Annotated in this window: 59 protein-coding genes, 1 rRNA gene and 1 other RNA gene (2 of these 61 cut by a window edge); 26 read left to right on the forward strand and 35 right to left on the reverse strand. The window is 37.9% G+C overall.

Features of this window, described 5'->3' with window-relative positions; genetic code table 11:
- From ACJJVW_RS01795 to ACJJVW_RS01830, 8 genes are all read left to right on the forward strand, one after another.
- Positions 1-912, forward strand: the 3' portion of a protein-coding gene (locus tag ACJJVW_RS01795; protein ID WP_405250561.1) for an amidohydrolase family protein. Its footprint begins 462 nt before the window's first position; the window shows 912 of its 1,374 coding nt (coding positions 463-1,374); its start codon lies off the left edge, out of view; the stop codon is at positions 910-912.
- 134 nt (positions 913-1,046) lie between these two features.
- Positions 1,047-1,739, forward strand: coding sequence for a fumarate hydratase (locus ACJJVW_RS01800; RefSeq protein ID WP_013751681.1), 693 nt, complete (start codon positions 1,047-1,049; stop codon positions 1,737-1,739).
- A complete protein-coding gene (locus ACJJVW_RS01805) occupies positions 1,739-2,455 on the forward strand; it encodes a DUF3307 domain-containing protein (protein WP_405250562.1) in 717 nt (238 codons plus the stop codon). Before ACJJVW_RS01800 ends, ACJJVW_RS01805 begins: the two co-directional genes overlap by 1 nt.
- An 82-nt stretch (positions 2,456-2,537) precedes the next feature.
- Positions 2,538-4,034, forward strand: coding sequence for a S10 family peptidase (locus tag ACJJVW_RS01810; RefSeq protein ID WP_405250563.1), 1,497 nt, complete (start codon positions 2,538-2,540; stop codon positions 4,032-4,034).
- A gap of 217 nt (positions 4,035-4,251) precedes the next feature.
- Complete coding sequence (locus tag ACJJVW_RS01815) at positions 4,252-4,791, forward strand: type II CAAX prenyl endopeptidase Rce1 family protein (protein ID WP_405250564.1); 540 nt, start codon at positions 4,252-4,254, stop codon at positions 4,789-4,791.
- 3 nt (positions 4,792-4,794) lie between these two features.
- Positions 4,795-5,304: a GNAT family N-acetyltransferase gene (locus tag ACJJVW_RS01820; protein ID WP_405250565.1), complete on the forward strand. Its 510-nt coding sequence runs from the start codon at positions 4,795-4,797 to the stop codon at positions 5,302-5,304.
- On the forward strand, positions 5,301-6,737 hold the full coding sequence (locus ACJJVW_RS01825) for an L-serine ammonia-lyase (protein WP_405250567.1): 1,437 nt from the start codon (positions 5,301-5,303) through the stop codon (positions 6,735-6,737). The genes ACJJVW_RS01820 and ACJJVW_RS01825 overlap by 4 nt, the downstream gene beginning before the upstream one ends.
- A gap of 79 nt (positions 6,738-6,816) precedes the next feature.
- Positions 6,817-7,566, forward strand: coding sequence for a hypothetical protein (locus ACJJVW_RS01830; RefSeq protein ID WP_405250568.1), 750 nt, complete (start codon positions 6,817-6,819; stop codon positions 7,564-7,566).
- Positions 7,567-7,579: 13 nt separating this feature from the next.
- On the opposite strand, the gene ACJJVW_RS01835 is transcribed toward ACJJVW_RS01830, so the two are convergent.
- The gene (locus ACJJVW_RS01835) at positions 7,580-8,089 is read right to left on the reverse strand and encodes a nuclear transport factor 2 family protein (RefSeq protein WP_339848575.1); all 510 of its coding nucleotides are present in this window, start codon (positions 8,087-8,089) and stop codon (positions 7,580-7,582) included.
- A 60-nt stretch (positions 8,090-8,149) separates the two neighbouring features.
- On the opposite strand from ACJJVW_RS01835, the gene panB reads away from it, so the two are divergent.
- Positions 8,150-8,968 (forward strand): 3-methyl-2-oxobutanoate hydroxymethyltransferase, encoded by an 819-nt coding sequence (gene panB / locus ACJJVW_RS01840; protein ID WP_013751674.1) that lies wholly within the window; start codon positions 8,150-8,152, stop codon positions 8,966-8,968.
- A gap of 100 nt (positions 8,969-9,068) precedes the next feature.
- Complete coding sequence (locus ACJJVW_RS01845; RefSeq protein WP_405250569.1) at positions 9,069-9,767, forward strand: RluA family pseudouridine synthase; 699 nt, start codon at positions 9,069-9,071, stop codon at positions 9,765-9,767.
- A gap of 7 nt (positions 9,768-9,774) precedes the next feature.
- Here ACJJVW_RS01845 and ACJJVW_RS01850 read toward each other — a convergent pair whose 3' ends face one another.
- A complete protein-coding gene (locus tag ACJJVW_RS01850) occupies positions 9,775-10,632 on the reverse strand; it encodes a DMT family transporter (protein ID WP_339848571.1) in 858 nt (285 codons plus the stop codon).
- A 39-nt stretch (positions 10,633-10,671) separates the two neighbouring features.
- On the reverse strand, positions 10,672-12,234 hold the full coding sequence (locus ACJJVW_RS01855) for a hypothetical protein (protein WP_405250570.1): 1,563 nt from the start codon (positions 12,232-12,234) through the stop codon (positions 10,672-10,674).
- Between the two features lie 118 nt (positions 12,235-12,352).
- Here ACJJVW_RS01855 and ACJJVW_RS01860 point away from each other — a divergent pair, with 118 nt between their 5' ends.
- From ACJJVW_RS01860 to leuB, 4 genes are all read left to right on the forward strand, one after another.
- Positions 12,353-13,525, forward strand: coding sequence for a 2-isopropylmalate synthase (locus ACJJVW_RS01860; RefSeq protein ID WP_405250571.1), 1,173 nt, complete (start codon positions 12,353-12,355; stop codon positions 13,523-13,525).
- Between the two features lie 49 nt (positions 13,526-13,574).
- Positions 13,575-14,960, forward strand: coding sequence for a 3-isopropylmalate dehydratase large subunit (leuC, locus tag ACJJVW_RS01865; protein ID WP_405250572.1), 1,386 nt, complete (start codon positions 13,575-13,577; stop codon positions 14,958-14,960).
- On the forward strand, positions 14,960-15,574 hold the full coding sequence (gene leuD / locus ACJJVW_RS01870; protein ID WP_405250573.1) for a 3-isopropylmalate dehydratase small subunit: 615 nt from the start codon (positions 14,960-14,962) through the stop codon (positions 15,572-15,574). Before leuC ends, leuD begins: the two co-directional genes overlap by 1 nt.
- A 77-nt stretch (positions 15,575-15,651) precedes the next feature.
- Entirely contained in the window at positions 15,652-16,767 is a 1,116-nt protein-coding gene (leuB, locus tag ACJJVW_RS01875) for a 3-isopropylmalate dehydrogenase (RefSeq protein WP_405250574.1), read from the forward strand.
- Here leuB and ACJJVW_RS01880 read toward each other — a convergent pair.
- The 14 genes from ACJJVW_RS01880 to ACJJVW_RS01945 all read right to left on the reverse strand — a co-directional run bounded on the left by ACJJVW_RS01880 (position 16,764) and on the right by ACJJVW_RS01945 (position 28,777).
- Positions 16,764-17,045, reverse strand: a complete 282-nt coding sequence (locus tag ACJJVW_RS01880) for a DUF2188 domain-containing protein (RefSeq protein WP_035336350.1) — start codon at positions 17,043-17,045, stop codon at positions 16,764-16,766. The two genes, leuB and ACJJVW_RS01880, sit on opposite strands and share 4 nt — an antisense overlap.
- 57 nt (positions 17,046-17,102) lie before the next feature.
- Positions 17,103-18,386, reverse strand: coding sequence for an argininosuccinate lyase (argH, locus tag ACJJVW_RS01885; protein WP_405250575.1), 1,284 nt, complete (start codon positions 18,384-18,386; stop codon positions 17,103-17,105).
- Positions 18,387-18,440: 54 nt separating this feature from the next.
- A complete protein-coding gene (locus tag ACJJVW_RS01890) occupies positions 18,441-19,511 on the reverse strand; it encodes a M20 family metallo-hydrolase (RefSeq protein ID WP_405250576.1) in 1,071 nt (356 codons plus the stop codon).
- The gene (gene argB / locus ACJJVW_RS01895; RefSeq protein ID WP_405250577.1) at positions 19,502-20,287 is read right to left on the reverse strand and encodes an acetylglutamate kinase; all 786 of its coding nucleotides are present in this window, start codon (positions 20,285-20,287) and stop codon (positions 19,502-19,504) included. Before argB ends, ACJJVW_RS01890 begins: the two co-directional genes overlap by 10 nt.
- The gene (locus ACJJVW_RS01900) at positions 20,280-21,242 is read right to left on the reverse strand and encodes an N-acetylornithine carbamoyltransferase (protein WP_405250578.1); all 963 of its coding nucleotides are present in this window, start codon (positions 21,240-21,242) and stop codon (positions 20,280-20,282) included. The genes argB and ACJJVW_RS01900 overlap by 8 nt, the downstream gene beginning before the upstream one ends.
- On the reverse strand, positions 21,239-22,363 hold the full coding sequence (locus ACJJVW_RS01905) for an aspartate aminotransferase family protein (RefSeq protein ID WP_405250580.1): 1,125 nt from the start codon (positions 22,361-22,363) through the stop codon (positions 21,239-21,241). Before ACJJVW_RS01905 ends, ACJJVW_RS01900 begins: the two co-directional genes overlap by 4 nt.
- 18 nt (positions 22,364-22,381) lie before the next feature.
- Positions 22,382-23,170 carry a pyrroline-5-carboxylate reductase gene (proC, locus tag ACJJVW_RS01910; protein WP_405250581.1) on the reverse strand — a complete coding sequence of 263 codons (789 nt, stop codon included), beginning with the start codon at positions 23,168-23,170 and terminating at the stop codon, positions 22,382-22,384.
- 18 nt (positions 23,171-23,188) lie between these two features.
- The gene (gene argC, locus ACJJVW_RS01915; RefSeq protein ID WP_405250582.1) at positions 23,189-24,163 is read right to left on the reverse strand and encodes an N-acetyl-gamma-glutamyl-phosphate reductase; all 975 of its coding nucleotides are present in this window, start codon (positions 24,161-24,163) and stop codon (positions 23,189-23,191) included.
- The gene (gene argG / locus ACJJVW_RS01920) at positions 24,160-25,341 is read right to left on the reverse strand and encodes an argininosuccinate synthase (RefSeq protein ID WP_405250583.1); all 1,182 of its coding nucleotides are present in this window, start codon (positions 25,339-25,341) and stop codon (positions 24,160-24,162) included. The genes argC and argG overlap by 4 nt, the downstream gene beginning before the upstream one ends.
- A complete protein-coding gene (locus tag ACJJVW_RS01925) occupies positions 25,341-25,958 on the reverse strand; it encodes a GNAT family N-acetyltransferase (RefSeq protein ID WP_035336340.1) in 618 nt (205 codons plus the stop codon). Before ACJJVW_RS01925 ends, argG begins: the two co-directional genes overlap by 1 nt.
- A gap of 442 nt (positions 25,959-26,400) precedes the next feature.
- Positions 26,401-27,966 carry a ribonuclease Y gene (rny, locus tag ACJJVW_RS01930; RefSeq protein ID WP_298327010.1) on the reverse strand — a complete coding sequence of 522 codons (1,566 nt, stop codon included), beginning with the start codon at positions 27,964-27,966 and terminating at the stop codon, positions 26,401-26,403.
- 122 nt (positions 27,967-28,088) lie between these two features.
- A non-coding RNA gene (gene ssrS, locus ACJJVW_RS01935) (6S RNA) lies at positions 28,089-28,210 on the reverse strand.
- A 55-nt stretch (positions 28,211-28,265) separates the two neighbouring features.
- Positions 28,266-28,556 carry a cell division protein ZapA gene (locus ACJJVW_RS01940; RefSeq protein ID WP_013751655.1) on the reverse strand — a complete coding sequence of 97 codons (291 nt, stop codon included), beginning with the start codon at positions 28,554-28,556 and terminating at the stop codon, positions 28,266-28,268.
- Between the two features lie 2 nt (positions 28,557-28,558).
- The gene (locus ACJJVW_RS01945) at positions 28,559-28,777 is read right to left on the reverse strand and encodes a hypothetical protein (RefSeq protein ID WP_405223634.1); all 219 of its coding nucleotides are present in this window, start codon (positions 28,775-28,777) and stop codon (positions 28,559-28,561) included.
- A 291-nt stretch (positions 28,778-29,068) separates the two neighbouring features.
- On the opposite strand from ACJJVW_RS01945, the gene murQ reads away from it, so the two are divergent.
- Positions 29,069-29,887, forward strand: a complete 819-nt coding sequence (murQ, locus tag ACJJVW_RS01950; RefSeq protein WP_405250584.1) for an N-acetylmuramic acid 6-phosphate etherase — start codon at positions 29,069-29,071, stop codon at positions 29,885-29,887.
- A complete protein-coding gene (locus ACJJVW_RS01955; RefSeq protein WP_013751652.1) occupies positions 29,865-30,095 on the forward strand; it encodes a DUF6095 family protein in 231 nt (76 codons plus the stop codon). Before murQ ends, ACJJVW_RS01955 begins: the two co-directional genes overlap by 23 nt.
- Before the next feature lie 7 nt (positions 30,096-30,102).
- Here the strand turns inward: ACJJVW_RS01955 and ACJJVW_RS01960 are convergent, their stop codons facing one another.
- The 3 genes from ACJJVW_RS01960 to ACJJVW_RS01970 form a co-directional block, all read right to left on the reverse strand.
- Positions 30,103-30,612 carry a DinB family protein gene (locus ACJJVW_RS01960; protein WP_405250585.1) on the reverse strand — a complete coding sequence of 170 codons (510 nt, stop codon included), beginning with the start codon at positions 30,610-30,612 and terminating at the stop codon, positions 30,103-30,105.
- Between the two features lie 366 nt (positions 30,613-30,978).
- Positions 30,979-31,086: ribosomal RNA gene (gene rrf / locus ACJJVW_RS01965) — 5S ribosomal RNA — on the reverse strand.
- 666 nt (positions 31,087-31,752) lie between these two features.
- Entirely contained in the window at positions 31,753-32,433 is a 681-nt protein-coding gene (locus ACJJVW_RS01970) for a DUF4294 domain-containing protein (protein WP_298330807.1), read from the reverse strand.
- 107 nt (positions 32,434-32,540) lie between these two features.
- Between ACJJVW_RS01970 and ACJJVW_RS01975 the strand changes: the two genes are divergently transcribed.
- On the forward strand, positions 32,541-33,629 hold the full coding sequence (locus ACJJVW_RS01975; RefSeq protein WP_405250587.1) for a M42 family metallopeptidase: 1,089 nt from the start codon (positions 32,541-32,543) through the stop codon (positions 33,627-33,629).
- 82 nt (positions 33,630-33,711) lie between these two features.
- On the opposite strand, the gene ACJJVW_RS01980 is transcribed toward ACJJVW_RS01975, so the two are convergent.
- Positions 33,712-34,551 (reverse strand): 1,4-dihydroxy-2-naphthoyl-CoA synthase, encoded by an 840-nt coding sequence (locus ACJJVW_RS01980; RefSeq protein WP_108876591.1) that lies wholly within the window; start codon positions 34,549-34,551, stop codon positions 33,712-33,714.
- A 44-nt stretch (positions 34,552-34,595) separates the two neighbouring features.
- Here ACJJVW_RS01980 and ACJJVW_RS01985 point away from each other — a divergent pair, with 44 nt between their 5' ends.
- Both ACJJVW_RS01985 and ACJJVW_RS01990 read left to right on the forward strand, forming a co-directional pair.
- Positions 34,596-35,732, forward strand: coding sequence for a C1 family peptidase (locus tag ACJJVW_RS01985; protein WP_405250588.1), 1,137 nt, complete (start codon positions 34,596-34,598; stop codon positions 35,730-35,732).
- A gap of 130 nt (positions 35,733-35,862) precedes the next feature.
- Positions 35,863-36,279: a hypothetical protein gene (locus ACJJVW_RS01990; protein ID WP_339850238.1), complete on the forward strand. Its 417-nt coding sequence runs from the start codon at positions 35,863-35,865 to the stop codon at positions 36,277-36,279.
- An 85-nt stretch (positions 36,280-36,364) separates the two neighbouring features.
- Here the strand turns inward: ACJJVW_RS01990 and ACJJVW_RS01995 are convergent, their stop codons facing one another.
- From ACJJVW_RS01995 to ACJJVW_RS02015, 5 genes are all read right to left on the reverse strand, one after another.
- Positions 36,365-37,198, reverse strand: coding sequence for a S1 RNA-binding domain-containing protein (locus tag ACJJVW_RS01995; RefSeq protein ID WP_298330791.1), 834 nt, complete (start codon positions 37,196-37,198; stop codon positions 36,365-36,367).
- Positions 37,199-37,393: 195 nt separating this feature from the next.
- Positions 37,394-37,735, reverse strand: coding sequence for a DUF2853 family protein (locus ACJJVW_RS02000; RefSeq protein WP_035336332.1), 342 nt, complete (start codon positions 37,733-37,735; stop codon positions 37,394-37,396).
- A 79-nt stretch (positions 37,736-37,814) separates the two neighbouring features.
- Positions 37,815-39,533: a 2-succinyl-5-enolpyruvyl-6-hydroxy-3-cyclohexene-1-carboxylic-acid synthase gene (gene menD, locus ACJJVW_RS02005; RefSeq protein WP_405250589.1), complete on the reverse strand. Its 1,719-nt coding sequence runs from the start codon at positions 39,531-39,533 to the stop codon at positions 37,815-37,817.
- A 101-nt stretch (positions 39,534-39,634) separates the two neighbouring features.
- The gene (locus ACJJVW_RS02010) at positions 39,635-40,768 is read right to left on the reverse strand and encodes a chorismate-binding protein (protein ID WP_405250590.1); all 1,134 of its coding nucleotides are present in this window, start codon (positions 40,766-40,768) and stop codon (positions 39,635-39,637) included.
- Positions 40,768-41,187 (reverse strand): PaaI family thioesterase, encoded by a 420-nt coding sequence (locus ACJJVW_RS02015; protein ID WP_298330782.1) that lies wholly within the window; start codon positions 41,185-41,187, stop codon positions 40,768-40,770. Before ACJJVW_RS02015 ends, ACJJVW_RS02010 begins: the two co-directional genes overlap by 1 nt.
- A gap of 78 nt (positions 41,188-41,265) precedes the next feature.
- On the opposite strand from ACJJVW_RS02015, the gene ACJJVW_RS02020 reads away from it, so the two are divergent.
- The gene (locus ACJJVW_RS02020) at positions 41,266-41,799 is read left to right on the forward strand and encodes a hypothetical protein (protein ID WP_144784606.1); all 534 of its coding nucleotides are present in this window, start codon (positions 41,266-41,268) and stop codon (positions 41,797-41,799) included.
- A 66-nt stretch (positions 41,800-41,865) separates the two neighbouring features.
- Positions 41,866-42,456, forward strand: a complete 591-nt coding sequence (locus tag ACJJVW_RS02025) for a GNAT family N-acetyltransferase (protein ID WP_298330777.1) — start codon at positions 41,866-41,868, stop codon at positions 42,454-42,456.
- A gap of 35 nt (positions 42,457-42,491) precedes the next feature.
- On the opposite strand, the gene mtaB is transcribed toward ACJJVW_RS02025, so the two are convergent.
- From mtaB to ACJJVW_RS02050, 5 genes are all read right to left on the reverse strand, one after another.
- Positions 42,492-43,835: a tRNA (N(6)-L-threonylcarbamoyladenosine(37)-C(2))-methylthiotransferase MtaB gene (gene mtaB / locus ACJJVW_RS02030; protein WP_405250591.1), complete on the reverse strand. Its 1,344-nt coding sequence runs from the start codon at positions 43,833-43,835 to the stop codon at positions 42,492-42,494.
- Between the two features lie 86 nt (positions 43,836-43,921).
- Entirely contained in the window at positions 43,922-44,986 is a 1,065-nt protein-coding gene (locus ACJJVW_RS02035) for a glycerophosphodiester phosphodiesterase (RefSeq protein ID WP_405250592.1), read from the reverse strand.
- Positions 44,987-45,127: 141 nt separating this feature from the next.
- Positions 45,128-46,441 carry a UDP-N-acetylglucosamine 1-carboxyvinyltransferase gene (gene murA, locus ACJJVW_RS02040; protein ID WP_405250593.1) on the reverse strand — a complete coding sequence of 438 codons (1,314 nt, stop codon included), beginning with the start codon at positions 46,439-46,441 and terminating at the stop codon, positions 45,128-45,130.
- A 19-nt stretch (positions 46,442-46,460) separates the two neighbouring features.
- A complete protein-coding gene (locus ACJJVW_RS02045) occupies positions 46,461-47,123 on the reverse strand; it encodes a DUF4290 domain-containing protein (RefSeq protein WP_298330766.1) in 663 nt (220 codons plus the stop codon).
- Between the two features lie 297 nt (positions 47,124-47,420).
- A complete protein-coding gene (locus ACJJVW_RS02050) occupies positions 47,421-47,711 on the reverse strand; it encodes a DUF493 family protein (RefSeq protein WP_298330763.1) in 291 nt (96 codons plus the stop codon).
- An 80-nt stretch (positions 47,712-47,791) separates the two neighbouring features.
- Here ACJJVW_RS02050 and ACJJVW_RS02055 point away from each other — a divergent pair, with 80 nt between their 5' ends.
- From ACJJVW_RS02055 to ACJJVW_RS02070, 4 genes are all read left to right on the forward strand, one after another.
- Positions 47,792-48,331 (forward strand): AAA family ATPase, encoded by a 540-nt coding sequence (locus tag ACJJVW_RS02055; RefSeq protein ID WP_405250594.1) that lies wholly within the window; start codon positions 47,792-47,794, stop codon positions 48,329-48,331.
- Complete coding sequence (locus ACJJVW_RS02060; RefSeq protein ID WP_405250595.1) at positions 48,324-50,213, forward strand: ATP-dependent DNA helicase RecQ; 1,890 nt, start codon at positions 48,324-48,326, stop codon at positions 50,211-50,213. Before ACJJVW_RS02055 ends, ACJJVW_RS02060 begins: the two co-directional genes overlap by 8 nt.
- On the forward strand, positions 50,210-51,160 hold the full coding sequence (gene fmt, locus ACJJVW_RS02065) for a methionyl-tRNA formyltransferase (RefSeq protein ID WP_405250597.1): 951 nt from the start codon (positions 50,210-50,212) through the stop codon (positions 51,158-51,160). Before ACJJVW_RS02060 ends, fmt begins: the two co-directional genes overlap by 4 nt.
- A 188-nt stretch (positions 51,161-51,348) precedes the next feature.
- Entirely contained in the window at positions 51,349-51,621 is a 273-nt protein-coding gene (locus tag ACJJVW_RS02070) for an HU family DNA-binding protein (protein WP_013751630.1), read from the forward strand.
- A 185-nt stretch (positions 51,622-51,806) separates the two neighbouring features.
- On the opposite strand, the gene menA is transcribed toward ACJJVW_RS02070, so the two are convergent.
- The gene (menA, locus tag ACJJVW_RS02075; RefSeq protein ID WP_405250598.1) at positions 51,807-52,709 is read right to left on the reverse strand and encodes a 1,4-dihydroxy-2-naphthoate octaprenyltransferase; all 903 of its coding nucleotides are present in this window, start codon (positions 52,707-52,709) and stop codon (positions 51,807-51,809) included.
- Positions 52,710-52,812: 103 nt separating this feature from the next.
- Here menA and ACJJVW_RS02080 point away from each other — a divergent pair, with 103 nt between their 5' ends.
- Positions 52,813-54,483 carry an alpha-amylase family glycosyl hydrolase gene (locus ACJJVW_RS02080; protein WP_405253043.1) on the forward strand — a complete coding sequence of 557 codons (1,671 nt, stop codon included), beginning with the start codon at positions 52,813-52,815 and terminating at the stop codon, positions 54,481-54,483.
- Here ACJJVW_RS02080 and ACJJVW_RS02085 read toward each other — a convergent pair.
- The 3 genes in view from ACJJVW_RS02085 to ACJJVW_RS02095 are tightly spaced (at most 58 nt apart) and all read right to left on the reverse strand, a layout consistent with a single transcriptional unit that may run on beyond the window.
- Entirely contained in the window at positions 54,480-55,022 is a 543-nt protein-coding gene (locus ACJJVW_RS02085; protein WP_405250599.1) for an NADPH-dependent FMN reductase, read from the reverse strand. The genes ACJJVW_RS02080 and ACJJVW_RS02085 overlap by 4 nt on opposite strands.
- A gap of 58 nt (positions 55,023-55,080) precedes the next feature.
- Positions 55,081-56,604 (reverse strand): OmpP1/FadL family transporter, encoded by a 1,524-nt coding sequence (locus tag ACJJVW_RS02090; protein ID WP_405250600.1) that lies wholly within the window; start codon positions 56,602-56,604, stop codon positions 55,081-55,083.
- A gap of 31 nt (positions 56,605-56,635) precedes the next feature.
- A protein-coding gene (locus tag ACJJVW_RS02095) for a hypothetical protein (RefSeq protein ID WP_405250601.1) crosses the window boundary here: on the reverse strand, positions 56,636-57,671 show its 3' portion. Its footprint extends 116 nt past the window's final position; only the last 1,036 of its 1,152 coding nucleotides appear in the window; its start codon lies off the right edge, out of view; it ends in the stop codon at positions 56,636-56,638.

Genomic DNA, 57,671 nt, shown 5'->3' on the forward strand with positions numbered 1-57,671 from the left:
AATGCTCGTTGGGCAGGTTCTATAGGCGTGAATACAGACGATGAGATAAGCAAAGCACTAGATTCTTTGCAGCAACTAGGCGTCGATTATGTAAAACTTTATGATAGTACGATCGCTAGAGATACCTATCTATCCATAATAACACAAGCCGAAGAGCGCGGAATGATTACCTCCGGGCACATGCCTTTTACCGTGACACTAGATGAAACCATCACTGCTGGAATTGATAATATTGAACACCTCTATTATATTTTAAAAGGATGCTCTTCTCGTGAAAAAGAGATCACTCAAGACATAAAAGATGGAAAGCTAGGGTTCTGGGGAAGCATGGAACAGCTTATAGCAAGCTATGATGAGGAAACAGCACAAAGTACTTTTGAGAAATTAAAAAGCAACAATGTGCACGTCACTCCTACTTTATACATAGGCGATGTGCTGAGTTATATGGACGAAGTAAATCACAGCGATGATGCTTATTTAAAAACGCTAGATGCAGATTTTATAGCCACTTATGAAGGAAGGAATAGAGGCGCTCTGAATGCAAGTCCAAAAGCTAAGCAAGATAGAAAAGAGCTACAGCAATTTTTTCTAAAACTCGTTGCTTCATTAGATAAAGCTGGAGTTAATCTCCTTTCGGGATCAGATAGTGGCGCTTACAACTCTTACACTTATCCAGGACCATCGTTACATGGAGAGTTAGAAGAAATGGTAAGGGCTGGCATCTCTCCAGCAAATGCAATTGCAACGATGTATCAAGGTGCAAATTTTTTACACAAGAAAGGCTATCATCTAGCTGCAGGTAACAAAGCAGATTTAGTGTTGCTTAATAGTAATCCGCTACTAGACATAAGCGCTACACAAGATATACATCTGGTGATTAAGGATGGTACAATCGTACATACTGAAAAATAGATTTATAAGCTTATTCACTTATAAATATACTTTATAAGCATATACACTTATAAATATACTCTATAAGCTTATTTACTTATAAATGTATTCTATAAGCATATTTGCTTATATTTGATTATCAAAGCATTCAAAAGGTGGATTATACCAATCATATAGTAATTTCTGGTGATTTTATTGCCTATACAAGTTTAAGCACGGACGAAAAGAAAACGCTCGAACAGCAGCTCTTACAGCTATTTCAGCAACTAGAAACGAAGTACAACACGTTCTCTAGACTCATTAAAGGAGATTATCTTGAGTGCGTAGTTCCAGATCCCGAAAATGGACTAGCCGTAGCGCTCGCTATCAAAACATTTATAAAGTCCTTAGAAATTGAGGAAAAAGTAGAGAATAATAGAACAAGAGTTTTTCAAACCTATAGCATACGCCTTGCCATGGGTTTAGGCAGGCTAGATAGATTTAATAGAGAAGAAAACATTATAGATGGCGATGCTATCTACAGGAGTGGTCGCGCCATAAGTAGCGAGAGCACTCACAATAAGGAGCGTATGGTTATAAAAAATACGCTATTCTTTAGCTCTATAAATGAAGAACTTAACCTCAATATAGATGCGATTATCTCGTTACTAGATCACTTACTAGCACGAGCAACTAGCAGACAAAGCGAGGTCTTATTTCTAAAAATCATGGGTAATAGCGAGAAGGTTATTGCAAAAAAATTAGGCGTAAGTCAGTCTTCTATTAACCAGCACTCCACAGCCTCTGGATGGAATGGAATGGACAAAGCCATCAGGTATTTTAATCACACTTTAAGTAAGATTTCATAATGGATATAGCAACTCTCATCGCCCTACAGACCATAGGTCACCTGCTAGCAGATTATACCTTTCAACCTAAGAAGACTGCAAAGTCAAAGGCAAAAAAAGGCTTTAAAAGCAAACATCTCAAGTGGCATATTCTCACCGTGTTTATTGCTTCTTTTATCACCTCTCTCGATTATAGGTTTCTACCTTGGGCAATAGCAATCGCTGGTATACACTGGATTATTGACGGCTTAAAACCTCAATTACTTAACAACAAATGGCTGCATAAAGGTGCATTCTTTATAGATCAATTACTTCACATCATCACGTATGTTGCAGCAAGTGTTCTTTATGTAAATATCTTGGGATGGCAACCAATTATGCTTGATGCCTCCTACTTTTCACTTATATGCCTTATTGCTATGTTTCTCCTTTGTACAAAGCCGGCAAACATTGTGATAAAAGAGATTTTCAATCTATTCTCGGTTTCATTTACAGAAAAATCACAAGACCTACCTAATGCTGGCCGACTCATAGGTATCACAGAAAGATGGCTAGTACTTGTGCTTATCATCGTAGGACAGTTTAGCGCTGTAGGTTTTTTGATTACAGCAAAATCTATCTTAAGATTTAAAGATGGAGACTACCTTAAAACGGAGTATGTACTCATTGGCACCATGTTGAGTTTTGCCATTGCCATTGGGTGTGCATTACTTTACACACTCTTTATCGCGCCATAGCATATTCGTTAAAAACATTTTTATTCTCTTATGTTTAGCTACTAGATGCTATTTTTATAAGTACAACCAAAATTTACAATCCATGTATTTCAAACACATTCTCACGGGTATCATTGTTGTTTCCGCTTTCGCGAAAGCGTATTCTCAAAAAGTCTCGGTTCCTGTAGATACCACCATCGTATCAAGTCATTCTATCACTGTTAAAGGAAAAACGATTCCGTATACAGCTACAGCTGGTTTTCAACCAGTCTGGGATGATGAAGGAATGCCTGTTGCGAGTTTATTATACACCTATTACAAACGTTCTGATATTAAAAATGATGAGACTAGACCTTTAGTTATTTCTTTTAACGGTGGTCCAGGATCTGCATCTGTATGGATGCACATTGCTTATACAGGACCACGCATCCTTAAAATAGACGACGAAGGTTTTCCTGTACAACCTTACGGCATAAAGAGTAACCCTAATTCGATTCTAGACGTAGCAGATATCGTATTTGTAAATCCTGTAAATACTGGCTACAGCCGAATGCTGCCTAATGAAAAAGGAGAAATGCCAGACTCTAAACAGTTTTTTGGGGTAAATGCAGATATTAAATATCTAGCCGACTGGGTAAATACTTTTGTTACAAGAAATAACCGCTGGCGTTCTCCTAAATTTTTAATAGGCGAAAGTTACGGTACCACCCGCGTATCTGGACTTGCCGCCGAACTTCAAGATAGTAAATGGATGTTTATTAATGGGGTGGTACTAGTATCTCCTACAGAAATAGGTTTTGATTTTGATGGACCGGTAGAAGTTGCAAACCGTCTTCCTTACTTTACAGCTGCTGCATGGTATCACAATATGCTACCTCCAGCACTACAGCAAAAAGACCTAACAGAAGTACTTGCCGAAAGTGAAAACTATGCCGTAAACGAACTCTTACCACTACTGGTGAAATCTGGCTATCTAGAAACAGATAAAAAAGAGGCTGCTATTAAAAAAATGGCCTATTACTCTGGACTCTCAGAAACTACCATAAGACAAAACAACCTTGAAGTTCCTTTTAATTATTTCTGGAAAGATTTATTGAGAAACCGCGACGGACTTACCATAGGACGTCTTGATTCTCGTTATAAAGGACTAGACGTAAAAGAAGCTGGTGATGGACCAGATTACAATAGTGAGCTTACCTCATGGTTACATTCTTTTACTCCAGCGATCAACTACTACTACAGTCAAGAATTAGGATTAAAAACAGATCTTAGTTATAATATGTTTGGACCAGTGCGTCCTTGGGATCGTTCTAATAACAATGCTGGCGCAAGTTTACGCAAGGCAATGGGTGTAAACCCTAACCTCAACGTAATGATACAAAGTGGTTATTATGATGGCGCAACTACTTATTTTAATGCAAAATATGTAATGTGGCAACTTAACGCAAGTGGTAAATTATCTGATAGATTGAGCTTTAAAGGCTACAGATCTGGGCATATGATGTACCTGCGCAATGAAGATCTTATCAATGCAAATGACGATTTACGTGATTTTATCAAGAAATCTTCTGCGGGTATTGAAAATGGAGCAAAGCATTAAAGAAATCCCAAAAGGATTTTCATATAATTTAATAAATACAGCCCTTGACAAAAATTATTCAAGGGCTGTTTAATAATATATAGCTATCAACAAGACCACTACCCTTATTAAATACTACCTCTACCTCTGGGGATTATACATTATCTTCTTTACAATATTCGGGATCCTTAAAACTCAGTTTCCAGAGATATTTGAACGAGATTATGAGCAATCTACTTTGCGCGAGTTATTGAAGAATAATCCGCTTAAGTTATTTGTACTGGCGGTAATATTTGCTCCTATTATTGAGGAAATGATGTTTCGTACACTTATAAAGCCAAGTCACTCAGACATCATACTCCTGCTCTGCTCTTGGCCGCTCTTTTATTCAAATAAATTTATACCTGCAGATGTACACTGGGTAATAAAACTTGGATTCATAGCTATCTTCTTATTTACTGTATTCACCATTCTCAAACAACTCATACCAGAGCACCGTACTCTTAAGGTACGTAACTTCTTGTCACGGAACGCTACGGTTGTTCTTATTGTGAGTTCGCTACTTTTCGGCATGGTGCACATCAATAATTATGTAGACACCTTTGTACTTAATGCAGCACTTATTGCACTCATAATCCCGAGAATTATTTCAGGATTTATGATGGGATTACTTAAAATCAAGAATGAAAATATCGCTTGGCCTATGGCGCTTCATGCGATGAATAATGGTTTTGTAATCATCATTTTGATATTCTCTAAAACAATGGAAAATTCTTAAACGATGATTGTCACGCCTATAAAAAACAGCGAACTAGACGTCCTACAAGATCTCGCAATACGGACCTATTCATCAGCATTTGCTCATAAAAACAAACCAGAAGTCATCGCAAGTTATTATGAGTACGCTTTCGCGAAAGCGCACCTCAACAAACAATTATCTAATGAGGACTCACTATGGTTCTTTGCTCGTGACAATGATACTATTATAGGGTACCTAAAGTTGAATGTTAATCAGGCTCAAACAGAATTCCAAGAGCCTAATGGACTAGAAATAGAACGTATTTATATAGACACTACATACTTGCGCAAGGGTTATGGGAAACGGCTTATAGATTTTTCGATTTCCAAAGCGAGACAGCTTAAAAAAAACTACATTTGGCTTGGCGTTTGGGAGGAAAATCCAGACGCAATAACATTCTACAAAAAACAAGGTTTTATCATCACAGGCACTCATGATTATGATATGATTGCAGAGATTCAAACCGACTATATAATGACGCTTGAAATATGAATAAGCAAATAGAATCCATCTCCGTATTTGATATGCTTAAAATAGGCGTGGGACCTTCAAGTTCTCATACGCTCGGACCTTGGCGTGCAGCAAAACGCTTTATTAAAAAATTAAAAGACACTAATAAATTTGAGATGGTCTCTACTATAAAAGTAGACCTTTATGGATCGCTATCTCTTACTGGCAAAGGCCATGCTACAGATGTCGCCGTGATTATGGGCCTTACAGGTGCAGACCCACAAACCTGTAATATAGATGAAATACCTACTACTGTAGATCACATAAAACTTTTTAGACGTCTTGACCTCGATGGTGAATTCACCTTTGACTTCAACCCTGATGAGGATATCGTATTTAATAGAAAATTTTTACCCTTTCACCCTAACGGGATACGATTTACTGCAACCTTAACTAATGATAAGAAGGTAAGAGAAAAGTATTATTCCATAGGTGGAGGCTTTGTTGTACAAGAAGAACGCAAACGTGCCGAACGCAAGAAAATAGAATTTGAATGTTTCCCTAGACCGGTAGAAAAAGCTACAGACCTACTCAAGTTCTGTAAGCAAGAAGGAAAACCTATCTCTCAAATCGTATTAGAAAACGAGCTTTACCTCCACACAGAAGAGGAAATCAATGAACGTTTTAAACAAATCTGGGATGTGATGCTAGACTCCATGTACATAGGTTGTCACACAGAGGGAACATTACCTGGCGGACTAAATGTACGCAGAAGAGCATATGATTCTCATTTAAAACTTCAAAAAAACACCAACTATACAGATAAGTATGAGTGGATAAAAGCGATACGAAGTCAAGAGGTACGCTTTCGCGAAATATTGAAGTGGGTATCTTGTTTTGCTCTTGCAGTAAATGAGGTAAATGCATCTCTAGGACGCGTGGTTACCGCTCCTACTAATGGTAGCGCAGGAGTAATCCCTTCTGTATTGATGTACTACATCGTTATAGAAAATCACGATGCAAATTTTGAAGATATTAAAAGGTTCCTTCTCGTAGCAGGCGAGGTAGGAAGTCTATTTAAAAAAGGAGCAACCATCTCTGCAGCAATGGGTGGATGTCAGGCAGAAATAGGAGTATCTAGTGCAATGGCAGCAGCTGGTCTTACAGAACTCATGGGCGGAAGCCCAGAACAAGTTCTCATGGCTGCAGAGATCGCTATGGAACATCACTTAGGCCTCACTTGTGATCCTATAGGAGGTCTCGTACAGATTCCTTGTATAGAACGTAACGCCATGGGAGCAATCAAAGCTATTAATGCTTGTGAAATGGCTCTAGATGGAGATGCTGCAAATGCTAAGGTTCCTCTAGATAAAGTGATTGACACTATGTGGCAAACTGCTCAAGATATGAACACCAAGTATAAAGAAACCTCAGAAGGTGGTCTTGCTATTAATGTAGCTATGGCAGATTGTTAAGAATGCTTTTATTAATACAACGCAACCTTATGGTGGAAAATGCATCTTTATAGAGAATCCTCACTAAATCCTACCTTAAATGAGAATTACTACAAGCGCACTGGTCATTATCTTATGTTGTATTCAAACACTACAAGCACAGACCACTCGTGAAGAAAAGAAAGCGATACGCGTTGAAAAACGTGTAAAAAAAATTGAGCGCAGGGATAGCATCTCAAGGATACCCGTAAAATCATACCTAAGTCTCAGTTTAATTAGTCCTATCACGCCTTTTCCTAGAATAAATATAGGCTACACAAAATCTCTTAATAGTCACTGGTCTGTAGGTGGTAGCGTGGGAGTAGGTTTTCAAGGCTTGCCTTATACAAATGGAGATTCAAGCAATTATAGTCTTTATGAAATACGCCCCGAAGTACTTTATTTTATAGGCAAAGGAGATAAATATACTAATTATGTAGGCTTAGAGTTGTTTTACATAAACAGTAAAGAAACGCTAATTTCTGATACTTTTGAGCCTATAAACGATGCAAATGGTACCGTAGAACTTATAGCCTTTGATCGTGCAGACTATCAACGTGTAAAGAATGGGGTTCTAGTAAACTTTGGAGAGTATACTCGATTATCAAATACACTTATGTTGCGTGTAAACTTTGGTCTAGGCGTTCGTTTTAAGGATAATAGCTATAGCAATATTGAGAATCCTAATTTTAGAGGATTTGATTTTGAAGAAAACTTTTTATTTAGTGATACAAATCCGCGACGAGAAGAGGGGTTCTCTACTGGATTTGAGTTTAATATGGACTTTAGATTAATTTATAAGCTAGATTAAAGAATTACTCCATCTATCCCCGCTTCTCTACACAATCCTCTCGATCTCTCGTATCTACTATATAAAAGATTTTCCAGACTCCGTTGCGTTTAAAAAGTTGGAAACTATTTGTGCCACAATGACTAAGACTACCATTAATATAAAATGAATATGGCGTCCATACATTTGCCATTTTACCATCCATTTTTATCTCATAATCTGCTATGCGCTCTTCAAAAGCAGTAGTTTCTGGTATAGAGCAAATAGATAATAGAAACTGATTAAAGTCTTGCTTACTCAATTCAATCTCCCCAAGTTTCCCTTTGCCTATAGACTGCATCATAACATCTTCATGAACTACCTTTTTAATAAGTAGTGAATCCTGCTTATGGAAACCTTCAAAAAATGTTTGAACCACCTCTTTCACCTCTTGTTCTCCCTGAGGATCTTGATTTAAAGACTTGTAATAATGATTATCTGCTTTTACAAAAGCAAACAGTATAAAGACAGCAATCATTGGAACAAAAAGATATTTGAGACGCATAAAGAATGTTTAACACATAGGTATCTAATTTACTACTTTTGTAACAGAAAAAATAAACAAATGTCTACAGCCAAAAAAGAATACAAAAGAGTAACCGTAAAGTCTCTTACTGAGATGAAAGCTCGTGGAGAAAAAATATCAATGCTTACTGCCTATGATTATACCATGGCAAAAATAGTGGATGGTGCAGGTATAGATGTTATTCTCGTAGGGGATAGTGCTTCAAATGTAATGGCTGGACACGAGACCACACTACCTATTACGCTAGATCAAATGATATATCATGCCTCTTCTGTTGTGCGTGCTATTAACAGAGCTTTGGTCGTGGTAGATTTACCATTTGGTAGTTACCAGAGTGATCCTAAAGAAGCGTTACGATCTGCAATACGCATCATGAAGGAATCTGGAGGGCACTCTATAAAATTAGAAGGTGGTAAAGAGGTAAAAGAAAGTATTAAGCGTATTCTTAATGCAGGAATTCCTGTAATGGGCCACCTAGGACTTACACCACAAAGTATCTATAAATTTGGCACTTATACGGTAAGAGCAAAGGAAGAAGAAGAAGCTCAAAAACTAAAGGAAGATGCACTAATGCTTCAAAAAGCAGGTTGCTTTGCACTTGTTTTAGAAAAAGTTCCTGCAAAACTAGCTCAAGAGGTTGCCGCTAGCCTTACAATTCCAGTAATTGGTATAGGCGCTGGTGCTGGTGTAGATGGTCAAGTACTAGTAACGCACGATATGGTTGGAATGACACATGAATTCAACCCACGTTTTTTGAGACGTTACCTAGATCTTCATACAGAAATGACAAAAGCATTTGAGCAATATAGCACAGATGTAAAAAATCAAAGCTTCCCTAACGAAGATGAGCAATATTAATACTCCGTATTAAATTCCCTTATACCCATATTATCGCGTAGAGCTTCATGCACTCGTGATAATGTGAATATAATTATAGCTTCTAAAAGAAAAGCCGTCAATGAATAATACCCTCTCTACTGCAGACAACCTCAACGTTATTTATGAGGATAATCACATTATTGTGATTAATAAACGTAGTGGGGATATCGTACAGGGAGATAAGACAGGTGATGCGCCCCTGAGCGAGGTTGTAAAAAAGTATATTGCTATAAAGTATGATAAACCCGGTGCCGTTTATTTAGGTGTTGTACATAGATTAGACAGACCTACTTCTGGAATTGTTGTATTTGCAAGAACAAGCAAAGCGCTACCACGCCTCAACAAAGCCTTTGCCGAAAGAGAAACACAAAAAACTTACTGGGCGTTAGTAAAAAATCCGCCACCGGCAGAGAGTGGCACTCTTATTCATTACCTAAAGAGGAATCCTAAACAAAACAAAAGCTACGCACACAAGCATGAGGTTCCAGATAGTAAAAAGGCAATTTTGGATTATAGAGTTATAAAAAAACTCAAAACCTTTTACCTACTCGAGATTGACTTGCACACTGGGAGACATCATCAGATTAGAGCCCAACTTACGGCTATGGGATCCCCTATAAAAGGCGATCTTAAATATGGTTTTGACCGCAGCAATCCTGATGGTAGTATTAGTTTGCTTTCGCGAAAGCTTACCCTCACCCACCCTGTAAAAAAGGAAGAAATGACTTTTACAGCCGAAGTTCCCGAAGGTGATGCTGTGTGGAAGGCTTGTAACTAGGGGTTTCCTACTTATTTCGCGACGCTCTTAAACTCTCGACCACAACACTAAATAGTATTAATGAACCTCCCAACACAGTACGCCATCCAGGGATTTCATTAAGAAAAATAATACCTAGAATGATCCCATAAATAGGCTGCACGCTTCCCATTAAACTAGCTGCTGTAACAGAAAATCTTTTGATACTAAACAAGAACATCGTGTGTCCTAAAGCGGTGGTTATAAGAGCAAGCAATCCTATATAAGGCAGCTCTGCAACAAAACCTTCGGTGTCAAAGATAAAATATGCTGGTATAAGCATAATCGCAATCACCAGCGTTTGGTACCACATCACTACAGACCCGTTATAGGAACCTATTTTTGTTTTTACTAGTAGGTTACGTATTGCAAAACATAACGCAGACAGCAATCCTATGAGTATCGCAAGGAAATAGTCGTTTTCTGTATCAAAAGTAGGCGCAAGAAAGTAAATACCTATCAATACAAGCACCCCAAGTAACAAGTGCATTTTTGAAAACTTGGTTTTCAAAAATAGTGGTTCTAGTAAGCTAGTCATCACAGGATAAGTGAATAGCGAGAGCATCCCAATAGCCACATTAGATAGTTGTAAGGAGTAGAAATAGGTAATCCAGTGTAGTCCCATAAAAACTCCAGAAAGAGCAATCGCAAGCATATCTTTTCGCGCAAGCGTAAAAGAAAAACCTTTCCACTTTATAAAGAGGCCAAGTAATAGCATTGCTCCAAAAGATCTGATACCTATGGTTACTGCAGGAGGTAAATCTATATATCTCCCCAAAACACCAGATGTGCTCACAAAAAGCATGGCAAGATTAATTTCTAATATGTGTTTAGTGCTATTCTTCATCGAGGACTTATAATTTTGGAAAAACTACGACGTATTAGACTAACGCAAAGATTGATGCGCTTTGTTTTTGATTACATCTGCCACTGGTTTATTTTCTATTTTACTCTCTAACCACGACAACACATCTAAGTATAAAAATGCTCTTCGCTCATAAGGGTCTTCCTCGTACTGCTTAAGCGTACTATGTAAATTCTTAAATGCTCCCTTGAGTTCGTGAGGGTATATATCGCCTAGGTTTCGCACAAATTTAATCATCTCTTTTTGTACCTCATGCATATCATCCATCTTAATTAAAAACTTGTAGGTGCTTCTTAATAGTGACTCTAGATGATAGTCCTTACCTGCCTCGTAATGAGCAATGAGATTAAGAATACGTGAGAAACACATGAGATCTTCTCTACTTTTGAGACTATGATTATTTATGATTTTTTGGCAGTACTCTATACATTTCACGTTATCTCCGGCTCCAAAGTATAGACTAGCAATCTTATAATAGAATATCATTACATGATGCTCATCTATTCTATATTTGGGTGATTTTAATCCTGCAAGCACCTCTTTTACGAGACCATCCTCATCACTAAAGCTTCCCGTCATAAACTTATGGTTAAAGCAATTGCTTGAGGTATATAGAAATAGTAGCGTATCTAGGTTATCACCCTTAGGAAAGTTAGGATTCTCCTTTACTGTAGTAAGTTTATCTAGGGCTTCCTTAAACTTTGATTCGTGTTTGAGGTAATATAAAGATTCGAGCAAATAATGTATTCCCTTTAGGTAGAATACTGGGTTTTGCTTAATCATCGTGGGGTTATCATCAAAAAGTCTCACATAGCGATCTGCATACTTGTAACTAGTCAGGAAGTCTTGCGTTAAAAAACTATACCAAAGATGTGCTTTATACAACCATAACTTTTCTCTAAAGTTGAGTGTGTCATAATTATATTTAGGTAAATGCCCATCAAAGTAGTCAGTAAGGCGCTGCTTCTCTGCATCACTTTTCACATAGCCCGTCTTGAGCATGATACTATATAATTGTAATGAGAGGTTAGATAGCTTACTAGCCATTACATTTTGCTCACTTAGCATTTTTGCTTGTACAGCAAGCTCATCTGCTCGAGTAGCTATACTTCTAGTAATGTACTGAGTTTCTATAATTTTCTCTAATTCTACAATCTCGTAGGCAACATTTTTCTCCTCATTCTCGAGCGCCATACTTTTGGCCTTATCTAGAATTTTGAGGCTTTGTTTGTATAAACCTTTCTGATATAAGATGGTTGCAAAATCTAGCTGCTCTCGTATTTGAACACGTATATTTTGATGTGCAGGAGTGAGTCGTAAGCTTATTAATAATTGTCTATAAAGATGCGCTTTAAGGTTAGAAAGTTGTGTTTTAGTAACAATACCAGACTTTAAAATTGCAGTCTCATTGTATGTTTTCTCTTTGTCTAGAAATTCAAAAAGTTGTAAAAACTTGGCTTCACTATTTCCCACTAGTCGGCCTACGTACAGTTTAAACTGGCGCTTCTCACTCTTAGATAATGACTTTATTAAAATAAATAAAGAATCATTATGATCATTAAGCGTTGTAATGATTTTTCTCATAACTAATTGAAATACAGTTATTTGATTAGACTAAAATTAACCTTGATGTCGTAAGCTTCATCATAACCCACATCGTTTAAGAATAAGCAAGGTATAAATTCGTGTAGAAATGAATGCTATGCAAAACGACAAAGTTCAGATTTTTGATACGACTCTTAGAGATGGAGAGCAGGTTCCTGGTTGTAAATTAGACAAAAAAGAAAAGCTCACCATAGCAGAGCGTCTAGACCTTCTAGGTGTAGATGTTATAGAAGCTGGATTCCCTATTTCATCCCCTGGAGATTTTACCTCTGTAGCAGAGATATCAAAACTTGTTAAAAATGCAACAGTATGTGGTCTCACCCGTGCTGTAGAGAAAGATATAGAAGTAGCGGCACAAGCACTTAAATATGCCCTAAAACCTAGAATACACACTGGTATAGGGACTAGCGAGTCGCACATGAAATATAAGTTTAATGCCACTCCAGAGCAGATAATTGAACGCGCTATTAAGGCAACCGCTTACGCGAAAAATTTTGTTGATGATGTAGAGTTTTATGCAGAAGATGCTGGACGTACAGATAACGCTTTTCTTGCTCGTGTTCTAGAACAAGTAATTGCAGCTGGAGCGACAGTTCTTAATATTCCAGATACTACAGGTTATTGTTTACCTGAAGAGTATGGAGCAAAAATTAAATACTTACGTGAAAACGTAAAAGGTATAGAAAACGTAATCCTCTCTTGTCACTGTCATAATGATCTTGGTCTAGCCACTGCAAATAGTATTGCTGGCGTTATAAATGGAGCAAGACAGATAGAATGTACCATAAACGGTATAGGAGAGCGTGCTGGTAATACCTCACTAGAGGAAGTGGTAATGATACTTAAACAACATCCTACCCTTAATCTTCACACAGATATAAATACCCAACTACTTTTTGACACGAGCCGTATGGTGAGTGATAAGATGGGAATGGTCGTACAACCTAACAAGGCTATTGTAGGTGCAAATGCTTTTGCTCACAGCTCAGGTATTCACCAAGATGGTATGATCAAAAATAGAGAGACCTACGAAATCATGAATCCTAAAGATGTGGGAGTAAATGAGACTTCTATCGTGCTTACTGCAAGAAGTGGTAGAGCAGCACTTGCATACAGATCTAAAAAAGTAGGATACGAATTGACCAAGATTCAACTAGATGCAGCTTATGAACAGTTTCTTAATGTAGCAGATAGACAAAAAGAAGTAAAGGATAATGACATCCATATGATCATGGATCGCATACAGCTTAAAGCAGGAGCAATAGCTTAATAATAACCAACTCTATTTTTACAACGTAAAATTTGAGTAACACAATACAATGGGAAAAACACTATTTGATAAAGTCTGGGATGCACACGTAGTAGACACGGTAGATAACGGACCCCAAATCTTATATATAGACAAGCACTTGATACACGAGGTTACCAGTCCGCAGGCGTTTAATGAGCTTGAGGAGCGTGGTATTACTGTAGCGCGTCCAGATCAAATAGTTGCCACCGCAGATCATAATACCCCAACGGAAAATCAGCATCTTCCTATCAAGGATGAGATGTCTCGCAAGCAATTACAACAACTCACAGAAAACTGTAAAAAACACAACATCACGCTCTATGGACTAGGTCACAAATACAATGGCATCGTACACGTGATGGCACCAGAATTAGGTATCACACAACCGGGTATGACTATGGTTTGTGGTGATAGTCACACCTCAACACATGGCGCTTTTGGAACTATTGCCTTTGGTATCGGGACGAGCCAGGTGGGACAAGTATTTGCGAGTCAGAGCCTATTACTTAATAAGCCTAAAAGCTTACGCGTTTCTGTAAATGGGACCCTTGCACCGCACGTTTCTCCTAAGGATGTGATTTTATACATCATTTCAAAAATTGGTACAAACGCTGGTACAGGTTACTTCTGTGAGTATGCGGGTAATGTTTTTGAGGAGATGAGTATGGAAGGCCGTATGACGGTTTGTAATATGAGTATCGAGATGGGTGCTCGTGGCGGTATGATTGCCCCAGATCAAACTACTTTTGATTATGTAGAAGGACGCAAATTTGCTCCGCAGGGTGACGCTTTCGCGAAAGCGGTATCCTACTGGAAAACACTTCCTACAGATCAAGATGCCACTTTTGACAAAGAATATCAATTTGACGCCGAAGATATAGCACCTATGCTCACCTACGGCACAAACCCAGGAATGGGAATAAAAATAAATGGTGCTATCCCTGAGAAAGGTGATATGACCTTTGAGAAAGCGCTTGAGTATATGAACTTCAAGGGTGGAGATCAACTACTAGACACGCCTATTAATTATGTGTTTTTAGGAAGTTGTACAAACTCAAGAATAGAAGATTTTAGAATAGCCGCAGCATACGTGCGCGGAAAACATAAAGCTGCAAATGTGAACGCCTGGCTAGTACCTGGCTCACAACAAGTAGCAAAGCAACTCGAAGAAGAGGGGCTTAAAGAGGTGTTTGAAGAGGCTGGGTTTGCCTTACGGCAGCCTGGCTGTTCAGCCTGTCTAGCGATGAATGATGATAAAATTCCCGCTGGAGAGTACTGTGTTTCTACCTCAAATAGAAATTTTGAAGGCCGCCAAGGTCAAGGTGCGAGAACAATACTCGCTTCTCCCCTTGTAGCTGCCGCAACTGCCATTGCAGGAAAAATAGTAGACGTCACAAAAGAAGCTGTAGCCTAATGGAAAAATTTACAAAACTCATAAGCACAGCGGTACCGCTACCTATAGAAAATATAGATACAGATCAGATTATCCCTGCACGTTTTTTAAAAGCGACAGATAAGAAAGGATTTGGAGATAACGTTTTTAGAGACTGGCGTTTTAAAAAAGATGGAACGCTGGATGCAGAGTTCCCTATTAATAAACCACGATATGCTGGAGCAAAAATTCTCGTAGCTGGAGACAACTTTGGTTGTGGTTCTAGCCGTGAGCACGCTGCTTGGGCAATTGTAGGGTACGGATTTAAGGTTGTGATCTCAAGTTTTTTTGCAGATATTTTTAAAGGAAATGCGCTTAACAACGGCTTACTTCCTATTCAGGTAACGCTGGAGTATCTTAAGGAATTATTAGCAGGTATAGAAGCAAATCCTGAGTTGCCCATTACGATAGATCTAGAAAATCAAGTGGTGGAGATGTCTGGAGTTTATGCTGAGCAAGGTCGAAGTACGAAAGCGGAATTTGAAATAGATCCCTACAAGAAAGTATGCATGATCAATGGTTATGACGACATAGATTTTTTATTAAGTAAAAAGGCAGAAATAGAAGCCTTTGAAAAAGAACGAATGGTGTTTTAATAAAACACTTTATATAAATAGTTACCAGATCCTCGCTTACAAAGGCGGGGATTTAGTACATAATTCAAACACACACTATGGATTTTAATATAGCAATCATACCTGGAGACGGGATAGGACCGGAAGTTACTGCTCAAGCAAAAAAAGCGCTAGAGGCAGTGGCAGATGAATACGGACATCACTTCACATATACAGAAGCAATGATGGGCGCTTGCGCCATAGACGCGACGGGTAATCCGCTTCCTGAGGAAACGCTGGATATTTGTGAGGCATCTGACGCTATATTATTTGGGGCTATTGGAGATCCTAAGTATGACAATGACCCAACAGCAAAAGTTCGTCCAGAACAAGGTCTTTTGAGACTTCGTAAATCCCTAGGACTGTTTTGTAATGTACGCCCAGTAAAAGCCTACGAACAGCTTATAGATAACTCTCCATTAAAGAGAGAAATCATCTCTGGCGCAGATATGTCGATTTATCGCGAACTAACTGGTGGAATCTATTTCGGAGAAAAGCATCTAAGTGATGATGGTCAAGTAGCTTCAGACGGTTGCTCGTATTCTGTAGAGGAAATTACGAGAATTGCACATCTAGCCTTTAAAGAAGCTCAAAAAAGACGTAAAAAACTTACTCTTGTAGATAAGGCAAATGTGCTAGAGACTTCCAGGCTTTGGAGAAAAACAGTAACTGAGATTGCCAAAGAGTATCCAGATGTAGCGGTAGATTTTCTCTTTGTAGACAATGCAGCAATGCAAATGATTTTAAACCCAAAGCAGTTTGATGTGATCTTAACAGAAAACTTGTTTGGCGATATTATATCTGACGAAGCAAGTGTAATAGGTGGTTCTATAGGACTTCTAGCATCTGCCTCTGTAGGAAAAGAGAATGCTCTTTTTGAGCCTATACACGGCTCCTACCCGCAAGCAACTGGCAAGGGAATTGCAAATCCGCTGGCTTCTATATTATCTGCAGCGATGTTGTTAAGACACCTAGGCTTGCAAGAAGAGGCAACCAGTATAGAAACCGCGGTAGAAAAATCTTTAGAATTAGGTTTCTCTACAGAAGACCTCAATCCCAAAAAGCCACTAAGCACTTCAAAAGTGGGTGACTTTATTGCAGATTACATTCTTAATCCAGAGGACACAAATCGTAATTTTAAAAATATTCACGCAGGACAAAGCACAATTATTTAATCGTAGTTTATACGCTCGCGTATGCCGCCACCTGCACGGTGTATAATCACATCTGCCTTGCGTTTACGTGCAATACTCTTTGCTTTGCGTATGGCAGTACTCTGCTTTTGATGCTTTGAAGTGATACGCTTGTTACCCTCACGCCTTACAGCCCAGTCCCCCTCATAGGGGACTACGTGCTGATGCCAAGTACGTTTTCTACTTGCCTTGCGAGAGTTTTCATATACGTTTTCTACTATTTCTAATAGTGAACGCAAAAAGGTTTTAATGCTACTCATTGTGCGAAGATACTATTTTACATAAGCTCATTATGTGTCTAAAGCCTTCGATACTCATTAAGATACCGCCTTGTCAAATTTGGCTTGTATCTTATCTAGACCTAGGTTATGTATACTTCCTAAGTGTGAGTGCTCCTTTGTGTTTCCCGCTTTAAAAGAACCATTTTCTACCTGCTCCCCTATTTGCTTATATGCTTCTCTAAAAGGTACACCAGCGGTTACAAGGTCATTAATAGCATCTACTGTAAAGAGGTGTTGATACTTCTCATCATCTAGATTAACATCCTGCACTTGCACCTGAGCAATAGAAAATTCAAAAATATCTAGTACTACTTTAAGATCCTCAACAGACTTGATAGCATTTTCTTTAAGTAACTGGTAGTCTCTGTGATAACCGCTTGGCAGATTATTTGTAATCATAATCATTTCTTGTGGGATTGCTTGTAACTGATTGCACTTACCACGGAGCAATTCAAAAACATCTGGATTCTTTTTGTGCGGCATAATACTACTGCCCGTAGTAAGTGCATCTGGAAACTTAATGAATCCAAAATTTTGAGAACAATACAAACATATATCCATTGCAAAACGACTCAAGGTATTTGCAATATTTGCAACTGCTTGCGTTACCGTACGCTCAGACTTCCCTCTTGAGAGTTGAGCCGCAATTACATTGTATTTCAAATCGGAAAATCCAAGTTGCGAGGTAGTCATCTCTCTATCTATTGGAAAACTAGATCCATATCCAGCTGCACTCCCCAGCGGATTTTGATCTACGACCTTCTGCGCTGCTTTGAGTAAGTAAAGATCATCTATAAGCAACTCTGCATAGGCAGAAAACCAAAGCCCAAAAGATGATGGCATTGCCACTTGAAGGTGTGTATATCCAGGTAGTAAGGTGTTCTTATGCGCCTCTGCAAGTTTTAGAAGTGTCGTAAACAACTTCTCTACGCCTTCAGTTATTTGAGATAATTCTGCTTTAAAATAAAGGTTTAACGCCACAAGAACTTGATCATTACGAGATCTCGCTGTGTGTATTTTTTTACCGGTATCTCCCAGTGCTTTTACAAGGTCACTTTCTATCTTAGAATGTACATCTTCAAAATCTGCTTCTATAACAAATATCCCCTCCTGCTCTTGCTTGAGCATAAGGTCTAATTGCTTATTTAACCGCTCGCTCTCCTCTTTTGTAAGTAAGCCTACAGATGCGAGCATCGTTGCATGTGCCTTGCTGGCTAGCAAATCATATTTAGCAATATGGATATCAATCTCACGATCATTCCCAACCGTAAATGCTTCTATTTTTTGATCTGTTGGTATTCCTTTTTCCCAAAGTTTCATAGGTATCTTATTAGTAGGTTATGCTATTCACACTATTGCAACAACCTTTATTATTTATGCGTTTAAAAATTTTTCTAAGAGCTCGATGTATAATGCTATCCCCTGCTCTATCTCGTGTACATAGACAAACTCATCTGCCATATGAGAGCGAGTGCTGTCGCCTATACCTAGTTTTAAAGATGGACAACTCAAGCAGGCTTGATCAGATAAGGTAGGTGAACCGTAGGTTTCTCTGCCTAGGGCTATTCCTGCTTGTACTAATTTGTGCTCTTTTGGGATACGCGAACTATTTAATCTCAATGACCGTGGCTGTATTGTGTCACACGGCACATTTGCCACCATATAATCGGCGATTTCTTGGTTGCTGTAATGTTCATTAACTCTCACATCTATGACGAGTTCTACCTGGCTGGGCACTACATTATGTTGACTACCCGCATTAATTTGAGTAACTGTAACCTTAGTTGCTCCCAGGGTATCAGACACTTTATCGAAAGTTATATTCTCAAACCATTGCAAGGTTTCTATCACATTATAAATAGCCATATTCTCTTTTATGTGAGCTGCGTGACCTGCCGTTCCTTTTACTACGGCGTCAAAAACAACCAACCCTTTTTCGGCAATGGCGAGGTTCATAAGTGTAGGCTCGCCTACTATGGCAACATCTATTTCTGGTAGATGCGCAAGCATACTATTAAGACCATTTGGACCACTTGACTCTTCTTCAGCAGAAGCTACAATTACAATATTATGAGACATCCCCTCGCGCTCATAAAAATGTACAAACGCTGTTAATAAGCCCACAAGACTTGCACCTGCATCATTACTGCCTAGACCGTACAATTTTCCGTCCTTAATCTCAGCATTATAAGGATCTCTTGTATATCCTTTATTTGGCTTTACCGTATCGTGATGCGAATTGAGAAGCAGTAACGGTTTTGATGCGTCGTAATGTTTATTAAATGCGTAGATGTTGTTACGCTTTCGCGAAAGCGTAATCCCCTTCTCCTCTAACCAGTTTATGATAAGTAAAGCTGTGCCGTCTTCTTCGCTAGAAAAACTTTGTGTCTCAATGAGTGATTGTAGTAATGATACGGCACTATCTATTTGGATTTTTAAAGACATAGTGTCGTGTGTTTTATAGTGTTATCACTCAGTACATCAACCTCGCCCAGATGCACTCTCATAACGCCCTGATCTAGCGCCTCAAAAGCAGTGTCTAGTTTAGGAATCATACCTTCAAATATTTGTCCCGCTGTTTTCATCTCTTTATAAAGCCCTTTATCTATGCGCGTTACAATCGATTCATCATTATTTACATCTTCAAGGACACCTGGTTTTGTAAAACAATAAAACAGCTGAACGTTGTAGAGAGAGCTCATTGCTACCGCAATTTTGGCAGCGAGTGTATCTGCATTGGTGTTGAGCAATTGCCCATTACCATCGTGCGTAATTGCCGAAAATACAGGCACTTTACCGTCAGAAAGGAGGTCATTTATAAAACTCACATTCACTCTATCTATATCTCCCACAAAACCATAATCTACCGTCTTCACTTCGCGTTTATGCGCTCTCACGGCATCACCATCTGCTCCAGAAAGTCCTATGGTGTTTTTACCTTTTGCCTGCAGGCCAGCGACAAGTTTCTTGTTGAGAAGTCCGGCATACACCATTGTCACAACCTCTAGCGTAGTCTCATCTGTCACCCTTCTCCCGTCTACTTTTACCGGGATATAACCCAGCTGCTCTTGTAAAGTAGATGCTTTATTTCCTCCACCGTGTATGATAATAGCTGGACCAGAAATTGCCTTAAAATGCGTGTAAAATGAGGTGAGTAGCTCATCATAATCTACAATGTCTCCACCTATTTTTACTACGGTAAGTTGCTGTTTATTAATCATTGTCCAGTATGTTTTTAAGCACCCATTGTGCCGCCCACGTTCTATTACCAGCTTGCTGGATTACAGCGCTTGACTCGGTGTCTAGCACATCATCTGCAATGACAACGTTACGGCGCACAGGTAGGCAATGCATAACTTTGGCTTGATTGGTTCCCTTAAGTTTTTCGGCATTAATCATCCAGTTACTGTCTTGCGATTGCACCTTGCCGTAATCTTCATAGCTGCTCCAGTTTTTCACATAAATAATGTCGGCATTTGCAAAGGCTTCTTTCTGATTATGAATCACAGGTACTTCTCCACGTATTTCTGGATTGAGATCATAACCTTCTGGATTAGTAATTGTAAAATTTACATTTGCCTTTTGCATAGTCTGGACAAATGAGTTTGCAACTGCGTGCGGCAAGGCTTTAGGGTGTGGCGCCCAGGTCAACACAACATTAGGTTTTTTATTTTCTGCACGTAGACTTTCGGTAAGTTCGTAAATCGTGATTGCATCTGTAAAGCCTTGTAGCGGGTGCGCCGTACTGCTTTCTAGATTTACAACCGGCACACTCCCATATTGCATAAATGCAGAAAGTACAACCTCTAGCTCATCTTGACTTTTATCTACCAGCCCTGGAAAAGCTCTCACAGCAAGCACATCACAATATTGCGATAACACCTGCGCAGCCTCTTTAATGTGCTCTGCTTTTGTGCCATCCATCACAGTACCATCTTCAAACTCTAGTTGCCAGCTATCACTGTTTACATTGAGTGTCATCGTCTCCATCCCAAGGTTTTTGGCAGCCTTTTCTGTGCTTAGTCTTGTACGTAAGCTTGAGTTAAAAAATAGAAGACCTAAGGTTTTTTGTTTTCCCGCTTTCGCGAAAGCGTACGGATACTCCTTCATATACAGCGCTTCTTTAATCGCCATTTCTAAATTAGGGATATCATTTATGGATATGTAGTTCTTCATAACTCTTTGTGTAATGCTTCAAATAGTAAATCTATCTGTAGTTTTTGAATTGTAAGTGGTGGAAGTATTCTGAGCACGTGTTTGTTTTTTGCTCCACCCGTAAAAATGTGATGCTCGTAAATTAGTTTTTTGCGCAATGCTCCTACATCGTAGCCTAAGTCTAGCCCTAGCATTAATCCGCGACCTTTTACAGTCACCCGATTACCAAAGGCAAGTGCTTTCTCCCTAAAATAGGTTTCCATTTCCTTTGCGTGCGTCATCAAATGCTCCTTCTCAATCACCTCGAGAACTGCAAGTGTAGCAGCGCAAGCAAGATGATTACCGCCAAAGGTTGTTCCCAGCATCCCATAACGAGCTTCAATGGAGTGATGCACCAACATACCGCCTACAGGAAAACCGTTACCCATTCCTTTTGCAATGGTGATAATGTCTGGCGTGATATTATATTTCTGAAAAGCAAAGAAATCTCCAGATCTCCCAAAACCAGATTGCACCTCGTCTGCAATGAGTTTTACATCATACTTTTTACAAAGCGCGGCAACATCTTGATAAAACACCTCTGTAGATTGATCTAAACCTCCTACACCTTGTATAAATTCTAAAATCACCGCACAGCAATCTCCTTGCTGCAAAGTTTCCTCTAGTTGCTCCGTATTGCCCAGATCAAGTATGGATACTTTGTGTTGTGCATTTATAGGTGCAACAATACTAGGATTATCGGTAGCTGCTACGGCGGCAGATGTTCTCCCGTGAAAGCTATTTTTAAAGGCTACCACGCGACTTTTACCTGTGTCAAATGACGCTAGTTTTAATCCGTTCTCATTTGCCTCTGCTCCTGAGTTACAGAAAAACAAATCATAATCTTCACAACCAGAAAGCGCTCCTAACTTCTGAGCAACCTCCACCTGTAACGGATTCTGAACTGCATTAGAATAAAACCCTATGGCATCCATCTGAGTTTTTAATTTTTCTATATAATGAGGATGCCCGTGACCTACAGAGATCACAGCGTGACCGCCATATAAATCAAGATACTCTTGTCCACTTTGATCATACACATAACATCCCTTTGCCTTAACAGGAGCAACATCATAAAGTGGATATACATCAAATAATTTCATACTCTTTATTTTTAAGCACTATGAGATGCTATTAATTTTTTGATAACTAGCCACGATTCCCTTTATGAGAGAAGAGCTTAAACCTGAATGTTCCATCTCATTGAGACCTTCTATGGTGCAGCCTTTTGGCGTAGTTACTTTATCAATTTCTGCTTCTGGGTGGTTTCCAGATTTAATAACCAGAGTGGCAGCTCCTAGACAAGTTTGCATTGCAAGTTCTTGCGCTTCTTTTGCGTCAAAACCTAGTTGTATGGCACCCTGCGTAGTTGCTCTTATCAATCGCATCCAGAAAGCAATACCACTTGCACAGATTACCGTAGCAGCTTGCATCTGTCCTTCTGGAATAATAAGACTTGTGCCTAGTTTATTAAAAATGGCTTCGGCTATGGCAATGCGCTTTTCGCCTGCTGTATTACTACATAAACAGGTCATACTTTGCCCTACAGCAATAGCGGTGTTAGGCATTGCGCGTATAATAAATTGATCGTCTCCTACAATTTCAGCGATTTGTGGCACTTTGAAACCAGTTATTGTAGAAATAATAATATGTTTCTCTGTAAGTAATTCCTTAATCTCTTCAAGTATACCTGCAAAATGACCTGGCTGTACTGCAAAAATGAGAATGTCACTTTTTACAACAGCCTCACGGTTATCACTCGTAGTTGTTACCTCCTTGTACGCATCCCATTTTTCGATACTAGAAATATCTCTTTTAGTAAGATATAAGCTAGTCACCGCATTATTTGTGATGAGTCCTTTTGCGATGGCAAGACCTAAATTTCCAGTTCCTATGATTGCTATTTTCATATGTCTATATCTTAACTATTAGAAATAACTTGCCTTGAGTTGGAGTCCCGTATCTTGAGCCCACCCAAACATTAAATTCATATTTTCTACAGCTTGACCACTCGCACCTTTTAAGAGATTATCAATCACACTAGTGATTAATAGTTTATTACCGTTTTTTTCTAAGTGTATAAAGCAGTAGTTTGTATTTACCACTTGTTTGAGATGTAAAGGTGCTTTTACCGCTTTCGCGAAAGCGGAATCCTTATAAAAATCCTCATAAAGGGCATATGCCTCTTCAATCGTACCCTCAAAATATGTGTAGGCAGTTGCAAAAATCCCTCTAGAAAAATTACCACGCTGCGGAATGAAATGAAGTTCACTATTAAAACTCTCTTGCAGCTGAACGACAGACTCTCCTATCTCCCCAAGATGCTGATGATTAAAAGCCTTATAGTGTGAGAAGTTATTATCTCTCCACCCAAAATGCGTAGTAGCACTTGGTTTTACTCCCGCTCCCGTAGCACCTGTAACGGCATTAATATGCACATCTTGACTGAGCAAAGAAGCATTCGCCAGCGGTAATAATGCTAGTTGTATTGCAGTAGCAAAACAGCCAGGGTTTGCAATATTCTGCGCGTTTTTTATTTCCTCTTTATTGATTTCTGGAAGTCCATATACAAAAACTCTATCTTGAAAAAAGATATCATTTTTAAGTCTAAACTCATTACTGAGATCTATGACTCTTGTAGCATCAGAAAAAGTATGATTCCTCAAGAATTCGCCAGAATTACCATGACCCAAGCATAAGAAGACTACATCTACCTCACTATTTACTTTACTTGTAAAACTAAGGTCTACGTGAGCAAGATCTTGATGAACAATCCCTACTGCATTACCCGCATTACTTGTGCTGTATATAAAATCTATCTGCACTTCTGGGTGATGAATAAGCAGTCTAATGAGCTCCCCAGCAGTATAACCTGCACCACCTATGATTCCTATTTTTTTCATTTTTTCTGGTTTGCTATGATTCTAGACTGGTTACCTAGTATTTTTATAAATCCTTTAGCTTCGGCGGCGGTCCAGCCTTGGTTTTCTTCTCCGTAACTCGCTACCTTAGATTGCATAAGGTCATAATCTGATGTGATGCCTACTACCTCAAATCTATATGGATGTAATACTACTTCTACTTCTCCAGTCACCGTATTCTGGCTGCTCTGTAAAAAAGCTTCAAAATCTCTCATTACAGGCTCTAGGTATAATCCCTCGTGTAAGTGAGTACCATACCACAACGCGATGTTTTCTTTGTGTTGCAATTGCCATTTTGAAAGCGTGTGTTTCTCAAGAGTTCGATGTGCTTCGAGTATAATTACAGGAGCTGCAGCTTCAAAACCTACTCTTCCCTTTATACCAATGATGGTGTCTCCCACGTGCATCCCGCGACCTATGGCATACTTGCTTGCGATGTCTTCTAGTTGCTCTATAATCTCCACTGGTGAACCTTGCTTTCCATTAAGCGAAGTAGGTTCCCCTTGTGTAAATCCAATTTTTAAGGTTTGAGAATCGCTAGCCTCCAGCTGACTAGGATATGCATCTTCAGGAAGTGTTTGATGTGAGGTTAGGGTTTGAGCACCTCCTACACTTGTACCCCACAAACCTTGATTTATAGAATACTGTGCCTTCTCCCAAGACCACGAGATACCGTGACTCTGTAAGTAATCGATTTCCTGCTTTCGCGAAAGCGTTTGATCTCTAATCGGCGTTATTATTTCTAACTCTGGCACAATAGTCTGAAACGTCATATCAAAACGCACCTGATCGTTACCTGCACCCGTACTACCGTGAGCAATAGCATCTGCGTTTTGAGCTTTGGCAAATTTTGCAATCTCTATGGCTTGCACGATACGCTCTGCACTTACAGAAAGTGGATAACTGTTGTTCTTAAGTACATTACCAAAAATTAGGTACTTTACCACCGTATCATAAAATGTAGCTACGGCATCTATATTGGTATATGATGTCGCTCCTAGTGCAAGCGCTTTCTCTTTGTTATTTGCGATTTCTTGATCTGTAAATCCACCTGTATTTACACTTACAGCGTGTACTTCATATCCCATTTCTGCAGTAAAATATTTTACACAATAGCTTGTATCGAGTCCTCCAGAGTATGCTAAGATTAATTTTTTCATTACTTATTTTTTTTAAGGAATAGCTTTTCCTTTATTTGTTTTAGCCTGTTGAATACAGGTGCCTTTACAGTATTTTTTTCTGTGGATTTGGATTCTTTTGATGGATCATAGAGCATCCCTGTGCATAAGCACATCTTTTGTTCTGTACGTGTGAGTACGTCAAAGTTCTTGCAGGTCTGGCAACCTTTCCAGAAGCTTTCATCTGTTGTGAGTTCAGAAAACGTGACGGGTTTATAACCTAGATCACTATTAATCTTCATCACGGCCAGACCCGTGGTGATTCCAAAGATTTTTGCGTCTGGGTAACGCTTTCGCGAAAGCGTAAATATCTCTCCTTTAATTTTTTTGGCAAGTCCCTGTCCTCTGAAGTCTGGGTGTACAATAAGTCCAGAGTTGGCAATAAATTTTTCGTGTCCCCAGGCTTCTATATAACAGAAGCCCGCAAAAACGTCTCCCTCTAAAGCGATGACAGCATTACCTGCTTCCATCTTTGAGATGACATATTCTGGAGTTCTACGAGCGATTCCTGTACCACGTACCTTAGATGACTCTGCGATGGTATCACAGATAATCTGAGCATATGGTGTGTGCGAAATCGTGGCTACAACAATTTGCATAGCGATGATTTAAGTTAAAATGTATATTGAAAATGTGACGGTTCCTTTTGTGGAAAACGGGATAGGACTCACCTACCATCCCTCATTAATGAGCTACCCTTACGGGCGGCGGCGGAATCGTCGTACAGGAACAGGAATTAATTGCATAGCAGGCCTTGCAGCAAGAAATGCTGTTAAGGCTTTTAAGATATGTACAATTGTTCTGTTCATAAGATGACTCAAAGGTAGCAACTTATTTGAGTTAGCCTTAAACTTTTAGAACTAATTATAAAAATACACAGCTTTTTAAATAATTATAGATAAACGTAAGCTTTGAATATTAATATCTTAAAAATGATAATGCTCATTATGAATTGTTTAAAATGAAGTAATTACAATGAAACCAAATAAAAAAGCCTGTACAATAAGTACAGGCTTTCTCAAATTATAATAAAGTTTTAAATTACTTCGCAATATTTACCGCTCTTGTCTCGCGTATCACCGTAACTTTTACTTGACCTGGATAGGTCATGTCTGTTTGAATCTTTTGAGAAATTTCGAAAGATAGATTAGATGCTTTATCATCATTTACTTTTTCGCTCTCTACAATTACACGTAACTCACGTCCGGCTTGAATTGCATATGCTTTTTTAACACCTTGAAAACCAAAAGCAATTTCTTCTAGATCTTTAAGACGCTGTATGTATGAATCTAGTACCTGACGGCGAGCTCCTGGGCGTGCACCACTTATAGCATCACAAACTTGGACGATAGGTGATAACAAACTTGTCATTTCTATCTCATCGTGGTGAGCACCTATAGCATTGCAAACGTCTGGTTTTTCTCCATATTTCTCTGCCCACTGCATTCCTAAGATTGCGTGTGGAGTTTCTGTATCAGTATCTGGCACTTTACCTATATCATGTAAAAGTCCAGCTCTACGAGCAAGCTTGGCGTTAACACCAAGTTCTGCAGCCATCACGCTGCAAAGCTTTGCTACTTCTCTACTGTGTTGCAGTAAGTTCTGTCCATAAGAAGAACGATACTTCATACGCCCAACAGCTTTAATAAGCTCTGGGTGTAAACCGTGTATTCCTAAGTCAATCACCGTACGCTTACCTACTTCAACAATTTCTTGTTCTATCTGTTTTGTCGTCTTTTGAACAACTTCTTCTATACGTGCTGGGTGAATACGACCGTCTGTTACAAGCTTGTGAAGAGAAAGACGAGCTACCTCACGACGCACACTATCAAAACATGAAAGTATGATTGCCTCGGGAGTATCATCTACTATAATCTCAACACCCGTTGCAGCTTCTATAGCGCGTATGTTACGTCCTTCACGACCTATAATTCTACCTTTTACATCGTCACTTTCTAGATTAAATACAGATACACAGTTTTCTACTGCTTCTTCCGTCCCGATGCGTTGTATCGTATTTATGATAATCTTCTTAGCTTCCTGCTCTGCCGTCATTTTTGCCTCTTCTATGGAAGTTTGAACATGCTTCATTGCATCAGCCTTCGCTTGATCTTTCAGCGTTGTTACAAGTTGACTTTTTGCTTCTTCTGCAGAAAGTCCAGAAATAACCTCAAGTTGCTGCACAGTACTCTCATGCATCTTCTCTGCTTCAGCCTTTTTCTTATCAACGTATTCTAAGCGCTTATCGTAATCTTTAATCTTATCTTCTAGTGATTGATTTAATTTTTTATTTCGCGAAAGCTCTCCACTTACTTGAGATTCTTTATCTCTAGCTCGTTTCTCTGCATCATTCATTTTCTTATCACGAGATAATATTACTTTCTCATGCTCTGCTTTAAGCTCAATAAATTTTTCTTTAGCTTGTAATATTTTATCTTTCTTAAGAGACTCTCCATCAGAAGTTGCTTCTTTTAAAATGCCTTGGGCACTTTTCTTAGCGCGTTTGATAATCTGCGATGCGTTATTACGTTCTAGCATTTTTGCTATAAGAAAGCCTAAAGCTAGTGCAATCACACCTACGATGAACAAGAGTGCATTATGTTCCATAATTTTAGTGAATATTTTTAATGCCACAGAGGGCAGTACTAATGGTTGATTTATAAGGTTTTACAACCTTAACATCTCACGATGAGATATAAAAAAGCCTGCATTAGAAGTGCATTTTGTATAAACTCCTAATAGTAAGGATTAGAGCTAGAAAGCTGATCAAGGTTCCGTCTACCTAGACAAGTCTAGTAACGGCATGCTTTTACAACTTAGAGTCACTCTTTATAAAAAATAACTGTTGAGTTTATCAAAAAAATATCCAATGCAGGCAGTAATATGCTGTTGTATGTAAAGAACGTCTATGTTAAGCTCTCATCGAGGAGTGCCGCTAGTTTTTGTAATCTAGCTGCTGTCTCATCACTAAGAGAGTCTTCATTTATAGTTTTTTGGGTAACCTTTGAAGCAAATTGCAATGCACACATCGCTAGTACATCTTGCTTATCTCTAACGGCATAACTTTGCTCAAATTGCTTTACCATTGCTTCAATCTCCTTAGTCGCTTTACGTAATCCTTCCTCTTGAGCTGGATCAATAGTAAGCGGGTATACGCGATCTGCAATAGACAATTTAATTTTAAGTTTGTCTGCCATAATTATTCAGCCAGTGACGCTATACATGTATCAATCTCACGTACTAATGCGTTTATCTTCAATTTGGTTTCCCTTTTGTAATCGTTACTGCCTAGTAATGCATTTGCCGTTTTAAGAGTCTTCACCTTCTGTTCACTCGCCACAATGGCGTCTCTCAGTTGTTTGTTTTCTTGTTGCATTGCGGTAAGTTCTGTTTCCAGCGCTATCCGCTTTTGCTTCACATCTTCGTATTTTTTCAACAAAGTAGCGACTCTATACTCAAGAGAATCCACAACTTTAGAAAGACTACTCATAACATGTCTGCATTTACTACGTTACACAAAGTTAACATTTGAAAGATACTCATACAATGGATACGAGTTAAATTTTATTAGATATAAATTATGCTTACGCGAAAACAAGAATCAAGCATACTTAATCTTCTATCCAATAGGGTAATAACACAATTAACTACACATGAACACAAAATAAAAAGAAACACTGTACCTTTACATAAGCCAAAACCACATACAGTGACATTTACAAGAACAACAGAACAAGATTCGCACTACGATCATCTTGAAAAGATGACTACCACAGAACTGCTATCAAATATTAATAAGGAGGACAAAACAGTTCCAAATGCAGTTGAGAAGGTAATCTCACATATTGAAAAACTAGTAGATGTTATTATATCAAAATTAGAAAAAGGCGGAAGACTATTCTATATGGGAGCCGGAACTAGCGGTCGCTTAGGTGTTGTAGATGCAAGCGAGTGCCCTCCTACTTTTGGTGTATCACCTGAAACGGTTATTGGAATAATTGCAGGTGGTGATGAGGCAATAAGGAACGCGGTAGAATTTGCAGAGGATAGTAAAAATCAAGGTTGGGAAGATCTTAGCTCCCATAATGTTTCAGAAAGAGATGTCGTAATTGGCATTGCGGCTTCAGGAACTACACCGTACGTTATTAGTGCTCTAAAGAAATGTAACGAAAAAAATATTATTACTGGATGTATTACTTGTAATGAAGGAAGTCCACTAGCGTTAACGGCTGTATATCCAATAGTTCCAGTTGTGGGTCCAGAATTTGTAACGGGAAGCTCACGTATGAAAGCTGGAACAGCTCAAAAGTTAGTTCTCAATATGATATCTACAGCTGCAATGATTAAGCTAGGACATATTAAGGGAAATAAAATGGTAGATATGCAACTCAGTAATGAGAAGCTAGTACAACGAGGAACTAATATGATTATGACCTCACTTGATATACCAGAAAAAGAAGCAAACACTTTGTTATTAACCTACGGCAGTGTACGTAAAGCAATACATGAATATCATGCACACAAATAAAGAAAAGCTAGCCAAAGGTGTTAAACTTATGGGAGGAACTCTTTTATTATTAGTAACAGCACCTATAATTCTTAACTCTTCCTTTAAAAATCAGGATCATCCTATGTTTATTCCTATTCTGGGCATAGGAATTATATTATTTATTGCTGCTATTTATTTTGGATTCAAAGGAATAAGAATGCTTATGAAAGCATTATTTAATGATTAAATAGATTTTAAATACCCTCTCTTTTTGGAACTGGTGTAGATGGATTATATCCAAAACCTTCGATTACAGTTTCTACTCCAAGAGTTTGCAACATATAACTTATAATTGCATAGTGATGTGTTGCATGCGTATTAGCTTGAGCAAGTACACTCTCAAGCGTGTACATGATTGTTTCTTTACCGGCCCCTAGGTTGTCTGTAACATGCAATAAATAGTCTGTATTCACTCCTATAAATGATACTAATTGCTGTTGGATTTCATATATCTTGTTCTTTGCAGCCTCTGGATTTGTTGAAATTACTTCATCCCTCTTGCGCGCGGTAAGGTCAATGTTGTTAGATTGTATACCATTAATTATACAGTCAAAAAAGTCCAACGCATGCCTGATATGAGAACCTATACTACTATAATAGGGACCAACTGTTCCATCAGTATAAGTATCTTCTGATATTGTATCTATTAGAGTAATAGCATTTCCTAGATTTTTATTGATAACACTAACGATTTCTCTCCGCATACATTCTTTATTATGATATTTTACTGATTTAAATCTATTTACACAATAATACTATTTTGTATAAAATGAATCTGAATATAAGAAAAGAGAATTACAAGAGGTCATAAAATTTCATTTAAAGACTTTGTAATTCACAATTAGATAAACTTTAAAAATAGAAACTCTACCTTTTCCATATAGTCTAAGATTATAGTGTAAAAGTCGATAGAACGTGCAAGAACTTTCAATTAAGAAATTTTATTTTTAGCCATTTAACAATTGAGCTTACGAAGCTATTTAACTAAAGATTAGCGAGTTATGCGCTTACATTTCCTTGATTTTATGGCATAAAAAAAGCTCCAATACAATAGTTGTATTGGAGCCTTAAAAAGGCGGCGACCTACTCTCCCACGAGTGCAGTACCATCGGCGCTGACGGGCTTAACTTCTCTGTTCGAAATGGGAAGAGGTGAGCCCCGTCGCTATAACCACCTTAGTTTTAGCTTCGGTTATAGACTATAAGCAGTTNATAGAAAACTCTTGTAAATGCTAAGGATTCGAACCTTAAATTAGACTAACTAATCTTCCAAAACATCTCAATAAAAACTTTTGAACTTCGCTAGATATGTTACTGTTTCTCTAAGCGGGTGCAAATATACAACTGTTTTTTAAACTCACAACTTAATCTTAAAAATAATTGAAAATTTAATTTTCAACCCTTAAAAACCAAGCAACAATCGTAATGAACATAACTCCCAAATAACCTCCATTTGTTAGCGGCTGCAAAACTACAACCTTTTTCCTAATCACAAACTATCTTTTGAAAATAATTTAAAGAAATAAAAACAAACTTTTGAATACATTTAAAAGAACAACCGCTTGCTGTTAAGCGGGTGGCAAAGATACACCGAAGTTCTAATCTGACAAGAATATTCTTAAGAAAATTTTAAGAAAATATGCAACTCGCTGTAAACACAAGAAGTAGCTTTTAAAATAATTTGATTGACACCTCAACAACTATAAAAGAACCCTGTTTTATACCCTAAAAACTCAGAGAAACTAGCAATTCCTACCTCAGCAACCATCAAATAGCGGCAAAAACTACCCTAGATATTTTCGCGAAAGCGATACATGGTAATTATACCATATAATAGGTATGGTGTTACTCTACTCCTTTCTCCTTCCACTTATCTGATAATTCTAAAAACTCAAAGTCTAAAGCGCTAGGCTGTGTTTCTAGAATTCCTGATTGAAACGAGCGTTGCAGTATATCTTCTATAAGAAAATCTTCTTCCTCGTTTACTGGATCAAACTCTCTTTTAAGTGATATGTCAAAAGCACTGGCGGTAGTATTGTACCAGAATGCTCTCCAACCGCTACGCAACCTCTTTATCAATTCGAAGGCTGTCTCGCCTGTTTGACGGTGTATGAGCTTAATAAGTATTTGCCCTTCGGTGCGTGTTAGTTTCTTAAGCTCTGCCGAAAATTCCCCTTCTAGATATTTATGAATGATTTTTGTGTACTTCTTTCTAGCGCGTTTGCCCTCTATAGAATCTAATCTACTATTTAATTCCACAAGCCTATCTGCAGCAAGTTTTGCGTAAGGAAAAACCTTTCTGGTTTTTCGGCGTAATATTAAGTAGCGTCTGCGGTCTTCTTTGTTATCAAATTTCAATCTTTTAAAAACGATCACCTCATTAAGATCTATAGCGCTCCTTGGGATGGTGTCTCCCTGAATGATGTAATATTCAATTGCTACTTCTGTAGAATCTACAGGAGTTTCTTGGCCCCAAGCAAACCCTGCTATGAATACTATTATATATAGGAGATTATGTATGCGCATCTTTTTCTTTCGCTTTAAGCTAAAATCGTTCCAAAATTAGGTATTAGACCTCTATAACGTTATAAACTCTTGGTTAATATTCTTACTTTTAAAGAAAATATTATTCTATGGCTTCAAAAAGCATTTTAAATAAAAAGTCTCTAGACTTTCTCGAACGTTACCTCAACAACGCCGCTCCTACTGGTTATGAGTGGGACGGTCAAAAGTTGTGGATGGATTATCTCACTCCTTATGTAGATGAATTTATCACAGATACCTATGGAACTGCAGTTGCAGTAATTAATCCAGACGCAAAATATAAAGTAGTAATAGAAGGTCACGCAGACGAAATATCTTGGTATGTAAATTACATAGCAGATAATGGTCTTATATATGTAATACGTAATGGCGGTAGTGATCACCAGATTGCTCCTTCTAAGATTGTAAATGTGCATACTAAGGATGGCATTGTAAAGGGAGTTTTTGGCTGGCCAGCAATTCACACTCGCGATAAGTCTAAAGAAGAAGCTCCAAAACCTGATAACATTTTTATAGATGTAGGAGCAGCAGATAAAGAAGAAGTTGAAAAAATGGGCATATTCGTAGGTTGTGTAATCACCTACCCAGATACGTTCCATGTTTTAAACGGAGATAAGTTTGTATGCCGTGCGATAGATAATCGTGCAGGTGGCTTTATGATTGCAGAAGTTGCTAGACTACTTCATGAAAATAAGAAGACCCTACCTTTTGGTCTTTATATTACAAACTCGGTTCAAGAGGAAATAGGTTTACGTGGTGCACAAATGATTGCAGAGCGTATTAAGCCTAATGTGGCAATCGTTACAGATGTAACTCATGACACCACAACACCTATGATAGAGATGAAAAAGCAAGGACATGTAGAACTAGGTAAAGGGCCTGTAATCGCATATGCTCCTGCGGTACAACAAAAGTTACGTGATCGTATTACAGAAACTGCCGAAAAGAATAAACTTCCTTTCCAGAGAGCTGCACTTTCTCGTGCTACGGGTACAGATACAGATGCATTTGCTTATAGCGGGAGCGGCGTAGCCTCTGCCCTTATATCACTACCATTAAGATATATGCACACTACTGTAGAGATGGTACACCGTGAAGATGTAGAAAATGTGATTAAACTTATATATGAAACGCTACTTACTATAGAAGATGGTGAGACGTTCTCTTATTTTGAATAATCCGCTTTCGCCAAAAATTGAAATAAAAAACCCGTTCAATATCATTGAACGGGTTTTTACTTTTAAAACATTAAAGCTTCCTCTATGGAATCCACTTCTTCTCAAAATTAGGTGCTCTTTTTTCTAGAAAGGCATTTCTACCCTCTACAGCTTCGTCTGTCATATACGCAAGGCGTGTAGCTTCTCCAGCAAATACTTGCTGTCCCACCATGCCATCATCTGTAAGGTTCATAGCAAACTTGAGCATCTTTATAGAGATAGGTGATTTTGCAAGAATCTCTTGCGCCCACTCGTATGCAGTATCTTCTAGTTCTGCATGTGGTATTACGGCATTTACCATTCCCATCTCATAAGCTTCCTGCGCAGAATAGTTTCTACCTAAGAAGAAAATCTCTCTTGCTTTCTTTTGCCCTACCATTTTTGCTAGGTAAGCACTTCCATAACCACCGTCAAAAGAAGTTACATCTGCATCTGTCTGCTTAAAAATTGCGTGTTCCTTACTTGCTAGTGTTAAGTCACAAACTACATGTAAACTGTGCCCTCCTCCTACTGCCCATCCAGGAACAACTGCGATTACGGCTTTAGGCATAAAACGTATAAGACGTTGTACTTCTAATATATTAAGTCTATGATATCCATCTTCTCCTACATATCCTTCTTTACCACGTGCTTTTTGATCACCACCTGAGCAAAAACTATATACACCATCCTTAGATGATGGCCCTTCGGCAGATAGAAGTACTACACCTATAGATGTATCTTCATTTGCATCATAAAAGGCATCATATAATTCCTTTGTAGTATTAGGTCTAAATGCGTTGCGCACATCTGGCCTATTAAATGCTATTCTCGCTACACCATTACTCTTTTTATAAGTAATGTCTTTGTATTCTTTGGCTGTTTGCCAGTTTGGCTTATCCATAAAATGCTATTTTAGCGTAAAAATAATTCTTTATTCCTAGACCGATGAAAAAAGTAGTACTAAGTGTGATGGTTGTTTTTGCTTTCGCGAAAGCGTACTACGCACAAGAAGTCACCACTGCACCTTATATATTTACAGATATTATTGATTTACAAGCTACAGCTGTTATAAGTCAAGGTGTCACCGGAACCTGCTGGAGCTTTAGTACATCTTCTTTTTTAGAAAGTGAAATATTAAGACTTACAGGAAACAACGTGGATTTATCTGAAATGTATACGGTAAGGAATATATATCCGGAAAAAGCAGATAACTATATTATGAGACAAGGTAGCGCACAGTTTTCTGAGGGTGGCCTTGCTCATGATGTGTTACATAGCGTGACAAATTATGGATTAGTTCCTGACGCTGCTTATACTGGACTTGCTGATACAGAAGAATCACACAATCATGCCGAAATGGTAGCAGTACTACATGCTATGCTGGACACCTACATAGATAATCCTGGACGTAGCTTAAGCAAAAAATGGAAAGATGCCGTTAGTAAAGTTCTTGATGTATATCTAGGAGAAAATCTATCAACATTTGATTACAATGGAAAAACATACACTCCTAAAGAGTTTGCGAGGGAAATGAAAGTAAACCCGGAAAATTATGTAACGCTCACGTCTTTTACACACCAACCATTTTACAACTCTTTTGTACTTAATATTCCTGATAACTTTTCAAATGGATCAATGTACAATCTCCCGCTAGATGAATTTATAAGCAATATAGACCATGCACTAGACAATGGCTTTACAATTACACTTGACTGTGATGTGAGCGAACTCACATTTTCTTCAAAGCATGGTGTGGCTGTCATTCCTTCTCGTGATGAGAATAAGAGAGTTGCCGTATTAGGTCCAGAGCCAGAAAAAATGATCTCACAGCAATATAGACAAGAGGAGTTTGAAAACTACAATACGACAGATGACCACTTAATGCATATCACAGGGAAAGCAACAGATCAAAATGGAACTGTTTACTATAAAGTAAAAAACTCATGGGGAACAGATCCCGCAAAGACTACTTATGATGGTTATGTGTATATGAGCGTTGCATATATGAGATTAAAAGCTATTTCTGTACTTCTTCATAAGGAAGGGCTTTTAAAACAAACTTCAAGAAGAATTGGTTTTTAAAATCGGCAAAGCAACCATTTTTACCGACTAATGGGGTTTTGCAGTTAATTTATAGAATATTAGCTACTTACAATCACGAAGGTTATTATTCAAATTATCTTTAAGATATTAATTACAACCACCAAAGTCAATGAGTATAAGTGAATTAAAGTCTCTGGAAGATATTGAAACTATATATCATCTAGATATCGGATCTGTTACTATGTTTAAAAATTATCTCGTAACAGAGTTTAAAGAAGGTGTATTACTTGATGCTCTAAATTATCAATATCTAGCATCACTTATTAAAGATCACTTTGAACATTTAGACACATTTGGATATATATCTAATAGACTTAATGCATATGCGGTTGTTCCCACAGCGCTTATGAATACTGAGCCTTTTAATATACCTAATGCTAAAGTCGCCATTGTAAGTTATAATGAGACTAGTAAAAAGTCTTCCATTTTTGAGAGTAACTTCTACCCCTTTAAGCCAGAAATATTTGACAATCTTCCTAATGCACTTGCATGGGTAACTAGTGATGAGCTTATCACTACTTGCTAACCGACTATTTAAAAACATCCATATATAAAAAACAGCAGGCAGCTCTATGAGCTGCCTGCTGTTTTTATTAATTATTTAAGGAAACTTAATCTATAAGATGTATTCCATCCTCCTTTATTAGGATTTTACGATCTCTGTATAAAGTTCCTATTGCCTTTTTAAAACTCTTTTTACTTAAACCTAATTGGTTCTGTATATCTACTGGATCAGATTTATCATGCAAAGGCATGAATCCGTCATTTGCCTGAAGTTCGTCAAAGATATACTGAGCATTAGGCTCTATACTTTTATATCCTTCTTCTTGAAGAATCAAATCAATTTTCCCATCTGGGCGTATTTTTTTTACCCATGCTTCAAGCTTATCACCAGTTCTTATATCTTCAAAAATATCCTCCTTGTATATAAGTCCTTTATGCTTACCATCTACAATTGCGTTTGCACCGCGCTCTGTAATGTGTGAAATAATCACCTCTACTTTATCAAACTTCTTTACCTCAACGTTATCGTTAGATAAATACTTCATGGTTTTACTTGTAGCTGCAAGACGGTTTGTTTTTGCGTCTAGATACATGTAAACAATGTACCAGCTACCTACTTTCATAGGTCTAGCTTGCTGAGCAAAAGGAACAAAAAGTTCTTTTTCAAGTCCCCAGTCTAAAAATGCTCCTACTTCATTTACCGCCGTACAACGTAAATAACCAAAATTATTGAGCTCTATAAACGGCTTAAGAGTTGTCGCTACCGGTCTTTCTTCATGATCAAGATAAACATACACGTTAAGTTCATCCCATATTTTATACTCTTCTGGAACATATTTATTGGGTAACAAGACGTCATCTCCTGCTTCATTAGAAAGAAAAAGCCCAGGCTCTGTCTCTCTATCTATTCTCATTATATGGTACTTTCCTATATCTAACATAATCTTAATTAAAGTGCAAAAATACGATTACTTAAATTACAAACAACCATCTACTATAGACTTAATCTATAGGGTAGAAAACGATAAAACTTTAAGCACAATGTCACATACAGATTGAGCAATTTAATAGTTGCCTCAAAACAAAAAAACGCCTTGACGGTAAGTCAAGGCGTTTTTAGATATTGTAAGAGTAGTCTATTTGTAAACAGACTCTTTCTTAAAGTGCTTTGCTAGCATATAGTATACTACCGCACGGTATTTATTACGATTAGACTTTCCGTATGTTTCAAGAACACTATCGATAGCCTTATCTAAGTCTGCGCTATCTGCAAGACCTAGTTTTTTTATTAAGAAGTTATTCTTCACAGTAGCGATTTCTGTAGCAGAACCTCCAGAAACTGTAGATGAGTCTTTATTATAGATAGACGGTCCACAACCTATTGTTACTTTAGTAAGGAAATCCATGTCTGGAGTTACTCCACATTTGTTTTTTAAATCATCTGCATACTTAGCGATGAGTTCTTCTCTTTTGCTCATAATTGTATTGTTACTAGTTTAGTTAATTCATTATTACATCTTAAAGATAAACAAAAAGTTAAACTATCCTTAAAAAAGATCACTTGATAAAGTTAAAGTAATCAAGTAACACTTTATCGTTGATTTTGCGCGGTGTGAAGATTTCAAGCAAGGTAGGTTTATCATTTGATGCATACAACTCCGCTTTCGCGAAAGCGCAACTCTCCTCACTATCTGCATTTAAGTATTTGAAATTATACATCTCACATAACTTCTCTGCCGAAAGGTCGTGCGTAGTTTCAAAAAACTCATCAAAGTTATCTGTGTTCTTATCCTTATTAGGTAGAATACGGAAAATGCCTCCTCCACTATTGTTTATAACGATGATTTTAAAATCTCTTGGGATATTTTTATTCCACAGTGCATTGCTATCGTAAAAGAAACTTAGCTCTCCTGTGATGAATGTAGTAGGCTTTGTACTTACCATAGCAGCACCTATTGCTGTACTCGTGCTTCCATCTATACCACTAGTTCCTCTATTACAATAAACCTCAAGCGTTTTATTAATATCAAATAGCTGGGCATATCTCACAGTACTACTATTACCTAGTTGTAGCATTGAGTGATCTGGAATCTCACTAAGAATATGGTCAAATGCTTTAAAGTCGCACCATTCCATTTGGTTTATATACTCTGTATGCAGCACATCACGTTTTTCTCGTATAGTAAGCCATTCCTGTTGGTAAGCACTCTTAGCGTATGAAGTGTGCTCTCGCCAGCTTTCTAAAAAGTGGGAGGCAGAGGTTTCAAAATGTTTATTAAGACAGAAATAAGTGTCATAAGCTTTCTTTGCATCTACATGCCAGTGCTGTTGTGGCTGGTAATTTCTAAGAAAAGCTTTTACCTTTTTTGAAACTACCATTCCTCCGAAGGTTAATAGAATATCTGGCTGCAACGCTTTAAAACCGTCATCATCTAGACTACCGATTATGTTATCTATGCGAGTAAAAAAATTAGGATGAGAAACATTTGAAGTAGTCTCTGTAAAAACAATAACACTAGGATCATTACCTAACATATCAAGTAATGATTGTTCCATTACATTAGGCCCTTGTACTCCAATAATCACAAGCTTTCGTGTTGCATTATTCCAGCTATCCATATATGGCTGTAACTCATCTAAAGATAGCTGACCAATAATTTTATGAGGTGCTACTTCTATAGGTTTTGCTATCGCCACATCTGTCATTTCATACAGCGGCTCGTAAAAAGGGACATTGATGTGTACTGGACCAGATTGCTCAATCGCTATATTAAGCGCTTTATTAATCTCTTGATCATTATGTCGCTGGCTTTCCTTTATTTTCTGAGCAACCTTAGTATCCGTGACCTCATTTACAGGCACTAATTCGGAGTATAAGTTTGCAGAATATAAAATGTGATTTTCAAAAACGTTCTTTTGTCTTATCGTTTGTCCATCTCCTATATCTATACGTTCAATAGGTCTATCTGCACTTATGGCAATGAGCGGGATATCACTATAAAAAGCTTCGGAGATTGCTGGATAGTAATTGAGTAAAGCACTTCCTGAAGTACATACAATAGCCACAGGCTTTCTAGATTGTTGTGCAATTCCTAAAGCTACAAAAGCAGCACAGCGCTCATCTACAATGCTGTATGCTTTTATGTTTGGATTTTTTGTAAACTCAATAGTGAGCGGTGCGTTACGGGACCCTGGAGATATGATAACCGTATCAATTCCTTTACTTAAGCAAAGGTGAACGATAGATTGTGCTACAGGAATTTTAGAGTGAATCATTAGTAACAAAAATACGATTTCTACCATTTAGAATTGAGCATCTATAATCAGGAATTATAGAAAATTTGAGATACTTAGTTTCTCAAACAGCACACTTCATATTACGTAGTACGCAGTACTTTTGCTACAGTTTGCAATTTATTTACCGTTTCCTCCCACTCAGCTACTGCATCACTTGATGCTGTTACTCCGCCACCTACATATAACTGTGCTCCACTAGCATCTACTTCCATACATCGTAGGTTTACAAATAAGTGCGTATGCTTTTTTATGGCGCTATAGGCAAGATTCTCAACATTCCTACGTGTACTTGCTCTCTTTTTTTCTGTTTTGTAATTAAGCTCTCCTAAGAAACCTGTGTAATAAGAACGAGCATAACCTTCATGATTAAGGATAAATTCTTTTGCTTCATTTTTTGGTAGTCCGCAAACGGCTGGTGTCGGATGTAGAGCATTTATTACAGCAGCTATGCTTGTTTCATTTTCATTGATGATTGCAGAAATATCGGTCTTGAGGTGCAGCAAAGTTCCGGCTTGCTGGGTCGCAACATCAGAAACTTGAAGATCATTTACAAGCGTCGATAGATTTTCGACAATAGAATCTGTCACAAATTGTTGTTCCTCTTGCTCTTTTTCTCCCCAGACCACATCAGAACTAGCGCTTGTTTTCTGTGTTCCAGCTAGCGACATTGTATGCAAACGTCTATTGTTTATAGATAATAATGTTTCTGGCGTAGCTCCTAGCCATAAACCTACATTAGGGTGATACCAGCAATACACAAACGCGGTCTTATAAGTCCCAAGTAATCGCTTGAAAATCTCAACAGGAGACTCATAATTATGTGGTATGTTTTGCTTTCGCGAAAGCACAACTTTCTTCATAGCCGTATCTGCTATGGCTTCAATTCCTCTATTTACTAGTTTAATATGAGCCTCACGATCCTCATTTGTATGGTTAACTAAGATTGTTTCTGCTTCTAATAGCATCTCATTTTCAAAGGAATCGAGCTCCATTACAAAAGACTCTTCGGCAGGAATTAAGACAGTCTCTGATGTTGATGCATCAAAAGGAGCAAACACAAAGCCACTTTCTGAGAAGTCATGTACTTCATGAAGAGTTTCATCATCTTGTAAAAGCGCATGAATCTTTTCTTCATTAGGTTTTCTGTACACTACAAATGGTAATGTACTTTCAAAATGCTCTTCGATATGTTCAAAAAAGTCTGTGCTATTCATTACTTCCTCGGCAAAGCGATTGTAGTCAATTTACATTTTGAAATAAGGGCATCGTTTTCATCTACTACATCGATATTCCAAAGCTGGGTGGTTCTACCTTTATGTATAAATGTAGCCTTTGCATAGACCATCCCCTCACGCTTACTCTTTACATGATTTGCCGAAATCTCTATACCTCTAATAGTATGCTCCTGGTTGAGAAACATAAAACTAGCAGCGCTCCCTACACTCTCAGCAAGTGCAACCATTGCACCTCCATGTAAAACTCCATCAGGTTGATGCACCTTTGGTGTAACAGGCATTTGTGCTACAAGAAAATCCTCTCCAAAATCTATATAAGTGATATCTAAGGTTTCCATTAAAGTGTTTTTACAACTCTCTGCTAGACGTGCTAGGACTTCTTCTTTATTATTTTTCATATAAATCTTTAAAGCGAACAAATTATAGATACTTTCGCATATCAAATTTCGTTAATATTGAACACAAAACCCTCTATTATGATTAAAAAGACACTAGCTATCACATTACTTATACTAACATTTATCTCTTGTGATAAAATTGACGAGCTCACTAAGTTTGACATAGACTACACTACAAATTTTACCATACAAGCCACTACACTTCTAGGTACGCCGTTTGATATTGTCACTCCCGAGACCACAACAAACTCAGAGTCAGAATTTGAGAACAACAACACAAATTCTAATCTTGTAGAAAGCGTTAAGTTAACCACCTTGAGACTTGATCTTCAAACACCTGCTTCTGGTGATTTTGATTTCTTAAATGAGATTTTTATTTACATCACTGCAGATGGTCTTCAAGAGCAACTCATCGCTTCAAAAGTGGGCATTCCAGAAAATGGAGCTCGCTCACTAACGCTAGATATAGAAAATGTAGAGCTTGAAGAGTATATCAAGAAAGATTCTTACAGATTGCGCACAGAAACAACAACAGATCAAACCATCGAGTCTGATCATGAAATAGAGATCTACACTAAATTTAAAGTAGATGCAGAGATTTTAGGAGTATAATAACTCATAACATATCGCTTCTTACAAAATGTGTCGTATTTTTAAATACGACACATTTTTTTTGATATGAAAGTAAAGACATTAGAAAACGAAAGAGCAAAATTACTTGCCTTAGAGAATTATCATTACAGTGATCTTCTTCCACTATCGCAAGAAGTAGACCTTAACGCTTATGGCGGTTCTGATATATCCACTGGGCCTAAACTTACGGCCTATATTAAAGATGCAATCCAAAGACGTGAGCTGGGTACAGCATTACCTTTTATTATTTTTGACAAAAAACTTTGCAAATTTGCTGGCTCCACACGTTATGGAAATATAGATGACGTCAATAAAATTGTCCATATAGGATGGACGTGGCTTGGAGAAGATTTTCGCGGAAGCGGTCTTAACTTACATGTCAAGTTTCTCATGCTACGTTATGCTTTTGAAAAACTTCGTTATGAACGTGTAGAATTTCGTATTGACGAGCGCAATATTCGCTCAAGAAAAGCAGTAGAAAAACTAGGCGCTACCTTAGAAGGTATCATGCGCAAGGATATTATTACAAAAAACGGTAGACGTCGTAATTCTTGTTGTTATTCAATTCTCAAAGAAGAATGGGAAGAAATCAAGAACACGCGATTTATTGATATACTGGATAGTAAAGAAGAGTAGATTATTTAACAGTACGCTTTCGCGAAAGCGATCACCTACACCTCAACGTTTGCAAATTCAAATCTTACCATCCCATCATCGTCTATGGAGGTAAGCTCCACCTCGTGCAATGTATTTACAAGTTCTGGATTCCAAGGAGATTTTACTTTTACGTAATTTTCTGTAAACCCGTGAATGTAACCTTCCTTATTCTCACTTTCAAAAAGCACTGTACGCGTGCTGTTTAATTGAGACTCATAGAATGCTCTACGCATTTTGGCTGAAAGTCCTCGTAGCATTTTACTACGTTTACTTCTTACCTTTTTAGGCACTTCCCCTTCCATCGTAGCGGCAGGAGTATTATCACGTTCTGAATATGTAAAGACATGAAGGTAAGAGATGTCTAATCCGGTAAGGAAGTTATAAGTTTCTAGAAAATCCTCATCTGTTTCTCCTGGAAAACCTACAATCACATCTACACCTATACAAGCGTGTGGCATTACTTCCTTTATTTTGGCAACACGGTCTACATATAACTCGCGTTGATAACGGCGACGCATTAACCCAAGAATCTTGTTACTTCCACTCTGCAATGGAATATGAAAATGAGGTACAAATGTGCGTGACTTAGACACCACATCAATTGTTTCATTTTTAAGAAGATTAGGCTCTATAGATGATATTCTTAAACGTTCTATTCCCGCTACTTTATCAAGCTCTTGTACAAGTTCTAAAAAAGTATGTTCGTGCTTCTTGTTTCCAAACTCTCCTTTACCGTAATCTCCTATATTAACTCCAGTAAGTACAATCTCTTTTATGTCTTGCGCAGCTATTTTTGAAGCGTTATCAAGTACATTTTGTAATGTATCACTTCTAGAAATACCTCTAGCAAGTGGTATCGTACAATAGGTACATTTATAATCACAGCCATCTTGCACTTTTAAAAAAGCACGAGTTCGATCTCCTATAGAATAAGAACTTACGTAGAAATCTGCTTCTTGAATCTCACAAGCGTGTACTTCTCCACCTTCCTTAGATCTATCTGGATTATCTAGTAAATCATTAATATAACTAGTGACATTAAACTTCTCTGTCGCTCCAAGAACGAGATCTACACCATCTACAGCAGCAAGCTCTTCTGGCTTAAGTTGTGCATAACAACCTACTGCGACAGTAACTCCTTCTGGATTTGCTTTTTGAGCTTGTTTTACAATAGACTTAAAACGCTTATCTGCATTTTCTGTCACACTACATGTATTAATCACGTAGACATCTGCAGGCTCAGAAAACTCAACTTTATCAAATCCCTCTTGCCCAAAACTACGAGCAATGGTACTAGTCTCTGAAAAATTCAGTTTACAACCTAGTGTATAAAATGCGACTTTCTTTTTAGAGGACATGTGCTGATGATTTGTAAAAATTGCTCAAATTTTGAGGACTGCAAAGGTAACAAAAGAAGTAAAGAAAATATTACTACTTATAACAACTAATTATCGGTTACTAAGAATTTGTTTCTGGCAGCTACGGCAGCTTTAGTATAGTCGCTAAAAACTCCATCTACTCCCGCCTCAAAAAACAGTTGATACTCGGTTGCTCCACTCTTATTATTACCCCACAAAGTATCTTCTTTTCTAAAGGTGTACGGATGCACTTCTAGCTTATGCTTATGTGCCAACGTTACAAAATCTGTAGGGGCTAGCACCTCAACCTCTCCTTTGCTCGCCTTGCTATAAGAAATCACAAAAGGTTTCCAAGGACCTATTCCATTTGCATAGGTAGAAACAAACTTTATTCCTTCCTCGGTTGCGAAGTAACTGTATGTACGAGCATCTTTACTCAGCATGAAATCATAAGGTTGCCCTTCTGGATCATAGCTCCCATCTTCTTTGGTAAAGCGTAAATCTCCATTGCTAGAGATTCCAGCCGCACCTATAAGTTGTATAAGTCGCAAATCTGAACGTGCTGAAATGTACTGCAACGTACTCACCTCAAAACATTGCACAAAAATGGGAGAAGTTTTATCTACATAACCAGCCTTTGTAATCTGATTAAGAAAGACATCTTCCATGGCGAGCCCTAGACTTTTATGAAAACTAGGATGCTTTAATTCTGGATAAATACCCACAGGATTTCCTGATGTGGTTTTGTGCGCTTTCGCGAAAGCGATAATTTCCTCAAACGTAGGAATCTCAAAAAAATCATCATACTCGTGAGTTCTCTCCTCCCAAGACTGCCTTGCTCGTAGTGTTTTGAGTTCGCTAAGCGTGAAGTCAGATACAAACCAATCTGTCACCGGTACACCATCAAGCATTTTGGTGGTTTTACGATCTGCATATTTTGGGAGTAGAGAAACATTAGTCGTTTCAGAAATATAAGGCTCATGCCTAGCTACAAGAACGCCATCCTTTGTCATCACAAGATCCGGCTCAATAAAATCTGCGCCTAGTTCGATTGCTTTTTTATACCCTTCCATCGTATGCTCAGGATATAAAAATTGTGCTCCCCTATGTGCAATTACAATAGGCGTATTATGAATTTGAGGTTGCTCCATGTGATTACAAGATAAGATGAGTACTGAAAATAAAAGCGTTATTCTTTTTAAACTAATCATGTACACAAAGGTAGAATCTATTCCACAAAAAAGGCGCAAATATCATTTGCGCCTTTTTTAATTTTATAACTAGAGATTAGATTAATCTATTCTAGTGATTTTTGCTCCTATTGCTCTAAGACGCTCATCTATATTTTCATATCCGCGGTCTATTTGCTCGATATTATGAATAGTAGAAGTTCCCTTTGCACTTAACGCTGCAATAAGCAATGAGATACCAGCACGTATATCTGGTGATGTCATTGTGGTAGCCTTAAGCGTAGACTGGAAGTTATGTCCAATCACAGTTGCACGATGCGGATCACAAAGTATCACTTTTGCACCCATATCTATAAGCTTATCTGTAAAGAATAAACGGCTTTCAAACATTTTCTGGTGAACCATTAGTTCGCCCTTTGCTTGGGTTGCCACTACAAGAATAATACTTAAAAGATCTGGAGTAAAACCTGGCCATGGTGCATCTGAGATAGTCATAAATGAACCGTCAATGTATGATTCTACTTGGTAACCGTCTGTATGTGCAGGAATATAAATATCATCCCCTTTACGTTCTAGAGTAATCCCTAGTTTTCTAAAGGTATTAGGTATAACACCTAGATCATCCCAGCTTACATTTTTAATAGTAATCTCACTCTTAGTCATTGCAGCAAGACCTATCCATGATCCTATTTCGATCATGTCTGGTAATACTCTATGCTCGCAACCACCTAGCTTTTCTACTCCTTCTATGATAAGCATGTTTGAACCTATCCCTTGGATATTTGCTCCCATGCGCACCATCATTTTACAAAGCTGTTGTAAATATGGCTCACAGGCTGCGTTATATATAGTCGTAGTTCCCTTAGCTAATACGGCAGCCATCACGATATTTGCCGTACCTGTAACAGATGCTTCATCTAGTAGCATGTATGCTCCTGTAAGTCCGTTAGGTGCTTCTACGCCATAAAAACGTTCTTCACGATTGTAACGGAATGTCGCTCCTAGTTTTATAAAACCTTCAAAGTGCGTATCAAGACGACGACGACCTATTTTATCACCTCCTGGTCTAGGAATATATCCTTTACCAAAACGAGCTAGTAATGGTCCTACAATCATTATAGATCCTCTTAGGCCACTCCCTTCTTTTTTAAATTTCTCACTTTCTAGGTACTCAAGGTCAAGTTCATCTGCTTGAAACGTGAACTCACCTTTTGCGATTTTCTCCACCTTTACACCTAAATTTTCCAAGATCATGATGAGCTTGTTTACATCTATAATGTCTGGCACATTACTTATGGTAACTTTTTCAGGAGTGAGTAGTACTGCACATAATATTTGTAATGCTTCGTTTTTTGCGCCTTGTGGTTGGATATCACCTTTAAGTTGGTGACCTCCCTCGATCTGAAATGTTGCCATAGTTAATTAGAAATATATTTTAATAACGCTTTTTGCGATTGTTATTGTTGTTTGTATTTTTTGAGTAACTTCTTTTCTTGATTGGATTATCTGCGGCTTTAGCTTTCTTGTTAGCTCTTATAAGTCTATCAGAATCTCCTAATTCTTCTCCACTATTTTTTAGGTTGATTTCCCCATTACTCAACTCAAATAAGTGATTAAAGATGACCTCATCATCTACAGTATCCTTATTCCAGTTTAAGAAGCACTTTTTCATATGGTTTGCGATAGTCATTGCAAGTCCCTCACGCATATCACCTTTATCCCAGCTTACCGCTACATCAATCATACGTTTGATGTTATTACCGTAAAAACGGTACTTAGGATGGTTTTGCGGATATTCTAAAGGCTCTGGACGCTCTGCAAGCTCCTCTCTAGATGGTTTTCCATATGGAGACTCAACATCTAGTTTAAAATCAGACATTATAAATAACTGATCCCACAACTTATGTTGAAAATCTGGTACATCACGCAAGTGAGGCTGTAAATTCCCCATTACTGCGATAATAGCTTTAGCTGTTTTGTTACGCTCTTCGGCGTCTTCCATTGCCGTCGCATCATTTACCATTTTCTGTATATGGCGCCCATACTCGGGAATGATGAGATGAACTCTCTCCGTGTTGTACTCTAATTGATCTATCAATTGTAAAAAATTAAGTGAAGTCGTCCTTTAAGTAAAGACATGTGCAAAATACTAAAATTTGTCTAAACGCATCTAGTCTTTAGTAAATTGATAACATAACAATAAAAAAAGCCTCTTATTGTGTTCTTGGGATGCTTTGGGCGTGACCACAAGGGTCGCGCTCTACGTTTATACGCTTCGGCTCCTTGCGCTTTCGCTTCATGAGCCTGTAGGGTAACCACTGCGATCCCTCACGCGGAGTTAGTAATGATACAAAATAGTGGTGATTAATAACATTTTCGCGAAAGCGTGCATCTCTTACAATGAAATAACGCCTTCTATCTTACCTACTTCCTTGTACTTTTCTATCACAACATCAGGATTATCTAGACGCACGTTAATAGAAACGCTTGTGTACTTGCCTGTGCGAGAGACATTTTTCTTTATTACGGCTCCTAGGTGGTCAAAGAGACCTTCTATTTGCGCTTCTTTCTCTGCATTTGCAGGCACAATAAACTTGTACAAATAAGGTGCAGGCCAGCTAGAAGTTTCTTCTAGTTGTGTCTTTAATTTTTTATAAAATTCTTCTGGATTTTTATCTGAACTCATGGGTATCTATTATAATACAAAGGTACAAAATTCACGTTCTTTGTAGTTTGCTTAATTTTGCTAAAAAGACTACCATTTTTATGCCAAAACGTATACTTCTCATTGGAGGTCCATCTACCGGGAAAACAACATTACTTAAGCACCTAGAACAACTAGGGTATCCGTGCCTTGAGGAAATCTCAAGACACGTGATAAGCCAAGCCCAAAAGGAAGGTATAGATCAGTTATTTCTAGAGAAACCATTATTGTTTTCTGAGCTTCTAAGAGATGCTCGTATAGAACAGCACAAAGATGTAGATACATACATCACAGACACTGTTTTTATAGACCGAGGGATTCCTGACACCGTGGCATACATGGACTTTATAGGACAAGAATATCCTGAGGCTTTTGTACAAGCTTGCAAGACGTATACTTATGATATCGTATTCATATTACCTACCTGGGAGAAAATACACAAAGTAGATCAAGAGCGATACGAGACTTTTGAACAAGCTCAAAAAATTGAAAAACACCTTGTAAAAACGTACCAAAACTATGGGTACACCCCTATTGTAGTACCTATGTCTCCAGTAGAGGATAGAGCGGCTTTTATATTAAAAACGCTGGCTCTTGAGTAATCAAGCGCAAGACATATTACAACAATACTGGGGTCACTCCACCTTTAGACCACAACAAGCAGAAATTATAAAGAATGTGCTTGCTGGGAGTGATAGTATTGCACTATTACCCACAGGTGGCGGAAAGTCTCTATGCTATCAATTACCTGCGTTATTACTGGACGGAATTACGATAGTGGTATCACCACTTATCGCTCTCATGAAGGACCAAGTCATGACTTTGCAGGAAAAAGGTATCAAAGCGCTCTCTATCACGAGCGGAATTTCCTTTAGCGAGCTAGACACGCTACTCGATAATTGTATTTATGGCAACTATAAGCTTTTATACCTCTCACCAGAGCGATTACAACAAGAGCTTGTACGAGAACGTATTAAACTTATGAATATCTCTCTTATTGCGGTAGATGAGGCTCATTGTATTTCTCAATGGGGACATGACTTTAGACCTGCATATAGAGAAATCTCACAACTACGTGCTCTCAAGCCTACCGTGCCATTTATAGCGCTTACAGCAACGGCTACTCCTAAGGTACTTAAAGATATCACAGAGCAATTAGAGTTAGAAGATCCGCAGTTATTTAAAACTTCTTATCATCGCCCTAACCTCACATATAATGTAGTGCAAGCTACAGACAAGTTCTACCAGCTAGAAACTATCCTTGCAAACACAAGGGCTAGTGCTATTGTATATGTGCGTAATAGAAAGGCTACACTTAATACTGCACACTTTTTAAAAGGTAGAGGCATCTCTGCTACTTCTTACCACGGAGGTATGTCTCGTGCTGAACGTCACAAACAATATCTCGCGTGGCGAAATAACAAAGTACAAGTCATGGTAGGCACAAGTGCCTTTGGGATGGGAATTGATAAAGCAGACGTAGCAACAGTAGTGCATTTAGAAATCCCTGATAGTATAGAAAATTACTTTCAAGAGGCAGGAAGAGCTGGAAGAGCAGGACAAGAATCACAAGCCGTACTTCTTTATAATGAAAATGACGAGGTACGACTAGAAAATCAGTTTATAAAAGTGATTCCTCAGGTAGCAGATGTAAAAAAGATATACAAGCACCTCAACAACTACTTTCAAATCTCTTACGGCGAAGGCCAAGAGACACTGCATCGATTTAACTTTAGCGAGTTTTGTGCAACCTATAAGCTGCACACCATTCTCACATTTAACGCGCTTCAAGTGCTGGATCGCAATAGCGTGATAAGCTTGTCTCAAGAGTTTACAAAACGTGCAACTATCAATTTTAAGGTAAATGATTTTGCGCTTTCTTACTATTTGATTCGTAATAATCAGCTGGATGATGTGGTTAAGGCTGTTCTTAGAACATATGGAGCCGTTTTTGAACAAGTCACAAATATCAACTATAGCATAGTTGCCACAAAGGCAAGTAAAACTATAGAGCAAGTACATCAGGTCCTGCTCACGCTTGAGAAAGATGATATTATAGATTATGAACATCAAAATTATGATACCGCAATTACCTTCCTTGTCCCTAGAGATGATGATAGAACAATAAACGTTATCGCACCGTATATTAAAGCACAAGCAACATACAAGAAAAACCAAGTAGATGCTATAAAAACATACTTGGCCACAGATACCGTTTGTAGAGCAATCCAACTTATGCAGTATTTTGACGAAACATTAACTACACCATGTGGAGAATGCGATGTGTGTACAAATGCAACACAACAAGTTTCAAGAACTGCTATACACAGTGCTATTATCGATATTTTAAGAGAAGGCCCAAAAACTTCTCGCGAAATATCACAACTAGACTACCCACAACAAACTATAATTAATACGATTCGACTACTTTTGGATCAGAAAAAGATAGCCATCTTGGCAAATAACACCTACACCTTATTATGAGAGATTTACGCATAGTTTTTATGGGTACACCAGAGTTTGCAGTAACTATATTAAACGGTTTACTAGAAGAAGAATATAATGTAGTGGGAGTAATCACCGCACCAGATCGTCCTGCAGGAAGAGGACAGAAAGTAAGAGAAAGTGATGTAAAGGCATTTGCAAAGGCAAGAAACCTCAACATCCTACAACCTACAAATCTTAAAAGCGAGGAATTTTTAGAAGAATTAAAAGAACTCAATGCAAACCTACAGATTGTAGTTGCCTTTAGAATGCTTCCAGAAGCTGTATGGAAAATGCCAGCTTATGGAACCTTTAACCTACACGCATCGCTCTTACCACAATATCGTGGCGCTGCACCTATTAACTGGGCTATTATTAATGGAGAGACAGAAACAGGAGTGACTACTTTCTTTATAGATGAAAAAATTGATACCGGTGAGATTATCTTACAAGAAAAGCTTGCTATAGATGATAAGGAAAATGCTGGCGTGTTACATGACCGTCTTATGATTGCAGGTAAGGATCTTGTTGTAAAAACGGTAAAAGCAATAGCGAGTGATGAAGTAACAACTTTTGTACAAGACGCTACTAAAGAACTTAAAACAGCATATAAGTTACACAGTGAGAATACTAGAATAGATTGGGATGCTCCCCTTCAAGATATATACAATCACATAAGAGGATTGAGTCCTTATCCAGCAGCTTACACGATGCTAGAAAATGGAGGAAAAGAGCAGCGTGTAAAAGTTTATAGCGCTTTCGCGAAAGCAGAAAAAGAGATGTTTATTCCATCTGGAGCAGTAACTCAGGTAGAAGATTATCTAGCTATCGCAACGCCAGAAGGTTACATATGCATCACCGAAATACAGCTTTCTGGGAAGAAAAAAATGGCCGTTAAAGACCTTTTAAACGGATACAAATTTGATAAAAATGCAAAAATGCGCTAAACCCTTGCTCCTATTGGTGTTAAGGGAATTATAAAAAGAGACTACCTTTATCAACAATTGGCTCGACTTATTAACAAAACCTCTGATTTCCCTTGCTATAGCTTGCGTAGGCAATTAATTCGGATAAATTTGTTAGGGAATTAAGCATTTAGCTTAACCAACAATTTAATTAATTAACAATTTACATTATGAACAAATCAGAATTAATTGACGGAATGGCAGAGCATGCAGGTATCACTAAAGCTGCAGCAAAAAAAGCATTAGAATCTTTCTTAGGAGATGTTGAAAAGACTCTTAAAGACGGAGGACGTGTTTCTCTTGTAGGTTTTGGATCTTGGTCTGTTTCTAAGCGTAACGCACGTGAAGGAAGAAATCCACAAACTGGAAAAACTATTAAAATTGCAGCAAAGAACGTAGTAAAGTTCAAAGCTGGATCTGAGCTTGCAACTTCTGTAAACTAGTCAGTTTTAACTGTTATATAAAAAACGGGTAGCTCACGCTACCCGTTTTTTTTGTTTTACACCGGCTTCTATTAAAATCCGTAATCTTATTGGGAATCCTTTAGTGATGAATAACATCTTTGATTATCTCATGATTGTACTAAAGTTTTTTGGAAAATTTTCGCGAAAGCGTAACTATATACTTTCTATATATAACAACTTACAAAAAAGAGTATAGCAAGTAGAAATGTAGATAAAGCTACTTTTTTAAGTTCTGGATCGAGTAAAGCGTGTATTGAAGTATTTCTTACGGTAAACATATGCTTCACTAGTGGTATAAAAGCCACAAGAGAGATGTAATCAATAATATGCGTTGCTGTAAGTATGAGATAAGAAACCCACCCTAAAAGCCCTAAAACGAATAATACAGCGTGATACTTTTCTGCTCCGGCTGCTCCCAAAATAACAGCAAGTGTATTTTTACCTACGCGAGCATCTGCTTCACGGTCTCTCATATTATTAAGGTGTAACACCATAGTAGATAATGTACCTACAGTAAGCGCGGGAAGTATCTGTATAAAATTGATATACTGTGTAAATAAAAAGAAAGACCCCAGAACACCCACGAGACCAAAGAATATAAAAACAAAAACGTCTCCTAGTCCTCTATAACCGTAAGCACTTTTTCCCACTGTGTACTTTATGGCAGATACGATGGCGGCAATTCCTAAAAGTAAGAATAAGATGGAAAGCAAGAAATGATCTACGCCAAAAGAGACATAAATTAAGAGCAGTACAGTAATCACGGTGATAATTGATGTAATTATAATTGCCTTCTTAAGATCTTGTGCAGTCAGAAGTCCGCTTTGCATGGCTCTTGCTGGCCCTACGCGCTCTGCATTATCTGTTCCCTTAACTCCGTCACCATAATCATTTGCATAGTTAGATAAGATCTGAAATCCTAAAGTAGCGAGTATGGCTAGTATAAAAATACTCCAGTTAAATGCGCCTTCTTGTAGAGCTAATCCGCCTCCTACAAGAATCCCAGCTATAGAAAGTGGTAAGGTACGAGGACGGGCGGCACTAAGCCAAACTTTGAATGAGGGCATAAATATTTTTAAGTGCGTAAATGTACTATTTTCTTTGGGCTTCTACCCTTCTCAAATTTCAAAAGGATTTACTAGCTTCGTAATGATTAAAAATAATCTCATGATGAATATAAAATCTATTGCCGCGCTACTCCTTGTTGTTCTTTCAGTATCAAGTTGTAAACAAAAAGAAACTACAGTAACGCAGGTTGAAGTAAAAGAAAAAAATCCTTTTTTTTGGGAAGCTGCAAATATGTATTTCTTGCTCACAGATCGTTTTAATAATGGCGATACAAGTAATGATGTCAACTTTGATAGAACTCAAGAGTCTGCTGTACTAAGAGATTTTATGGGTGGTGACATCAAAGGGATCACACAAAAAATAGAAGATGGTTACTTTACAGATCTTGGAATCAATGCCATCTGGTTTACTCCAGTAGTAGAGCAAGTACATGGAGCAGTAGATGAAGGCACAGGTGTCACATACGGTTATCACGGTTACTGGACTAAGGACTGGACTTCACTAGACCCTAACTTTGGCACTAGAGAGGACTTACAGGCTCTTATAGCAGCAGCACATCAAAAAGATATACGTATTGTCATGGATGTGGTACTTAACCACACAGGTCCAGTTACAGAGCAAGATCCATTCTGGGGTGAAGATTGGGCAAGAGAAAACCCTAATTGTGCTTTTAGCACTTATGAAAACACCACTGCTTGTAGTCTTGTGGAAAACCTTCCAGACATCCTTACCGAGAGTGATCAAGAAGTTACACTTCCAGGTACATTAGTAACAAAATGGAAGTCTGAAGGACGTTATGATGAAGAAATGGCAGAGCTTGACTCTTATTTCGCAGCTAACAACCTTAAGAAAACACCACGCAACTACATTATAAAATGGCTTACGGATTATATACGCGATTTTGGAGTAGATGCTTTTAGAGTAGATACTACAAAACATGTAGACGAAGCCTCATGGGTGGCATTAAGAGCACAAGCAGATAAAGCCTTTGCAGATTATAAAACAAATAATGAAGACAAAGTGATGGATGACAATGACTTTTTCATGTTTGGAGAAGTTTATAATTACTCTATAGATGGAGGTCGTGCTTATGATTTTGGAGATAAAAAGGTAGATTACTTTGCAAATGGCTTTGATAACCTTATTAATTTCCAATTCAAATATGATGCTCAAAGCAGCTATGAGCAACTTTTTAGTAAGTATGCAGAAATTAAGGATTCTATTTTTAGCGATAAGAGTTTTGTAAACTATGCTACCTCACATGATGATGGACAACCATTTGATAAAGACCGAAACAAAGCTATAGAAACAGGTACTAAGCTGTTATTAACCACGGGTATATCTCAGGTTTATTATGGTGATGAAACTGCTAGAGACTTAACGATAGAAGGAACAGATGGTGATGCTACCCTGCGTAGCTTTATGAACTGGGAAGATATTGACAGTACTACTACAAATGAGGTTCTTACTCACTGGCAAAAGCTGGGGACTTTTAGAAGAGATCACCCCTCGGTAGGTGCTGGTACTCATGAGATGCTAAGTGCCGCTCCTTATGTTTTTAAAAGATCATTTGATAAAAATGGCGTGACAGATACTGTGGTCGTAGGATTAGACCTTAATATCGGGGTGAAAGAGATTGTGGTAGGTAACGCTTTCGCGAAAGCGCAAACTGTCAAGGACACCTACTCAGGACAAGAAGCTACTATTATTGACGGCAAGATAACTCTTGACACTCCTTACGATATTGTTTTACTAGAGGTTGTAAAAAACTAATTATCTAGCTGCTGAAGAAATGAAGCCAGCACTTGAGAAATCCCTAACTCCATAGCAGGATTTATTATGGAGAGGTCGTTTACATCAAAATTTTCTTGAAATGATGGAAAGCTAAAACTCTCTGAGATAACCCCTCCAAAACGGGGAGCTGTGCTCTTCATGTATTCAAGCGCAGAAGAGGCTCCTCTAGCTCCAGGAGAAGTGCTCACTAATAGGATCTTTTTATTTGCTAAGAAATTCCTGTCTGCTCGAGAAAGCCAGTCTAGAATATTTTTAAAATAGGCAGATATCATCCCGTTGTGCTCATTTACTCCTATGATAATCCCAGAAGCTTCGGCTATCTTATTTTTAATGATCTGAATATCAATTGGGATTCCTCGCTCTAGTTCAAGATCTAAATTATACATAGGAATATCATAATCTAGAAGATGTAAGCGCGATGCGGGCTGAGATTGTATCGCATTAATAATATAATCCAGCAACATACTATTTATAGATGTTTTGCTATTACTTCCTGATAGTGCAATTATTGTTCCCATAGTTTCATAAAAAAAGCCACCCGAAGGTAGCTTTTTTATTAATTATATATTTTCTGAATTATAGGCTCACTGTAAGTGTAGCTATAATCGATGTGTTATCACGGTCTACTGTAGCTTCATTTGTTAATCCTGTGCTGTATAAAGAATTAGTGCGCTCTTGAGAGAAAGTATCATAAGCTACATCTAATTTTATCTTTCCAAAATTATAACCAATTCCTGCAGAGTATCCAGATAAGTCACCTACTGTAGTCTCATCTTTAAACGGACTATCTTCATAGCGGTAACCACCTCTAAAACTCCATGCTTGAGATCTAATCTCTCCACCTAATTTATAAGAATTTACTGGTTGCAATAAATTATCTATCGCTGCATTTTGCGCATTGAAGAAAGAATCGCTTTCTGGTCTGAAACTAAGATTTGTATAATCCTTATAAGAGTAATCGAAGCTCAATAAACCTTGCTGTCCGAAAAGATATGCAACACTACCTGTATATTTTCCAGGAGTTTTGATTTCATAATCCTCATAGATATTAGTTACTCTAGGATTAATCACTGTGTTGAATACTCCTGCATCATCTATTGCTGTAGTAGAAACACTTTGATTAGTCTCTTCGCTTATAGTTGTCCACGTAGGTGAATCATAAGTAAAGCCAACTCTCAAATTTTCTCCAGCCTTATAAATACTTCCTAACTGAAATGAAAACCCACTACCAGTAGTTCTTAAATTATTTTCAAAACGAATATCTGTAATGTTTGTAAAACCTTCATCTGCCCCAACATTATTAGATTCAAATAAAACAGTAGACTGATTATAATCAATAAAGTGAGAATTTAGGTTAAGGCCTAAATAAAGATTTTCATCATACTGAGCTCCAATATTAAATGATGCTTTACCGCTATAACCCGATGATGCAAAGATGTACTCTTGGTCATAATTTTCGGCAACTGTATTTACAAAATACTCTGTATTACCAAAATCATTTGAAACTGGGTCTATGATGAAAGATTGAAATCCTAATAACGCTTGTTGCGCACCGAACCCTTCACTTTCTCCAAGAAATTGATATAAATCTGAAACAGACTCCCCATCAACCGTCTCTAACAGATCAAGAGGAATTCCTTGTGCAAAATCACTAAAGTAGCTAGAAATAGAATTTGTATTGTTTCCGACAGCTGTGTATTGATTATCAAGATTTGATGTTCGATCGTAATTGAAACTAAGAGAAACTTTATTCCACTTAGAATTACCTGAACCACCTATAATAAAAACACCTCCAGCCTGATTTATAGATAAATCAGAATCTGAAACATTTGTTGTATTTCCAAGGTATCTCGTATCATTATCGAAGTTATCATTAACGATAGATAGTGATACTGTACCTTTTGTAAAAACAGCACTTGCTGCGGGATTATCTCCTATTGCACTTAAGTCTCCACCTAAAGCCCCAAATGCACCTCCCATTGCTCTATATCGAGCTGTTCCAGTTACATTTGATGAGGTATATAAAAGTGCATCAGAGATACTCTGTCCAAAAGATGTTCCCGTTGCCACTAAAGCCGCTATTATAATAAGTTTTTTCATATAACAAATTTAATATTGTAGACTATATCGCTTATCCTCTGCGTCCTCCGCTTCTACCAGAAGATCTTGAAGATGATCCACTACTACTTCTTGATGGTGAAGACGATCTAGATGCAGAGCTACTTCTTGATGAAGATCTGCTAGGCGTCGCTGTAGGTCTAGATGAACTTGATGCAGGTCTTGATTTTGTACCACTAGGTCTTACTGGACGCGAAGGTCTTGATTGAGTTCCAGATGGTCTTGAAGGACGACTTGGTCTCGTTGTAACAGGTCTCCCTCTTGTAACACCATCACGATTAGTTGTTGTAGGTCTCCCTCTAGTAACACCATCGCGATTTGTAGTTGTGGGTCTTCCTCTAGTAACGCCATCACGATTTGCAGATATTGGTCTAGTTGCAATTACTCGCGTGCTAGTCCCTCTGTTTCTAGAATATGTATTTCTACTTGTAGCACTTGATGTTCTTACTGAAGCCGAACGTAAACGAGATCTTGAAGATGAGATAGCATTTACAGCACTACTTCTTCTTCCTGTATTTAAACTTCTTCCACGAGGACTGTTATTGTATGCGAGTCTTGCGCCGTTATATGTACCATAATTGTAGTGACCATGAGATACAAAAGGTCTATAGTATCCATAACCGAAATTCCCATATCCGTAATGGGGAGTGTTCCAAAATCCCATTCCCCATGGAGACCAAAATGCAGCGTAACTTCTGATTCCATATGGATTAGGAAATCCAAAACCATTACCAAAACCTCCATAGCCAAATCCAAAACCTCTCCAGTAAGGAATATTATTATTATAAATAGTGATTTCTACATCTTGAGTTTCATCACCCCAGGCTGCGTAACCAGTATTAGTTTCAAAACTAGCTCCATCTACATAGATATCTGTCCCGGCTTCTGAAGAATAGGATTCAATATCAGTAAATACAGCTCCATCTTCTTCTAACTCACTAAGTTCTTGGACACCTTTTTCAAAATAGTTTTTGTAAACCTGAGTATTTGCACCATCACTAACCTTTTGATCTGATTCGTTAGACACGACAGCTTCTGAACTATTATAA

It is taken from the genome of Dokdonia sp. Asnod3-C12, assembly GCF_045063975.1.
Classification (GTDB): domain Bacteria; phylum Bacteroidota; class Bacteroidia; order Flavobacteriales; family Flavobacteriaceae; genus Dokdonia.

Bases quoted from the DNA above. Each gene is read 5' to 3' on its own strand.
- ACJJVW_RS01805 (WP_405250562.1), top strand. From the start codon at position 1,739: ATGGATATAGCAACTCTCATCGCCCTACAGACCATAGGTCACCTGCTA.
- ACJJVW_RS01810 (WP_405250563.1), top strand. From the start codon at position 2,538: ATGTATTTCAAACACATTCTCACGGGTATCATTGTTGTTTCCGCTTTC.
- ACJJVW_RS01820 (WP_405250565.1), top strand. From the start codon at position 4,795: ATGATTGTCACGCCTATAAAAAACAGCGAACTAGACGTCCTACAAGAT.
- ACJJVW_RS01825 (WP_405250567.1), top strand. From the start codon at position 5,301: ATGAATAAGCAAATAGAATCCATCTCCGTATTTGATATGCTTAAAATA.
- ACJJVW_RS01830 (WP_405250568.1), top strand. From the start codon at position 6,817: ATGAGAATTACTACAAGCGCACTGGTCATTATCTTATGTTGTATTCAA.
- ACJJVW_RS01835 (WP_339848575.1), bottom strand. From the start codon at position 8,089: ATGCGTCTCAAATATCTTTTTGTTCCAATGATTGCTGTCTTTATACTG.
- panB (WP_013751674.1), top strand. From the start codon at position 8,150: ATGTCTACAGCCAAAAAAGAATACAAAAGAGTAACCGTAAAGTCTCTT.
- ACJJVW_RS01845 (WP_405250569.1), top strand. From the start codon at position 9,069: ATGAATAATACCCTCTCTACTGCAGACAACCTCAACGTTATTTATGAG.
- ACJJVW_RS01850 (WP_339848571.1), bottom strand. From the start codon at position 10,632: ATGAAGAATAGCACTAAACACATATTAGAAATTAATCTTGCCATGCTT.
- ACJJVW_RS01855 (WP_405250570.1), bottom strand. From the start codon at position 12,234: ATGAGAAAAATCATTACAACGCTTAATGATCATAATGATTCTTTATTT.
- ACJJVW_RS01860 (WP_405250571.1), top strand. From the start codon at position 12,353: ATGCAAAACGACAAAGTTCAGATTTTTGATACGACTCTTAGAGATGGA.
- leuC (WP_405250572.1), top strand. From the start codon at position 13,575: ATGGGAAAAACACTATTTGATAAAGTCTGGGATGCACACGTAGTAGAC.
- leuD (WP_405250573.1), top strand. From the start codon at position 14,960: ATGGAAAAATTTACAAAACTCATAAGCACAGCGGTACCGCTACCTATA.
- leuB (WP_405250574.1), top strand. From the start codon at position 15,652: ATGGATTTTAATATAGCAATCATACCTGGAGACGGGATAGGACCGGAA.
- ACJJVW_RS01880 (WP_035336350.1), bottom strand. From the start codon at position 17,045: ATGAGTAGCATTAAAACCTTTTTGCGTTCACTATTAGAAATAGTAGAA.
- argH (WP_405250575.1), bottom strand. From the start codon at position 18,386: ATGAAACTTTGGGAAAAAGGAATACCAACAGATCAAAAAATAGAAGCA.
- ACJJVW_RS01890 (WP_405250576.1), bottom strand. From the start codon at position 19,511: ATGTCTTTAAAAATCCAAATAGATAGTGCCGTATCATTACTACAATCA.
- argB (WP_405250577.1), bottom strand. From the start codon at position 20,287: ATGATTAATAAACAGCAACTTACCGTAGTAAAAATAGGTGGAGACATT.
- ACJJVW_RS01900 (WP_405250578.1), bottom strand. From the start codon at position 21,242: ATGAAGAACTACATATCCATAAATGATATCCCTAATTTAGAAATGGCG.
- ACJJVW_RS01905 (WP_405250580.1), bottom strand. From the start codon at position 22,363: ATGAAATTATTTGATGTATATCCACTTTATGATGTTGCTCCTGTTAAG.
- proC (WP_405250581.1), bottom strand. From the start codon at position 23,170: ATGAAAATAGCAATCATAGGAACTGGAAATTTAGGTCTTGCCATCGCA.
- argC (WP_405250582.1), bottom strand. From the start codon at position 24,163: ATGAAAAAAATAGGAATCATAGGTGGTGCAGGTTATACTGCTGGGGAG.
- argG (WP_405250583.1), bottom strand. From the start codon at position 25,341: ATGAAAAAATTAATCTTAGCATACTCTGGAGGACTCGATACAAGCTAT.
- ACJJVW_RS01925 (WP_035336340.1), bottom strand. From the start codon at position 25,958: ATGCAAATTGTTGTAGCCACGATTTCGCACACACCATATGCTCAGATT.
- rny (WP_298327010.1), bottom strand. From the start codon at position 27,966: ATGGAACATAATGCACTCTTGTTCATCGTAGGTGTGATTGCACTAGCT.
- ACJJVW_RS01940 (WP_013751655.1), bottom strand. From the start codon at position 28,556: ATGGCAGACAAACTTAAAATTAAATTGTCTATTGCAGATCGCGTATAC.
- ACJJVW_RS01955 (WP_013751652.1), top strand. From the start codon at position 29,865: ATGAATATCATGCACACAAATAAAGAAAAGCTAGCCAAAGGTGTTAAA.
- ACJJVW_RS01960 (WP_405250585.1), bottom strand. From the start codon at position 30,612: ATGCGGAGAGAAATCGTTAGTGTTATCAATAAAAATCTAGGAAATGCT.
- ACJJVW_RS01970 (WP_298330807.1), bottom strand. From the start codon at position 32,433: ATGCGCATACATAATCTCCTATATATAATAGTATTCATAGCAGGGTTT.
- ACJJVW_RS01975 (WP_405250587.1), top strand. From the start codon at position 32,541: ATGGCTTCAAAAAGCATTTTAAATAAAAAGTCTCTAGACTTTCTCGAA.
- ACJJVW_RS01980 (WP_108876591.1), bottom strand. From the start codon at position 34,551: ATGGATAAGCCAAACTGGCAAACAGCCAAAGAATACAAAGACATTACT.
- ACJJVW_RS01985 (WP_405250588.1), top strand. From the start codon at position 34,596: ATGAAAAAAGTAGTACTAAGTGTGATGGTTGTTTTTGCTTTCGCGAAA.
- ACJJVW_RS01990 (WP_339850238.1), top strand. From the start codon at position 35,863: ATGAGTATAAGTGAATTAAAGTCTCTGGAAGATATTGAAACTATATAT.
- ACJJVW_RS01995 (WP_298330791.1), bottom strand. From the start codon at position 37,198: ATGTTAGATATAGGAAAGTACCATATAATGAGAATAGATAGAGAGACA.
- ACJJVW_RS02000 (WP_035336332.1), bottom strand. From the start codon at position 37,735: ATGAGCAAAAGAGAAGAACTCATCGCTAAGTATGCAGATGATTTAAAA.
- menD (WP_405250589.1), bottom strand. From the start codon at position 39,533: ATGATTCACTCTAAAATTCCTGTAGCACAATCTATCGTTCACCTTTGC.
- ACJJVW_RS02010 (WP_405250590.1), bottom strand. From the start codon at position 40,768: ATGAATAGCACAGACTTTTTTGAACATATCGAAGAGCATTTTGAAAGT.
- ACJJVW_RS02015 (WP_298330782.1), bottom strand. From the start codon at position 41,187: ATGAAAAATAATAAAGAAGAAGTCCTAGCACGTCTAGCAGAGAGTTGT.
- ACJJVW_RS02020 (WP_144784606.1), top strand. From the start codon at position 41,266: ATGATTAAAAAGACACTAGCTATCACATTACTTATACTAACATTTATC.
- ACJJVW_RS02025 (WP_298330777.1), top strand. From the start codon at position 41,866: ATGAAAGTAAAGACATTAGAAAACGAAAGAGCAAAATTACTTGCCTTA.
- mtaB (WP_405250591.1), bottom strand. From the start codon at position 43,835: ATGTCCTCTAAAAAGAAAGTCGCATTTTATACACTAGGTTGTAAACTG.
- ACJJVW_RS02035 (WP_405250592.1), bottom strand. From the start codon at position 44,986: ATGGAGCAACCTCAAATTCATAATACGCCTATTGTAATTGCACATAGG.
- murA (WP_405250593.1), bottom strand. From the start codon at position 46,441: ATGGCAACATTTCAGATCGAGGGAGGTCACCAACTTAAAGGTGATATC.
- ACJJVW_RS02050 (WP_298330763.1), bottom strand. From the start codon at position 47,711: ATGAGTTCAGATAAAAATCCAGAAGAATTTTATAAAAAATTAAAGACA.
- ACJJVW_RS02055 (WP_405250594.1), top strand. From the start codon at position 47,792: ATGCCAAAACGTATACTTCTCATTGGAGGTCCATCTACCGGGAAAACA.
- fmt (WP_405250597.1), top strand. From the start codon at position 50,210: ATGAGAGATTTACGCATAGTTTTTATGGGTACACCAGAGTTTGCAGTA.
- ACJJVW_RS02070 (WP_013751630.1), top strand. From the start codon at position 51,349: ATGAACAAATCAGAATTAATTGACGGAATGGCAGAGCATGCAGGTATC.
- menA (WP_405250598.1), bottom strand. From the start codon at position 52,709: ATGCCCTCATTCAAAGTTTGGCTTAGTGCCGCCCGTCCTCGTACCTTA.
- ACJJVW_RS02080 (WP_405253043.1), top strand. From the start codon at position 52,813: ATGAATATAAAATCTATTGCCGCGCTACTCCTTGTTGTTCTTTCAGTA.
- ACJJVW_RS02085 (WP_405250599.1), bottom strand. From the start codon at position 55,022: ATGGGAACAATAATTGCACTATCAGGAAGTAATAGCAAAACATCTATA.
- ACJJVW_RS02090 (WP_405250600.1), bottom strand. From the start codon at position 56,604: ATGAAAAAACTTATTATAATAGCGGCTTTAGTGGCAACGGGAACATCT.